The organism is Couchioplanes caeruleus, assembly GCF_003751945.1.
Taxonomy (GTDB): Bacteria; Actinomycetota; Actinomycetes; order Mycobacteriales; family Micromonosporaceae; genus Actinoplanes; species Actinoplanes caeruleus.
The window spans coordinates 3,939,708-3,997,378 of the sequence record NZ_RJKL01000001.1 but is presented as its reverse complement, the minus strand read 5'-3'; the positions used below and the strand labels follow the sequence as shown (position 1 = coordinate 3,997,378).

The following is a 57,671-nucleotide window of genomic DNA, read 5'->3' as shown; positions in this document are numbered from 1 at the left end:
GGGACGAGGGCGAACGGCGGGCCCTGGAGCTGGCGAACCGCATCCGCGCGGTGGCCGCCCACGATCCCGGTCAGGCGCAGCGGCTGGTGGATGAGCTGATCGTGCAACTGGACCGGGTCCTGGGCGGTACGTTTCGGGAATACCTGGACGGAGTTACGCGAGAGGTCGCGGATCGGGCGCTCCGCGAGGCGGGCAGCGAAAGTTCGGCGGATCTTCCCTCGCCGGCAAATAGTTAGGGTTCCCTAACCCTAATCCGCTTCAATGCCGGTCTTAGACTCCGGACTGGGCTGGCTTGTGAACTGTTTCACGAGCCCGCGCGAGACGGAGGTGAGCCGTGAACGGGATCGTCGCCGACGAGGCGGACGTGATCGTGGTCGGAGCCGGGCCGGGTGGATCCGCCGCGGCCTACCACATGGCCAGGCACGGGTTGAGGGTACTGCTGCTCGAGAAGACCCAGTTCCCGCGGGAGAAGGTTTGTGGCGACGGCCTCACTCCGAGGGCGGTGCGGCAGCTCGTGCGCATGGGCGTCGACACGTCCGAGAAGGCCGGCTGGTTGCAGAACCGCGGCCTGCGGGTGATCGGCGGCGGCGTGCGCCTCGAGCTTGACTGGCCCGACCTCGCCAGCTTCCCCAACTACGGGCTCGTGCGCACCCGCCTCGACTTCGACGACATGCTCGCCCAGCGGGCCGTCGAAGCCGGCGCGCTGCTGCGCACCGGCGTCACGGTCACCGGTCCGGTGCTGGACGCCAACGGCCACGCCATCGGCGTGGAAGCCAAGGCGGGCCCCGGAAAGGAACCCGTCCAGTATCGAGCCCCGCTGGTCATCGCGGCGGACGGCGTGTCCGGCAAGCTGCCGCTCGCCATGGGACTCGCCAAGCGCGACGACCGGCCGATCGGCGTGGCCGTCCGGCGCTACTTCCACTCGCCGGCCCGAGCCGAGGACGACTACCTCGAGTCGTGGTTGGAGCTGCGCAGCGCGCAGGACCGCGATCGGCTGCTGCCCGGCTACGGCTGGATCTTCGGCCTCGGCGACGGCCGGGTCAATGTGGGCCTCGGCATCCTCAACTCGTCCAGCGCCTTCGGCAAGACGAACTACCGGGCGATGCTCACCGACTGGCTCGGCACGACGCCGGAGGACTGGGGGATGCGCGGCGAGGAGAACGCCGACGGGCCGATCCTGGGCGCCGCCCTGCCCATGGGCTTCAACCGGGTGCCGCACTACACGCGCGGCATGATGCTGGTCGGCGACTCGGGCGGCATGGTCAACCCCATGAACGGCGAGGGCATCGCGTACGCGATGGAGTCCGGCGAACTGGCCGCGGAGGTCGCCGTCCAGGCGCTCGCCCGGGCCGCCGGCCCCGACCGCGAGCGGGCCCTGCGCGCGTATCCGGCCGAGTTGAAGGTCCGCTTCGGCGGGTACTACCGGCTCGGCGGGGTGTTCGTGAAGCTCATCGGCAATCCGCAGATCATGCGGATCGCCACCAAGCACGGCATGCCGCATCCGACCCTGATGCGCTTCGTGCTCAAGCTGCTCGCCAATCTGACGGATCCGCGGGACGGAGACGCGATGGACCGCATCATCAACGGCCTGACAAAGGTTGCACCTGCGGTATGAGTATTCGCCGACCCCCGGTCGAAGCCCGGCGAATGCGCATTAATAGTGTGAAGCGGCTAACAGTCGAGCAGGAGAAGGCATGACGCTCAATCCTTACGTACCGATCATCGGGCTACTGATTCTCGGTGCGCTCTTCGCCCTGTTCTCGGTGTCGATCGCCCCGATCGTGGGCCCGAAGCGCTACAACCGCGCCAAGCTGGACGCGTACGAGTGCGGCATCGAACCGGCGCCCCAGCCCATCGGCGGTGGTCGCTTCCCGGTCAAGTTCTACCTGACCGCGATGCTCTTCATCATCTTCGACATCGAGACCATCTTCCTGTACCCGTGGGCCGTGTCCTTCGAGGCGCTCGGCCTGTTCGGCTTCATCGAGATGGTTCTCTTCATCGTCACCGTCTTCATCGCCTACACGTATGTATGGCGGCGTGGCGGCCTCAACTGGGACTGAGTGCTATGGGAATCGAAGAGAAACTCCCCAGCGGCATCCTGCTGACCTCGGTCGAGAAGCTTTCGAACTGGGCCCGCAAGTCGTCCTTCTGGGGCGCCACGTTCGGCCTCGCCTGCTGCGCCATCGAGATGATGGCCGCCGGTGGCCCGCATTACGACCTGGGCCGCTGGGGCATGGAGGTCTTCCGGGCCTCGCCCCGCCAGGCCGACCTGATGATCGTCGCGGGTCGGGTCAGCCAGAAGATGGCCCCCGTCGTCCGGCAGATCTACGACCAGATGCCGGAGCCCCGCTCGGTGATCTCGATGGGCGTGTGCGCCTCGTCCGGCGGCATGTTCAACAACTACGCGATCGTGCAGGGCGTCGACCACATCGTCCCGGTCGACATCTACCTGCCCGGCTGCCCGCCGCGGCCGGAGATGCTGATCGACGCGATCCTCAAGATGCGCGAGAAGGTCATGGCCCAGCCGCTCGGCCCGAACGGCCGCAAGATGCTGGAGGCCCGCAAGGAGCGCGGTGACGTGCCGATCGTGGCCCCCGGCGCGATGCCCTCGTCGTACCGGGTGGACAAGGCCCGGCGTGCCGAGTGGACGCAGGCCGTCAAGGAAGGCCGCGAGGAGCAGCTCCGCATCGAGAACTGGATGAAGCTGCAGCCGCATCTGCGGGAAGGTGGCAAGTGAGCGTGCACCCCGAGTCCGACGGCGGCGTACCGGTGACGCAGCCGACTGGCGCCAACCTCGGCGCTCCGGCGCAGACGCCGCCCAGCCCCGACAAGGGCATGTTCGGCATCATGGGCACCGGCGACGTGTCCGGCTTCGGTGGCCTGGTCCGCCGGCGTCCGACCACCGCGGACAGTCCCCGGCCGTTCGGCGGCTACTTCGACGAGGTGTACGACGCGCTGGAGGAGGCGTACCCAGGATTCTCCGACGCGATCGAGAAGGTCGTCGTCGACCGCGGCGAGCTGACCCTGCACATCGTGCCGGAGAGGATCGCCGAGGTCTGCCAGATCATGCGCGACGACGAGGCGCTGCGCTTCGAGCTCTGCTCCTCGGTCTCCGGGGTGGACTACCTCGGCTCCGACTCCCGCCGGCTGCACGTCGCCTACCACCTGACCTCGATGACCTACCGGCGCCGGGTGCGGCTCGAGGTCGCGGTCGCCGCGGACGGCAGCCTGCCGAGCGTGACCAGCGTCTACCCGACCGCCGACTGGCAGGAGCGGGAGACCTACGACATGTTCGGCGTGGTCTTCACCGGCCACCCCAACCTGACCCGGATCCTCATGCCGGACGACTGGGAGGGCTTCCCGCAGCGCAAGGACTACCCGCTCGGCGGCGTGCCCGTCGAGTACAAGGGCGCCGAAATTCCGCCTCCTGACCAGCGGAGGGTCTACCAATGACACAGTCGGGCTACGCCACCGAGCGCGAGACCACCGAGGGCCGCGTCTTCACGGTCACCGGCGGGGACTGGAACACCGTCACCGACAGCATCGATCCGCTCAGCAACGAGAAGATCGTCGTCAACATGGGTCCGCAGCACCCGTCCACCCACGGCGTGCTGCGGCTGGTGCTCGAGCTCGAGGGCGAGACGGTCACCGAGGCCCGGCCGGTCATCGGCTATCTGCACACCGGCATCGAGAAGAACCTCGAATACCGCAACTGGACCCAGGGCACGACCTTCGTGACCCGCGCCGACTACCTCGCGCCGCTGTTCAACGAGGCCGGGTACTGCCTGGCGGTCGAGAAGCTGCTGGGCATCGAGGACCAGATCACCGAGCGGGCCAACACCATCCGGGTGCTCTTCATGGAGCTCAACCGGATCTCGTCGCATCTCGTCTGGATCGCCACGACCGGCATGGAGCTCGGCGCGATCTCGATGATGCTGTACGGCTTCCGCGAGCGCGAGTACATCCTCGACATCTTCGAGGAGACCTCCGGCCTGCGGATGAACCACGCGTACTTCCGCCCGGGCGGCGTCGCGCAGGACATCCCCGAGTCGGCGGTCAAGAAGATCCGCGACTTCCTGACGTACCTGCCCAAGAAGCTCAAGGAGTACGAGGCCCTGCTCTCCGGCCAGGTGATCTGGCACGAGCGCACCCAGGGCGTCGCGGTCCTGGACGTGACGGGCTGCCTGTCGCTGGGCGTCACCGGCCCGGTGCTGCGCTCCGCCGGCCTGGCCTGGGACCTGCGCAAGACCATGCCGTACTGCGGGTACGAGAACTACGAGTTCGACGTGCCGACCGCGCAGACCGGCGACGTCTGGGGCCGCTACCTGGTCCGGATGGCGGAGATCCGCGAGTCCCTCAAGATCGTCGAGCAGGCGCTGGACCGGCTCAAGCCCGGCCCGATCATGGTCGCCGACAAGAAGATCGCCTGGCCCGCCCAGCTCGCGATCGGCGTCGACGGCATGGGCAACTCGCTCGAGCACGTCGCCAAGATCATGGGTCAGTCGATGGAGTCGCTGATCCACCACTTCAAGCTCGTGACCGAGGGCTTCCGGGTCCCTCCCGGCCAGGTCTACGTCGGCATCGAGCACCCGCGTGGCGAGCTCGGCGTGCACGCGGTGTCGGACGGCGGCACGCATCCTTACCGGGTGCACATGCGCGACCCGAGCTTCGTGAACCTCCAGGCCATCCCCGCGATGGCCGAGGGCGCCCTGCTGGCCGACGTCATCGCCGGCGGCGCCTCCCTGGACCCCGTGATGGGTGGGTGTGACCGCTAAATGTCCGATACCACGGTGGACTTCTCCCCGGCAGCCGCACCGCTCGCGGAGAAGCTCCTCGAGCAGGCGCGCGAGATCATCGCCCGCTACCCGGCGGGCCGCGAGCGCTCGGCGCTGCTGCCGCTGCTGCATCTCGTGCAGACCGTCGAGGGCCACGTCAGCCCCGACGGCGTCGCCTTCTGCGCCGAGGTCCTGGGCATCAACAAGGCCCAGGTCGGCGCGGTCGCCACCTTCTACACCATGTACAAGCGCCGCCCGACCGGTGAGTACCTGGTCAGCGTCTGCACCAACACGCTGTGCAACATGCTGGGCGGCCAGGAGATCTACGACGGCCTGACCGAGCATCTCGGTGTCGGGCACGACGAGACCACGGCCGATGGCAAGATCACGCTCGAGCACGCCGAGTGCCTCGCGGCGTGCGACTACGCGCCGGTCGTGACGGTCAACTACGACTTCACGATCGACCAGGCCACCCCGGAGGCGGCGGTCGGCATGGTCGAGAAGCTCCGCAGCGGCGAGCGGCCCGTCCCGAACCGCGGCGCGCGGGTGTGCTCGCTCAAGGAGATGCAGCTCCAGCTCGCCGGATTCGCCGACGAGCGCGACGGTGCGGTCGCCGACGGTCCCGCGGGCGCGCCGACGTTGCGCGGCGTGACGCTGGCCCAGCAACACGGAGTGGCGGTGCCGAACTTCAACATCGACACTCCGATCACGACCACCAGGCCGGCCCGCGACGAGTCCGCCAAGGCCGTCAAGGACCCGGCGCCGGCGGGCGCGCCCGCGGCCAAGTCCGAGGGAAAGATCGCCAGCGTGGCCAAGAAGGCGGCGGAGGCGGTCAAGACCGCGGCGGCCGCCGTCGTCGACAAGGCCGAGCACGTGGTCGAGCACCGCAAGGCCGGCGCGCCGGTCCAGGCCGGTGACGTCAAGGACCCCGAGGTACGCACCGCGGAGGTGCGCAACCCGGATGCGTCCACGCCCACTCCGAACCCGGCGAAGATCGACGCGGCGCAGGCGGGTCCGGCGGGCAACGCCCCGGCCGGCGACGGCAAGCCCGCCGGTGACGGCAAGCGCGGCACCAAGGAGAAGAAGTGACCCAGCCACGGCCTGAGGTGCTCCAGAAGCTCACCCCCGTCCTGACCAAGCGCTGGCTCTCGCCGGACGCCTGGAAGATCGAGACGTACGAGCGGCTCGACGGGTACGCCGCGGTCCGCAAAGCGCTCGACGTGCACCCGGACGACCTGATCCAGCTCGTCAAGGACTCCGGTCTGCGCGGCCGTGGCGGCGCGGGCTTCCCGACCGGTCTCAAGTGGGGCTTCATCCCGCAGGGCGACGGCAAGCCGCACTACCTCGTCATCAACGCCGACGAGGGTGAGCCCGGCACCTGCAAGGACCTGCCGCTGATGACGTACGACCCGCACTCGCTGATCGAGGGCGCGATCATCGCCTCCTACGCGATCCGCGCCAGCCGGGCGTACATCTACATCCGCGGCGAGGCAGTGCACGCCGCTCGCCGGCTGCGGCACGCGGTCAAGGAGGCCTACGCCAAGGGCTACCTCGGCGAGAACATCCTCGGCTCCGGGTTCGACCTGGATCTTGTGGTGCACAGCGGCGCGGGCGCGTACATCTGCGGCGAGGAGACGGCGCTGCTCGACTCGCTCGAGGGCTTCCGCGGCCAGCCCCGGCTGCGCCCGCCGTTCCCCGCGGTCGCCGGCCTCTACGCCAGCCCGACCGTCGTCAACAATGTGGGAACCATCGCCAGCGTGCCGTACATCGTGCTGGGCGGGGCCGACTGGTGGAAGAGCATGGGCACGGAGAAGTCGTCCGGCCCGATGATCTACTCGCTCTCCGGCAGGATCGCCAACCCGGGACAGTACGAGTGCGGCCTCGGCATCACGCTGCGCGAGCTGATCGAACTGGCGGGCGGCATGAAGCCCGGCCACAACCTGAAGTTCTGGACACCGGGCGGCTCCTCCACCCCGCTGCTGACGGCCGAGCACATCGACACCGCGATGGACTTCGAGGGAGTGGCGGCCGCGGGCTCGATCCTGGGCACCACGGCGATGCAGATCTTCTCCGACCAGGACTGCCCGGTGTACGCGACCTGGCGCTGGCTGGAGTTCTACCACCACGAGTCCTGTGGCAAGTGCACCCCGTGCCGCGAGGGCAACTACTGGATGGTGCGCACGTACCGCCGGATCCTCTCCGGCGAAGGCACCTACAAGGACCTGGACACCCTGCAGGACACCGCGGACAACATCTTCGGCCGCTCGTTCTGCGGCCTGGGCGACGGCGCGGCCACCCCGGTCATGTCCACGCTGAAGTTCTTCCGCCAGGACTACCTGGACTACATCGAGGGCCGGACCGCCCCGCGGCTGTCCGCCAAGGCCCTGGTAGGAGCGCACTGATGACCGACGTAGCCAAGAAAGCGGACGAGGTCACGCTCACCATCGACGGCGTCGAGGTCACCGCCGCCAAGGGTGAGCTGGTCATCCGGGTCGCCGAGCGGATGGGCACGGCGATCCCGCGGTTCTGCGACCACCCGCTGCTCGCCCCGGCGGGTGCCTGCCGGCAGTGCCTGGTCGAGGTGGAGGGCCAGCGCAAGCCGGTCGCCTCCTGCACCCAGACGGTCGCCGAGGGCATGGTCGTCAAGACCCAGCTCACCTCGGAGGTCGCTGCGAAGGCGCAGGGCGGCGTGATGGAGCTGCTGCTCGCCAATCACCCGCTCGACTGCCCGACCTGCGACAAGGGTGGCGAGTGCCCGCTGCAGAACCAGGCGATGACCAACGGCCGGTCGGACTCGCGGTTCCACGAGCACAAGCGCGAGTACGAGAAGCCGATCCACATCTCCAGCCAGGTGCTGCTGGACCGTGAGCGGTGCATCCTCTGCCAGCGCTGCACGCGGTTCTCCGAGGAGATCGCCGGCGACAAGTTCATCGACCTGATGGACCGCTCCTCCGGCGAGCAGATCAACGTCTACCGCGACGACTTCTTCGGCGGCCGGGGCACCGGCGACGGGCAGGTCGGCGAGGGCGAGGGCGACGTCGCCTTCAACTCGTACTTCTCCGGCAACACCATCCAGATCTGCCCGGTCGGCGCCCTCACCGGCGAGCAGTACAGGTTCCGCGCCCGCCCGTTCGACCTGGTCTCCACGCCGTCGACGTGCGAGCACTGCGCGGCGGGCTGCGCCATGCGGTCCGACCACCGCCGCGGCAAGGTGCTGCGCCGCCTGGCCGGCGACGACCCCGCGGTCAACGAGGAGTGGAACTGCGACAAGGGCCGGTGGGGCTTCCGCTACACCACCGCCTACGACCGCATCACGACTCCGATGGTGCGCGACGCCGGCACCGGCGAGCTCCGCGAGGCCTCCTGGTCCGAGGCGCTGCTGGCCGCGGCCGAGGGCCTGACGGCCGGCAGGGGCCGGGGCGTCGGCGTGCTCACCGGCGGCCGCCTGACGGTCGAGGATGCGTACGCGTACGCGAAGTTCGCCCGGGTGGCGCTCGGCACCAACGACATCGACTTCCGGGCGCGACCGCTGTCCGCTGAGGAGGCCGACTTCCTGGCCGCCTCGGTCGCGGGTGTCACCGACGTCACCTACTCCGACGTCGAGGACGCGCCGTCGGTGGTCATCGTCGGGCTGGAGCCCGAGGAGGAGTGCCCGATCCTCTTCCTCCGCCTGCGCAAGGGCCACGGGAAGAAGAAGCTGCGGGTCACGGCGGTCGCGCCGTTCCTGAGCCGGGGCTTCCAGAAGCTCGGCGCGACGCTGGTCAGCGCCGTGCCCGGCGACGAGGCACGGCTGCTCGACAGCGACGCCACGGTGGCCGCCGCTCTGGCGTCGCCCGGCTCCCTGCTGATCGTGGGGGAGCGGCTGGCGAGCGTGCCCGGCGGCTTCTCCGCCGCGGTGGCGCTGGCCGCGCGCACCGGTGCCCGGCTGGCCTGGGTGCCGCGGCGGGCGGGCGACCGCGGCGCCGTCGACGCGGGCTGCCTGCCCAACCTGCTGCCCGGGGGCCGCCCGGTCACCGACGCGGGAGCCCGGGCCGAGCTCGCCACCGCCTGGGACGTCGAGGCCGGCGCCCTGCCCGCCGCTGTCGGCCGCGACACGGACGCGATCGTCGCGGCCGCCGCGGACGGCACGCTCGGCGCCCTGCTGGTCGCCGGCGTCGACCCGGCCGACCTCGCCGACCCGCGCCTGGCCGAGCAGGCCCTGGACGCGGTGCCGTTCCTGGTCAGCGTCGAGCTGCGGCACAGCGCCGTCACCCGCCGCGCGGACGTTGTCCTGCCGGTCGCGCCGGCCGCCGAGAAGTCCGGCACCTTCATGGACTGGGAGGGCCGGCTCCGCACGTTCGGGACGGTCCTGCCGACCGGCGCGATGACCGACGGCCGGGTGCTGGAGGCCATCGCCGCGCTGATGGAAGTCCCGTCCAACCACCCCGCCACCGCCCAAAGAACGACTGAAGGCATCGCATTGGGTACGGGCGACGTCGCCGCGATCCGGCGCGAGCTCGGTTCCATGCCGGCCAGCCGCTCTGAGCGCCCGGCGCTGCCCGCGGTCACCGCGGGTGAGCCGTCGCGGCCCGGCGACGGCGAGGCGGTGCTGGCCACCTGGCACCACCTGATCGACCTCGGCACGCTGCTCGACGGCGACGATGTGCTGGCCGGCACCGCCCGGACCCCGCTGGTGCGCCTCGGCAAGGACCTCGCAGGGTCGCTCGGCGTGGCCGACGGCGACGCCGTCACGGTCGCTACCGACCGGGGCGCCATCACGCTGCCGGCCGAGATCACGGACCTGCCCCCGCAGGTGGTCTGGCTGCCCACGAACTCGCCGGGCTCGACGCTGCGCCGCAGCCTCGGCGTCACCTCGGGAGCGGTGGTCCGGCTCAGCGCCGGCAAGCCGGGCCCGGTCATCGCTGGGCTTTCTGAAGGCGGCTCCGCCGCACGGCAAAGCCAAACCCGGCTGAACGGGGTGAACTAATGAACTCGCTGATTCTCGGGGCCGCCCAGGATCCGACGCTCCAGACGTTCGAAGACGACGTCTGGTGGATCACGCTCATCAAGCTGCTGGGCGTCTTCGTCATCCTGCTGCTGCTGACGCTCTTCACGATCAACTATGAGCGCAAGGTCGTGGCCCGGATGGCGGTCCGGCCCGGACCCAACCAGGTCGGGCCCAAGGGCTGGCTGCAGAGCCTCACGGACGGCATCAAGCTGCCGTTCAAGGAGGAGATCATCCCGAAGACCGCCGACAAGGTGGTCTATTTCATCGCGCCGGTGATCTCGGCGACCTGCGCCTTCACCGCCTTCGCGGTGATCCCGTTCGGGCCGGTCGTATCGATCTTCGGGCACAAGACCGCGCTGCAGCTCACCGACGTGCCGGTCTCGGTGCTGGTGCTGCTCGCCTGCTCCTCGATGAGCGTCTACGGCGTGGTGCTCGCCGGGTGGGCGTCGGGTTCGACCTATCCGCTGCTCGGCGGCCTGCGGTCCAGCGCCCAGATGATCTCGTACGAGGTCGCCATGGGCCTGTCCATCGTGGCCGTCTTCATGACCGCCGGCACGATGTCCACCTCGCAGATCGTCAAGGCGCAGGCGGGCAACAGCGAGTCGGCCGTCGACATCCTCGGCTGGAACCCGACCGCGCCGAGCTGGTACGCGGTCCTGCTGCTCCCCAGCTTCATCATCTACTGCATCGCCGCGGTGGGTGAGACCAACCGGGCGCCCTTCGACCTGCCCGAGGCGGAGTCCGAGCTGGTCGGCGGCTTCCACACCGAGTACTCGTCGTTCAAGTTCGCGCTCTTCTTCCTGGCCGAGTACATCAACATGATCACCGTCTCGGCGTTCGCCACCACGCTGTTCCTCGGCGGCTGGCGGGCCCCGGCGCCGATCACCAGCTTCTGGGAGGGCGCCAACTCCGGCTGGTGGCCGTTGGTGTGGTGGCTCGGCAAGGTGCTGATCCTGCTCTTCGGCTTCATCTGGCTGCGGGCCACGCTGCCCCGGATGCGCTACGACCAGTTCATGCGCTTCGGCTGGAAGGTGCTGATCCCGGTCAACCTGGTCTGGATCCTCTTCCTCGCCGGCGTCCGGGTCACCAACGACCGGGTCGACGGCGGCGCGCGGTGGCTGGTCTACCTCGTCGCGGCGGTCGTGGTGCTCGGCATCGCGATGCTCTGGCCGGCCAGCAAGAAGCCACGGGAGTACTCGATCGAGGAACAGCTCGCGGCGCGGCCGCCGGGCAGCTTCCCGGTCCCGCCGATGGACCTGCAGGTCCCGCCCAGCCCGCGCGCCCGGCGCGCGGTCGCCGAACGCCAGCCCGCCACGGTCGGCGGCACGAACCCCGCCCCGGACGACACGTCAGACAAGGAGGTGTGACGTGGGAACGTTCACGGGCTCGTTCAAGGGCTTCGGGGTGACCTTCGCGCACATGTTCCGCAAGGTCATCACGACCGACTATCCGTTCTCGCCGCCGAAGCCGGCGCCGCGCTACCACGGCCGGCACATCCTCAACCGGCACCCGGACGGCCTGGAGAAGTGCATCGGCTGCGAGCTGTGCGCCTGGGCCTGCCCGGCGGACGCGATCTACGTCGAGGGTGGCGACAACACCGACGAACTGCGCTTCTCGCCGGGTGAGCGGTACGCCAGCATCTACCAGATCAACTACGCCCGCTGCATCTTCTGCGGGCTCTGCATCGAGGCCTGCCCGACCCGCTCGCTGACCATGAGCAACGAGTACGAGCTGGCCCGCGACAACCGCCAGGACCTCATCTTCACCAAGAAGGAGCTGTTGGCGCCGCTGCTGCCCGGCATGGAGCAGCCGCCGCACCCGATGCGCCTCGGCGACACCGACAAGGACTACTACGTGGGCGCGCTCACCAACCCGGGCACGTCGGCCGGCGCCGAACGGGCACCCTGGTCCGAGACCGGCACGCAGGACGCCGCCACGGGCGCCGACGCGGAGGTGGCCCGATGATGGCGTACGCGGCCGACGCCGCGGCGCAGGTCTCCACCGCCGAGGCCTGGGGCTTCTGGATCCTGGGCTCGCTCGCCGTCATCGGCGGGCTCGGCATGGTGCTCGCGCGCAACGCGGTGCACTCCGCGCTGTGGCTCGTCCTGACGATGCTCTGCCTGGGCTTCCTCTACGTGGTCAACGACGCGCCGTTCCTCGGCGCGGTGCAGATCATCGTCTACACCGGCGCGATCATGATGCTGTTCCTCTTCGTGCTCATGCTCGTCGGCCGGGACGCCTCCGACTCGCTCATCGAGACGCTGCGCGGGCAACGGATCGCGGCGATCCTGCTCGGCGTCGGCTTCGGCGTGCTGGTCGCCACCGGCCTCGCCCGCTCGCTCGGCGACACCGCGGTGGTGGGGCTGGCCGACGCGAACGCCCCCGGCAACGTGCAGGGCATCGCCCGGCTGTTGTTCACCAAGTACGTCTTCGCCTTCGAGGTCACCTCCGCGCTGCTGATCACGGCGGCGGTGGGCGCGATGATCCTCGCCCACGTGGAGCAGGCCTCTCTGGAGAAGGTCGACCAGGTGACGCGGATGAAGGAGCGCTTCCGGCCGGGCAACTACCCCGGTCCGAAGGCGGGCCCGGGCGTCTACGCCAACACCATGTCGGTCGCCGTCGCGGGCAAGCTGCCCGACGGTAACGACTCGGAGCGCACCCTTTCGCCGATCCTGCCCGTGCGCGAGCTGACCGAGCGTGAGGCCGCACCCAAGGGGACTGAGAAGTGACTCCTGACTACTACCTCGTACTCGCGGCGATCCTGTTCACCATCGGTGCCGCCGGAGTGCTGGTACGCCGCAACGCGATCGTGCTGTTCATGTGCATCGAGCTGATGCTGAACGCGGCGAACCTCGCGCTGGTGACCTTCAGCCGGATCAACGGCAGCCTCGACGGCCAGATCATCTCGTTCTTCGTGATGGTGGTCGCGGCGGCCGAGGTCGTGGTGGGGCTCGCCATCATCATGTCGATCTTCCGGACCCGGCGCTCGGCGAGCGTCGACGACGCCAACCTCCTCAAGTACTAAAGGGGCCTTCACGTGGGACATTCAGTGGAGTACGCCCCCGCCACGGGGCTTCTGAGCGGAATCTGGCTGCTTGTCGCCATTCCGCTCGCCAGCGCGGCCGTCCTCCTGCTGCTGGGCAGGAAGGCGGACAAGTGGGGCCACTGGCTCGGTGTGCTGGCGGTCGCGTCGACCTTCGTCCTCGGCCTGTCGATGTTCTTCCAACTGCGCGGGCTGAACCCGGACAAGCGCTCGGCCGAGCTGAGCCTCTGGGACTTCATCGCTGTCGGCAAGCTGGAAGTCGACTTCGGGCTGCTGTTCGACCCGCTGGCCGGCGTCTTCGTGCTGCTGATCACCGGCGTCGGATCGCTCATCCACGTGTACGCCGTCGGCTACATGGAGCACGACCCCGGGCGGCGGAGGTTCTTCGCGTACTTCAACCTCTTCGTCGCGGCCATGCTGCTGCTGGTCCTCGGCAACAACTACGTGATGCTCTACTTCGGCTGGGAGGGCGTGGGTCTCGCGTCATACCTGCTGATCTCGTTCTGGTACAACCGGCCCTCGGCGGCCACCGCCGGCAAGAAGGCGTTCCTGATGAACCGGGTCGGCGACGCCGGCCTGGCCATCGGCATCTTCATGATGTTCGCGACGCTGGGCACCACCCAGTACGACAAGGTCTTCAACGGGGTCTCCGCGCTGTCCGGCGGCACTGTGCTGCTGATGGGCATCCTGCTGCTGCTCGGCGCCGCCGGTAAGTCCGGCCAGTTCCCACTGCAGGCCTGGCTCCCCGACGCGATGGAGGGCCCGACCCCCGTCTCCGCCCTGATCCACGCGGCGACCATGGTCACCGCCGGCGTCTACCTGATCGCCCGCTCCAACGCGATCTTCTCGGCCAACGCCACGCTCCAGACGATCGTGGTCAGCGTCGGCGCGCTCACGCTGCTGATGGGCTGCATCATCGGCGCCGCGAAGGACGACATCAAGCGGGTTCTGGCCTGGTCGACGGTCAGCCAGATCGGCTACATGTTCCTCGGCGTCGGGCTCGGCGGCGGGGCGTACGCGCTGGCGATCATCCACCTGCTGGCGCACGGCTTCTTCAAGGCGAACATGTTCCTCGGCGCCGGCTCGGTCATGCACGGCATGCACGACCAGGTCGACATCCGGCGCTTCGGCGGGCTCAGCAAGTACATGAAGTACACCTGGCTGACCTTCATGATGGGCTGGCTGGCGATCATCGGCATCCCGCCGCTCTCCGGCTACTTCTCGAAGGAACCGATCATCGCGGCCGCCTTCGAACGCGAGGGCTGGACGGCGTGGCTGTTCGGCATGGCCGCGCTGCTCGGCGCCGGGCTCACCGCCTTCTACATGACCCGGCTGTTCGTGCTGACCTTCCACGGGCCGGAGCGGTACACCGCGGACAACAAGCACCCGCACGAGTCGCCGTTCATCATGACCGTGCCGCTGATCCTGCTGGCGGTCGGCTCGATCGCGGCCGGTTGGCTGATGTCGACCTCGGTGAAGGACTGGCTGCTGCCGGTCTTCGGCGAGCACCAGGAGCACCACGCGGTGCTCCCGCACGCGGCGATCAACATCCTGGGCATCGTGGTCACGCTGCTCGGCGCGGGCCTGGCCTGGATGCTTTTCCGCAACGGTACGGCCGAGCAGGAGCAGCCCGCGGGCGCGCTGGTCCGGGCCGCGCGCCGCAACCTCTACACCGACGCGTTCAACGAGGCGGTGTTCGAGCGGCCCGGCATCTACCTCACCCGCGCCCTGGTCTACCTGGACAACAAGGGCATCGACGGCGCGGTGAACGGCCTGGCGGCGGCCGTCGGCGGCAGTTCGGGGCGCCTGCGCCGACTGCAGACCGGTTTCGTCCGCTCGTACGCGTTGTCCATGCTCACCGGCGCCGTGCTGGTCGTCGGCGCGTTCCTCGCGATCCAGCTGGGGTGGTTGGCGTAATGAAGGACTTCCCGTTCCTGTCCATCCTGACGTTGCTCCCCCTGGTGGGCGCGGCAGTGGTGGCCTTCCTCCCGCGAAGCAACGGCGGCCTCGCCAAGATCGTCGCCCTGGTGTGGTCGCTGGCGGTGCTCGCGCTGAGCATCGGCATGTGGGTGGCGTTCCAGGTCGACGGCGACCGCTTCCAGTTCCGCGAGTCCTACCAGTGGATCCCCACCTGGGACGCGCGGTTCACGTTCGCCGCCGACGGCATCGCGCTGGTGATGCTGGTGCTCATCGCGGTCCTCGTGCCGCTGGTCATCCTGGCCTCGTGGCACGATGTGGACGAGAGCCAGCGGTCGGTGCCGACGTACTTCGCCCTGCTGCTCGCCCTCGAGTGCACGATGATCGGCGTCTTCGCGGCCGCCGACGTGTTCCTCTTCTACGTGTTCTTCGAGGTCATGCTGGTGCCGATGTACTTCATCATCGGCTCGTACGGCGGCCAGCGCCGCCAGTACGCCGCGGTGAAGTTCTTCCTCTACTCGCTGGTCGGCGGCCTCTTCATGCTGGCCGCGGTGGTCGGCCTCTGGGTGGTCGGCGGGCACACCTTCGACTGGGGGAACCTCAAGGAGGCCTCCGCGGCGTTCGAGACGAACACCGCCCGGTGGCTGTTCCTCGGCTTCTTCATCGCGTTCGCGGTCAAGGCGCCGTTCTTCCCGTTCCACACCTGGCTGCCGGACGCCGGTGGTGCCGCCCCGGCGCCCGCCGCCGCGCTGCTCGTCGGCGTGCTCGACAAGGTCGGCACCTTCGGCATCCTGCGCTACTGCCTGCCACTCTTCCCGGAGGCGGCGCGCTGGTTCGCGCCGGCGGCGCTGGTGCTGGGCCTCATCGGCATCATCTACGCGGCGCTGCTGGCGGTCGGGCAGAACGATCTCAAGCGGCTGGTGTCGTACACGTCGATCGCCCACTTCGGGTTCATCGGCATCGGCATCTTCGCCTTCACCACCCAGGCCGGCACCGGCTCGGTGCTCTACATGGTCAACCACGGCCTCGCGACCGGACTGCTCTTCCTGGTCGTCGGCATGTTCGTGGCGCGCCGCGGCTCCGCCCTGGTCAGCGACTTCGGCGGCGCCGGCAAGCTGGTCCCGGTGCTCGCCGGCGTGCTGTTCTTCGCCGGTCTCGCCTCGCTGGCCCTGCCCGGCACCGCGCCGTTCATCAGCGAGTTCCTGGTGCTGATCGGCACCTTCACCACCCACAAGGTCTACGCGGTCATCGCCACGGCGGGCATCATCCTGGCCGCCGCGTACGTGCTCTGGATGGTGCAGCGCACGACCCAGGGCACGCTGAACCCGGCGCTGGAGGAGGTCCCCGAGATGCGGCGGGACATGAGCTGGCGCGAGAAAGCGGTCGTCGCGCCCCTGGTGCTCCTGCTGTTGCTGCTCGGCTTCTACCCGAAGCCGGTCACCGATGTGATCAACCCGGCGGTCGAGGCGACCATGCTGGACGTGGGCTCGACCGATCCGGCGCCGACGGCGGTCGCGAACGGAAAGGTGGCGCCGTAGCCATGGGAGAGCTCAAACTTCCCGACATCGACTACGCGGCCCTCGCGCCGATGTTGATCCTCTTCGGGGCGGCCTGCGTGGGCGTGCTGTTCGAGGCCATGGTGCCCAAGAACCGGCGCCACGGCGTCCAGCTCGGTCTCGCGCTGGTGTCCCTGGTCGCCGCGCTGGCCGTGGTGATCTGGGTCCGCGACAAGCGGCTCGTCACCATCGGCGGCGCGATCGCGGTCGACGGGCCCACGCTGTTCCTCCAGGGCTCGATCCTGCTGCTCGGCATCGTCTCGCTGCTGCTGATCGGCGAACGCTCGATCGAGGCCGGCGGCGCGTTCGTCTCCCAGGCGGCGATCACGGTCGGCTCCCAGAAGGACCTCAGGCAGGCCGGCGGCCAGCCGGGCGCCACCGAGGTCTACCCGCTGACGGTCTTCGCCCTCGGCGGCATGCTGCTCTTCGTCGCGGCGAACGACCTGCTGACCATGTTCGTCGCGCTCGAGGTCTTCTCGCTGCCGCTCTACCTGCTCTGCGCCCTGGCGCGCCGGCGGCGGCTGCTGAGCCAGGAAGCGGCGCTGAAGTACTTCCTGCTGGGTTCGTACGCCTCGGCCTTCTTCCTGTTCGGGGTGGCGCTCATCTACGGCTTCAGCGGGGCCGTGGACCTGGCGTCCATCCATGCCGCGGCGGCCGACCCCACCCGCAGCGAGATCCTGCTCTTCGGCGGGCTCGCGCTGGTCGCCATCGGGCTGCTGTTCAAGAGCGCGGCGGCGCCGTTCCACGTCTGGACGCCGGACGTCTACCAGGGCGCCCCGACGCCGATCACGGCGCTGATGGCGGCCTGCACCAAGGTCGCGGCGTTCGGCGCGCTGCTGCGCGTGCTCTACGTGGCGTTCGACGGCGTCCGCTGGGACTTCCAGCCGGTGCTCGGCGTGATCGCCATCCTGACCATGCTGATCGGCGCCGTCCTCGCGGTCACCCAGACCGACATGAAGCGGCTGCTGGCGTACTCGTCGATCGCCAACGCGGGCTACCTGCTGGTGGGCGTCCTGGCGCTCAACAAGGACGGCCTGTCGAGCACGATGTTCTACCTGGTCGCGTACGGCTTCTCCGTGCTGGCCGCGTTCGGGATCGTCTCGCTGGTGCGTGACGCCGAGGGTGAGGCGACCCATCTCTCGCGCTGGGCCGGGCTGGGCCGCAAGAGCCCGGTGTTCGCCGGTGTCTTCTCGTTCATCCTGCTGGCCTTCGCGGGCATCCCGCTCACCAGCGGCTTCACGAGCAAGTTCGCGGTCTTCGGCGCGGCCATCGAGGGCGGGCAGACCTGGCTGGTCATCGTCGGCGTCATCACCAGCATGCTGTTGGCGTTCCCCTACCTGCGGGTCATCGTGATGATGTGGCTGTCGGAGCCGGGCGAGACCACCCCGGCGGTCTCCATCCCGGGCTTCCTGACCGCGGCGGCCCTGGCCATCGGCGTGATCGCGACGTTCGCGCTCGGTGTGGTCCCGGCCCCGCTGCTGGACCTGACCAACGATGCCGCTCAATTCGTGAGATAAGCAGCGGTGTCACGACAGCCCCGGCCGGAAAGGCCGGGGCTGTTCGCTTTCCGGCAGCTCCGGCCGGAGGCTTCGCCGGGCAGCTCCCTTCCCGGGAGCTTCGCCGGGCAGTTCCTCCCCACGAGCTTTGCCGGGCAGCTCCTCCCCCGGGAGCTTTGCCGGGGGTTTCGCCGGGCAGCTCCGCCCGGCGGCTGAGTGAGGGCGTGACCAGGCAGATCCCGCGCCCGTGTGCCACTCGAGCCGACTGTGCCCGTACCCAAGCATGATCTTGATCTCGAAGCCCATGATTTTGATCTCGAACCCCCTGGAGCAGCCGCGCAGGAGCCGTATGGCATCGTGAATGCGTGACTGCTGACAGCGCGCTGACGTCGCTCGGCATCGACATCGACCCCGCGGTCGACGCGTCGGTTTCGGCGACGCTCGCCGTGGTCGAGGATCGGCTGCGGCACAACGTCGCCAGCGCCGATCCCCTGGTGGCCGAGGCGGCCCGGCACCTGATGGACGCCGGCGGCAAGCGGTTCCGGCCGCTGATCGTGGCGCTGGGTGCGCAGTTCGGTGACCCGTCGCGGGCCGAGATCGTGCCGGCGGCCCTGGTCGTCGAGCTCACCCACCTGGCCACGCTCTACCACGACGACGTCATGGACGAGGCGGCCGTGCGGCGCGGGGCGCCGAGCGCCAACGCCCGCTGGGGCAACTCCGTGGCGATCCTGGTCGGTGACTATCTCTTCGCCCGGGCCGCGGACATCGCGGCCACGCTGGGCACCGAGGCTGTCCGCCTGCAGGCGCAGACCTTCTCCCGGCTCGTGCACGGCCAGATCGCCGAGACGGTCGGGCCGCGCGGCAGCGACGCGATCGAGCACTACCTGCACGTCATCGCCGAGAAGACCGCGTCGCTCATCGCGACGTCGGCCCGCTTCGGCGGGCTCTTCTCCGGCGCGACGCCGGAGCACGTCGAGGCCCTCGCCGGGTACGGCGAGACGATCGGCATCGCGTTCCAGCTCTCCGACGACCTGCTCGACATCGCGTCGGAGTCGGTGCAGTCGGGCAAGACGCCCGGCACCGACCTGCGCGAGGGCGTGCCCACCCTGCCGGTGCTCTACGCGCTCGCCGACGACGATGCCGACGCGTCCGCCGTGCGTCTGCGGGAGTTGCTCGCTTCCGGGCCGCTCGTGGACGACGCGCTGCATGCTGAGGCGCTGGGGCTGCTGCGCGAGTCGCGCGCGATGAAGCGGGCGCGCGAGACCGTCCGCACCTATGCGGAGGATGCCCGCGCGCGGCTCGTGCCGCTGCCGGACGGGTCGCCGCGGCGCGCGATGGAGTCGCTGTGTGACTTCATCGCCGATCGCACAAGCTGACCGTCCACATCGTGGAGTTGTTGTCTGGGTCGTGGGAAACCTCGTTGTGCGCCCGGCCTTTCCGGCCGAGCCGCCGGCCATGCGACGGGGCGCCGGGTACGGCTTGATCGTGGTAAGGCGCCTCGCATCGACGCTGGTCGTGGTGCTGTCGGCCGGGCCTTTGAGGGTGTGGACGAGTCCGCCGATCTAGACGGTGAGTATCAAGAAACACACGTGCCGTAGAGATTGGTCATGGTCGACACGCTCAAGGCATTCCGTCGGGGGAAGATTATTCATATGGTGTAAGTCCCCGGCGTCGGAGGTAGCAGTGCGCGACCCCCTGGCGGAGCCGTCAGATCTCATCCGGAGCGTGTCACGCGCCCTGCGTGTGCTCGAGTCGGTAGGTCGGGCCCCGCGCGGACTCACCGTGAAACAGATCGCCCGACGGTGCGAGCTGACCGTTGCGACGACGTACCACCTCGTACGCACCCTGGCGTATGAGGGCTACGTGATCAGGCGTGAGGACGGCACGTACATCGTCGGCCTGGAGATCGCCGACCGGTACCGAGAACTGGTGTCGGCGTTCCGTGGCCCGCCCACGGTCGGCGAGGCGTTGCGCCGCGCGGCGCTCGAGACCGGCTACAGCCACTACCTCGGCAGGTTCGTCGGCGGCCGGATCGCGGTGACCGCCTGCGCCGAAGGCGCCCGCTCGCCGTTCATGGACGACATGGTTCCCGGCTTCGACGAGGGCAGCCACGCCACGGCGCTCGGCAAGGCCCTGCTGGCCACGCTCACCGCCGACCAGCGCGCCCGATATCTGCGCGACTGGGGCATGCGCGCCTTCACCCCGGCCACCCTGACCACCCCCGAGGCGCTCGAGGCCGACCTGGCCGCGGGCGAGCGGCGGGGCATGCAGCTCGAGATGGGCCAGTTCCGTCAGGGGCTCGCCGGCGCCGCGGTCAACGTCATCACCGACCGCGACATGGAACGCCGGCTGGTGCTCGCCTGCGCCTTGCCGGCGGCGGAGATGCTGACCTCCGCCCGCGTGGTCCGGGCCAAGCTGACGGCGGCCGCCCGCAGCGTCGCCGAGGCACTCTCCACCGGAGACGCCGCCACGGCATAGGTTCCGTTGAACCCGCCGGCCTTCCTCGCCCGTAAGACAGGGTGGAACGCGCGAGGGAGGACGGCAGCCGTGGAAAGTCATGACGCCGATCTGCTGCGCGCTCTACAGGACGAGCACGGGGACGCCCTGTTCGCACACGCGGTACGCCTCTCCGGGGGCGACCGCCAGCGGGCCGAGGACCTCGTGCAGGAAACCCTGCTGCGAGCCTGGCGACACCCCGAGGCGCTGGACCCGGAGCGGGGCACGGTGCGGTCATGGCTTTTCACCACCGCGCGCAACCTGGCCATCGATGCCTGGCGGCGGCGGTCGGTACGGGTCGGCGAGGTGGTCACGGACATGATTCCCGAGCCTCCGCCCAGTGCGGACGAGGCGGACCGGGCCGTGGAGGCCTGGACGGTCGCCGAGGCGCTGGGGCGGCTCTCCACCAGCCATCGCGAGGTCCTGGTCGAATGCTTCTACCGGGGTCGTTCGGTCGCCGAGGCGGCGGCCCGGCTGGGCGTACCGCCGGGCACGGTGAAGTCGCGCACGCATTACGCCCTGCGCTCGCTGCGCGTGGTGCTGGACGAGATGGGGGTGACGGGATGAGATGCGACCATGAGCATGACGACGGTGCGTACGTCCTGGGCGCCCTGTCGCCGTCCGAGCGCACCGCGTACGAACGGCACCTCGCCACGTGCTCGTTCTGCCGGGAGGCGGTGGCCGACATCGCGGTCCTGCCGGGGCTGCTCGGCCGCCTCGACTCGTCCGACTTCGAGCGCCTCCTGGAACCGGACTTTCCGCCGCCCGCGCGCCGCCGGGTGAGCATGCCGGACCTGGTCCCGGTCGCGCAGACGACGCGGCGCCAGGAACGCAAGCGCGTCCGGTGGCGAGTGCTGGGCACGGCCCTCGCGGCCGCCTGCCTCGCCCTCGTCGTGGGCATCGGCGCGGTCTTCTGGATGGACGACCGGGGCGGCGGCGACACCGACGCCTGGGGTCCGACGGTGGCGATGACGCCGGCCACCGACCAGGTGCCGGTCAGCGCCCAGCTCAACCTCGCCGGCGCGGCGGGCGGCACGAAGATCAAGCTCTTGTGTGCATACAACCGGGTGAATGCCGATTCGGAGCCGTACACGGTCCGCTTGATGGCGTACGGGCCGGACAAGGAGAGCGAGCAGCTCGGCTCCTGGACCGCCTCGCCCGGCAAGGAGTTCCACATGTCCGGCGTCACGCACTTCGCCGGCGGCACGCTCGCCCGGCTGGCGCTGGTCCGTAACGACGGACGGACGCTGCTGGCCTACGACGTCCCCTGACGGCCTGACCGTCAGCGAGGCGGCAGGGCGGTGGCCGGCTCCGCGGTGGCGGCCGCGGAGCCGGCCACCGTTCTGACGCCCCTGATGCCGTCCACGGTGAAGATCACCAGAGCGATCCAGACCAGCGCGAACCCGGCGAGGCGTGCGGTCGGCATCGGCTCGTGGAAGAGCAGGACCCCGCAGGCGAGCTGCAGGATCGGGGCGACGTACTGAAGGATGCCGAGACCGACCAACGGCACCCGGTTGGCGGCCCCGGCGAAGAGCAGCAACGGTACGGCGGTGGCGACGCCCGACAGCACCATGAGCGTGGTGTGCCAGGCCGAGACGTGCCCGAACTGGGCGTCCCCGTTGAGCCACCACAGGTAGGCCAGGGCGGGAAGCGCCAGCACGGCCGACTCCACGAACAAACCCTCGGCGGGCGGCAGCGACAGCCGCTTCTTCACCAGACTGTACGACCCGAAGGTCGCCGCCAGCAGCAACGCAATGTACGGCAGGCGCCCGTAGTCGACGGTCAGCACACCCACGGCGACCCCACCGATCCCGACGGCCACCCATTGCCACACCCGCAGGCGTTCGCGTTGCACGGTGACACCGAGCAGCACGACGACCAAGGGAGTGATGAAGTAGCCGAGCGCCGTCTCGACAACCCGCGAGGAATTGACGCCGTAGATGTAGGTCGCCCAGTTCACGCCGATGAGTACGGCGGCAAGCACGACGCCGCCGAGCAGCCGCCGGTCCCGGCCGAGCCGGGCGGCGAACCGCCAGTTCCGGGCGGCGGCGAGCAACAGGCTGATGAAGACGACGGACCAGATGACGCGGTGGGCGAGGATCTCGAGGGGTGGGGAGGGTTTGAGCAGCTTGAAATAGATGGGGAAGAAGCCCCAGAGGATGTACGCGGTGAGGCCGTACAGGTATCCGCGCCGCTCGTCGCCCATGCTTCCACCGTAAGGTGCGGGGTGCGGTTCGCTCCTTGCATATGTTGAAGCTCACCGGGGTGGGTGGGGTGGGGGATTGGCGGGCGGCGCGGTGGCGCTACCGGCTTGATTGTGTTTGGTGGTTTCGCGTTCTTGGGTTCGGCTATACCGCCGTGTTCCGTCGGGTCGCCACCCGCCGCCGGCCGCACTGGGCTCGCTGAGCGGCGCTTTTGGGGCAGGGGTCGCTGAGCGGCGCTTTTCGGCTGGGGTCGCTGAGCGGCGCTTTGGAGGCTGGGTTCGCTGCCCGGCGTCCGTCGCGCTCCGAGGCAATGCTCGCGGTCCGTCTACCGCGGGAGCACACCCTGTGGCCGGTCCCGCTCCGTGCGGGACCGGTCGCTACGGCGTCTTGGCCGCCCGGGGTTCATCCAGGGCCGGGAACCCGCTTGGGGTCAGTCGTCGCCGTCGGGGACGAGCATGTTGAGGACCCAGCTCACGATGCCGACGAGGAGAGCGCCGAGAACCGCGCTGGGCCAGAAGTCGTCCACGTGGAACGGCAGATCGAACCGGCCTGCGATCCAGCTAGTGAGCAGGAAGAGGAGGCCGTTCACCACCACGGAGATCAGGCCGAGGGTGAGAACGTACAGCCCGCACCCGATCATCTTGATGATCGGCCGCAGCACGGCATTCACGATGCCGAAGATGACGGCGACGGCGAGGAGCGCCCCGACCTTCCCAGGTACTGAGTCGGTCGTGAGCCGGATGCCGTCGATGACCAGAGTGGCGATCCACAGCGAGACGGCCGTGATGACCAGCCGGATGATGATGCCCATGGCTCGCGATGGTGCCACGCCCGGGCCACCAAGAGCAGCAACACTCCACGATCTTGTCAGCGCACGTCGAGAAACCGGCCGTACAGACAGACCCGATACCGCCCTCGAATCCGATTGGCGCGCTTTGCGAGCCAGTCCAGGCCCGAATGCAAACCGCAGTAGTGCGCAACGGGGGCTGCGGTGTCGCGGTGCACGCGGTGGGCGGAGCGGGCGCTTGCAGAATGCGACGCCGCGCGGATGGCGTGTGGAGCGGTGCGGTCGGCGTGTGGACCAGAGGCGCCGACGGTCCCACCCGGCCTCGGTGGCCGCGGCTCAACCTCGGGGCCATGGGGTGGCGGCTCCGCAACTCCAGGGCTTGCGCCGCGTCGCCGTCGTCGCCGGGCGGTGAAGCCGCGGGTTGTCGCGTCAGCGGGTTGGGAGGCCGATCAACTGGGCTTCGATGGGGGTCTGGGACAGCGCCGCCCAGCGGACCGCGCGCCGGTTGATCACTCCCACCATGTCCGTGCGGATCTGGGTCAGCCAGGTCGCCGTCTCGCCCAGGCCGAGGGTGGCGCCGACGAGTTCGGCCTCGTCTGCTCGGAGCGGCTGCACGAGGAGGAGGTCGGCGCGGGAGGCGACGTCCGCGTCCGCCGAGGTGAAGCCGTCGCGGACCACCAGGGTGGTCTGCCAGCCGGGTCCAGGTCGGCTGTCCGCGCCGACCGGGCCGATGTCCATCACCACCAGGAGCGGTTGCAGTGCCGAGCCCTGGGGCATGTCCACCGCTCGGCCCGGCGGGATGACCGCGATCGACTCACCGGGAACCGCGGCCCCGCGTACGAAGGGTTCCCAGGCCTGCGGGCGTGCCGTCTGGACCACCACCCGCGCGCCCAGCGCCATCGCCCGTAGCGACACCAGTTGCGCGCAGCGCACGCCGCCGATGAGGAGGGCGCGGGTCTGCTCCGGCCGGAAAAGGCGCGCGATGACCGGTTCGCCGCGGCGGTTGGTGCCGATCATCAGGCCCGCGTTGCTGATCGGCAGTTCGAGGTCTTCCACCAGGCCGGTGGGGTGGCTTCCGAGGCCGTTCAGGTCGGGGCGGCCGGGGATCGCCGGTGACGTCGGAATGCCCAGTGGCAGGGTCGCGGTCAGGCCGCCGAGGTGCTCGCCGTCGAGACGCTGCACGGTAGCTCGCTCGGCGGCGAGGAGTTTGCGCAGAGTCTGGGCAGCGAGCGACAACGTTGCGGCATCCGGCGCGGCGAGACGGACGGTGAGGTCGATGGCTGTGTCCGTACCCGAGGGTGAGTGTGGTCCGGCACCCAGCGCAACCGTGGTCGCTGCCGCAGGCAGGGCAAGCATGCGGGCGATGATGCGCCGGGAGGTCTCGATCCGTAGGTCGGGCCAGCGGCGGAGCCGGAACGTGACCTGGGCCAGGCCCCCGACCCGCAGGCCCGCCCAACTCTCCTGGGCCACGCCGCCGCCCTCATCGTGGGCGAGGTCGGCGATGACACCCAGGGCGGCCGCCTCGCCCAGAGGGCGCACCGGGCTCGGCGCGAGTCGGCGGACCAGCCTGCGGACCAGCCCGGACAACGCCCGTCGGAGATCGTCGTCGGACCAGCCCTCGGCGCGCAGCACCCGGACCGCGAGGAGCGCTCGGCTGTGGCCGAGCAGGCGTCCATCGGTCAGTTGACGGTACGAGTTGGCGGGCGTGCCGCCTCCCGCCCGCAAGGAAGGAGCAGGGGCTCCGGCGAGCACTAGCTGGATGCGGCATGGCGGATGCTCGGCATCCGCGGACGGCAGCAATCCCGCCGGGGACGGCGCCGCACCGGCCAGCTCGGCGAGGAGGCCGGCCGTCTCGCCGAGCTCGAGAACGGCGGTGAGACCCTGCCCGTCGACGATGACCGCGGCCGGATCGCCGGCCAACCCCGTCTGCTCGACGGTGGCGCCAGGCGCGACGAACTCGAGCAGTGCGGTCGGCGCGCTGCCGACGGACACTGCGTGGCGCCGGCCCGCGTATCTGGTCGCTGTGCCGAGCCACTCGAACGCCCAGCGGCCACGCAGGCGGAGCCAGGTGAGGGCGAGCAGGACAATTGCCGCAAATGCCGCGGCGCCGAGGGCGATAGGGCCGTTGGCGGCGCCGATCAGTAAGGCCACGACGGCCACTTGGGTACTGACAAGCTGACTGGTGCGAATACCGAATAATCGTCCATAACGGACATGGGGCGTGCGCACCTTGGGCAGGCGCTGACCGCCGCCGTTCAGCTCCGGGAAGCTGCGGCCGTCCGCCACCTCTGCCGTCACCCCGCGCCGCCCTTCGATCGTGGTTGTGTTCGCGAGGAGCCATCGTATGGCTCGGCGTTCCGTGATGGGGAAGGGTTGTGGATAACTGCGGCGGCGATATCCACAGGCCGGCACTCCGAGTTACCGTTGCCGCGTTTTTCGAGCTACGGTCACTGACCGGAACGGAAAACGGCTGCTCAGGGGAGCCCCCCGCCACCTCGTGGGACGGGCTAACCTGGTGGCCACGTCAGTGCTCCGGCGGGTCGTTCGCCAGTTCGGCCGTCCATTGAGGACCCGGTGCAACGCAGACGAAAGAGGAAGCGGGGTGACGTCCGGGGTGGCCCAGACGCAGGCAGAATCCGCGGTGATGGCGCAGACCGCCGCGAAGTTTGACCAGGTCAACAGCTCGTTGACTTCCATGCTGAACAAGCTCATGTCGGAGCTTTCGGTGCTTCAGACCGCGTGGGTGGGTGCTGGCGGCCGGGCGTTCGAGACGGTCAAGAATCAGTACCAGCGTGATCTCGCCGACCTGAACAAGGCCCTGGCCGACACCTCCGAGGCGATCCGCACGTCCGGTGTCAGCTACGAGAGCACGGACAGCACGGCCGCGAGCACGGTGACCAAGTCCGGTGGCGGCGGCTACAGCCTGCCGCTCGAGAACTGACAGTGGGAAGGGTCACTCGATGAACGACGGTTTGCTTCGCGTGAACTTCGGCGCCCTGGGCCAGGCCGGTGCCGACATCCAGAAGGCAGTGAACGAGCTCGAGTCGCAGCTCGGTCAGCTCGAGGCCGACGCACGTCCCTTGGTCGCGACCTGGGAAGGCAAGGCGCAGGAGGCATACGCCCAGCGCCAGCAGAAGTGGACCACCGCGTCCACGGACCTCAAGAACATCCTCCGCGACATCAAGATCGCGGTGGACCAGGCGGCTCAGGACTACGCCACCACCGAGGGCAACGCGGAGAAGCGCTTCGCGGGCTGATTCGTGGGAAGGCCGGGGCCGCTCCAAGCGGTCGGTCCCGGCCTTTTCCGTTTGCGGTGCGCGGCCCTTCGAAGGCGGATGGTGGTTTTGTCATCGTTCGTCCCCGCTGCCAGCGGCGGTTTGGCCGTCGGTGGCGCCGGCCGGTCGGCGTCCGGCCACGGCCCAGCAACCCGCGCCGTGCAGTTCCCGGTGTGGCGGCGGGTCGCGCTTGGCCATGCGGGTCGCGCTTGGCGGTGTCGGCGGCGCTTGGCGGTGCCGCCCATGGCCGGCGGCTCGGGTCGCGCTTGTCAGTGCTGGTCGCGCTTAGCGGGTGTCGGTCATGCTCGGCGGCACGAGTCGTGATCGGCGGTCCGGGTTGGTGTCCTGGTTGGCAGCGCGGCTCGCGTTCGGCGGTTCCGGTCGCGCGCTCGGCGGGTGCCGGGCGGGGGTTGGCGGTGCAGGTCACGCCCGGCGGTTCCGGGGCGGTTCCGGTCGCGCCTCGGCGGGTGGCGGGCATGTCCCGCGGTCACGCTCGTGCGGGCGTCCTCAACCCGGCGGTCATTGGCTCAGTTACCCAGGGTTTGGCGTCGTGGCCGCCGTCCTCCCGCTGCTGTTCCTGGTTGTGGAGGCGGGTTCGCGTTCTTGAGGCGGGGTTGCAAGCGTGGCCCCGAGCTTCCCGGGGCGGTCGTAGCCTCGTCCCGGCTGCGCGCGCGGGTGGCGGCGGCGGGGGTCCTAGGGGCGCTGGTGGTGGCGCTAGTTGGTGACATTGTGGCGATGATGCGGATGAGGTGGTGCCGGGATCGTTACTGTTGAGTCGCGTCTTCCCTAATTGTGGCTACTTGTGGTCATGGGGAAGTGTCGCTGCGCGACTATTGCGGCGGTGGGGAGGTTGGTTTGCTGTATGCGAGCAGCCGCCCATTGTGATCGGGGCCTGACCTTGTAGGTTGTACGCGTTGAGGTGGCCCGTTCGCCGCGAAGGGAGAGGTGGACGTGACCGAGTGGGAGCCGGCTACGGACGCCGAAGTCGCGATGCGCAACGCCCTGCGCACCGACGACCAGGAGTCCTACTTCCGCATTCTCGCCGGCGTCGACCTGCTTCTGCCCGTGTCGGCGGACGCCCTCGCCGGCCGCGCGCCGATGGGGTGGGGCACGTGGAGCACCGGCGGTCGGACACATGTTCTCGCCTTCACGTCGTCGGAGGCCCTTCAGGCGTGCCTGTCCGACTACACCGGCTCCGCTCGGCGGGTCGCGTACGCGGAGCTTGCCGAGACCTGGCCCAATCTGGAGTGGTGGCTGGCGGTCAATCCCGGCCTGCCGATCGAGGGATACCTGCCGGCCTGGTTCGTTGCCCAGCTCAGCCGCGGTGACCTGCGGTTACCTACCCGAGGCCCGGCTCGTGAGGGCGGCGACGCCACCAGCCGGATCAAGAACATCCAGACGGCCACGCAGGCGGCCAGTGCCGGCCAAGGCTTTGCATCTCCGGCTTCCGGCGGTCCGGTAACCGCCGGTCACGGCGCCAGTGAAGGAATGATCAGCGGCGGGGCGGCAGATCCTTACCACCGCGTCGGCGCGACAGATCAGGGCTCTGGCACGCCGGGCAGCGTCTACAGCGCTGCGGCTGGCCAGGGCGGCCAGGCCTGGGGTGCGGCCGGCGAGGGCGGCCGGGCCGGGGGTACGGCTTCCGGCTACGGCGACAGCGGTATGCCCGGAAACTCGCCTTCTGGGACCCCTTCCACGCCTTCCGGCCCCGGACAGAGTTCGGAGGAACAGCCACCGGTGGGTCCGGGTGGGCTTCCCGTTCGCACTCCGGGGTCCGTTCTTCCCAGCGGGCTGCCCTCGCGAGTGCCGACGACGCCTCCGGGATTGAGCGGGCCTGGTGGTTCCTCGACCTTCAGCGGATTTACGCCGCCGGCTGGAGGCGGGCAGGACCGGACGCGACGTCCGGAGGCGGATGTTCCTACTTCCTCGCCGACCGAGACTTCCGCGCCGGGAAGTTCCGCTGCACCCGGGGGTCTTGCCGCGCCAGGGGGCTCTGCCGCGCCCGACGGCTCAGCCGCGCCCGGGGGTACCGGCGGTTCGACGGTGACTCGAGGTAGCGCCTTGGATGCGCTTGCGAGCAGGTCTGGCACCACGGTTCCGTCGGGCAGCCCGAGCGCGCTGGATTCGCTGGGACACCGCTCCGGTGGACAGGGTGCCGTCCTTCCATCGAGCGGCGTCGGTGACAAGGCGGAGGCTCCGGGTCTTCCTCAGTTGCAGCGACCGGACGGGCCTCTGCCTACGCGTACGCCGATGGCGCAGACCCCGCCGCTGCCGGGTCACATCGAGCCCTCGGGCGGGGCGGGTGTCGGCACCCCGAGCTCGGGTGGCGGAGCAGGCGACGCGAGCGCTACCGCGGCTGAGACTGAGCAGGCCGGACCTGGCGGGCTTCCGCGCCGGCAGGTCACCTCGCCGTCCGAGCGTCCCTCCTCGATGGCGGCGGCCGCGCAGGCCCTGGCCGCCCGGGGTGAAGCCGGCGCTTCCGCGACCAAGCCGCAGGAGACGGCGGAGATTCCGAGTCGGACACCGCAAAGGACGTCGGAGGCCCACGGCCAGGCGAAGGAGATGCCGGCCAGGACGCAGGAGGGTTCGGGTCAGCGGAGCACCGCCGAACCGGCTGCGGACAAGGCCGGCGGCGTGCCGCGGTCCACCATCGCTCCACCTGTCATTCCGGGTGCCGGTGGCGCCAACCGGTCGGGCAGTTCGCAGGCTTCGGATTTGCCGCCGCGGTCGACGACGGGGGAGACCTCGGGGGAGATGGCGAGGGCGACGCTGGGGGAGATGGCGAGGGCGACGTCGGGCGAGATGGCGAGGGCGACCTCGGGAAGCGGCCTGCCGACCCGCCCGGTTCCCGCGTCGACTCCCGGCGGACCGGCGCAGCCCACGTCCGCTGGAGCCCCGGCTGCATCGCCGGAGCCCGTGGCGGCCCCGATCGAGTCCGCGCAACAGGGAATGGGCTACCCGCAGGCCGGGCGGCCGGAAGATACCGGCAGGTCAGAAGACGACTCAGGAGTTCCCGAGAGCCAGGCTCAGGGGCAGCCTCCTGCGGGAAGCCAGACGGAGGGCCAGCGTCCCGAGGAGGGATTGTCGCAGAGCTCGCGCTTCGACGTGAATGCGGCGGCAGACGAGGACGACTTCGTCCCGGCCAATGAGGTCGAGCGCGATCTCTATCACGCCACCCTCGACCACAGCACCGACGCCTTCCTCTCCACGCTGCTGCTGGCCACCGTTCTCGTGCCTGTCGCTCACAATTCGCGGCCGGGGAGTGCTCCTGGAGAGTCCGGGTTCGTGTTCCGGACCGAGGATGTGGGTGGCAGCCGGTTCCTTGTCGTGTTCACCAGCCGTGATCGGTTGGGTGAGCACTACGCCGAGCCGGTCCGTACGGTCCCGGTCCGGTTTGTGGAGCTCATCCGGAACTGGCCCGATGCGGCCTGGTCCTTTGCGGTCAACCCGGGGTCCGCGGTCGGGGCGAGGTATCCCGGCCCGCAGGTCATCGCCCTCGCGAACTGGGCCCTAGAGGCCGGGCTCGGCGAAGAGTCGGCCGAGGACGGTGCCGCCGGGCTGGGCGATGATGCGCTGGAGGAGGGTCGCGGTGCCGCGCAGGGGCGGTCCGAGGATCAGCCGGCCGCGATACCGACGACCATGCAGAAGATGGTTCCCGCCGAGCAGGTCGACTACTACCTCGAGCGGGGATATGACCGGGTTGCCGGTTTCGTTCACCGGGCCGCCGAGGTCGAGCATCTGCGGACGCCGGGAGAGATCTTCGCCGCGTTGGGCCTGCTCCACGACGGGTCGCCCTATCAGGCCGACGCCAAGGAGGCGTTCGTGCTCCGCTGGCCGGCTTACCGGCCCAGCCTCTACCGCATCCCGTACGGCGGGCAGAGCGAGCAGGCGTTGCGGGCCATGGACGGCTGGGTGATCGAGCGCGCGCCCTTCCGGGGCAACGGTTTCGCCCCGGGCGAGGGAAGCGATGTCATCGCCGAGTTCAAGGTGGACAGTGTCCGGCTGCCGCACGGCGCGCAGTTGTGGCGCGTCGACGCCGACGGCGGCGAGCGGGTCATCGCGATCTTTGACTGTGACGCTCCGATCTGGCGCAAGGTGGGCGAGGACGATGCGTGACGGGTACGTCGTGACATGGCAGGGACGCGAGTACGACGCCGCGCCGGACGGCCTGAACGTCCGGATCTACGCCCCGGAGCCGGGTGACGGCTTCGAGGAGGTGCGGCCGGGACGCTACGTCCGGGTGCTGCGGCCCGACGAGTTCAGCGATCTCGTGTACGTCCGCACGACCTGCTCGTGGCGCGGCCAGCCGTTCATCGTGCTGGCCGAGGCCGACAGCTGGCTCCGCGTGGAGTACACGGGCGGCCGGGCACCGGTCGCCCGCGAGCTGGGGCTGGAGGAGTTCGACTTCGGCGTCTACCAGGGCTGGGCCCCGGCCCACGAGGTCTCCGAACTCTACGAACACCGCGTCTGACGGCGTCGACGAAGGAACGACCGTCGCCGAAAGCGGTCAGCAAGAGTCAGGCCGAGGTGGGCGAGCAGGACGGCACGTGGGGAGCGCCGGGCCCAAGGTGGGCCCGCGACGGGCAATCCGACAGGGTCAGGACCACCTCAGCCCAGCGCAGGGTCAGGACGACTTCAGCCAGCGCAGGACTTCGCCGGTCACGACGTCCGGTTGCTCCAGGTGCAGGAAGTGTCCCGCGTCCTCGATGAGTCGCCATTCGTACGGTGCGATCACGTAGCGGCCCGAGCCCTGGGCCGTCCGGGGCAGGACCGCGGTATCCAGCTCGCCGTGCATCTGGAGGGTCGGGGTGATCAGCGGGCGTTGCATCAGCTTCACGAAGCGGTAGCCCTGGAGGCGCAGCGCCGAGCGGAACACCCACCTGTACGCCTCCAGCGCGCAGAATGACGCCTGCGGGATCTGCATCGCTTCCCGGCACCGGGCGGCGTATTCCGTGTATTCCGGTGTACGCGTCCAGGTCGGACCGCTCCACCGTTCGATCAGTTCGCCGATCACCGCCGCGTCGTCCTTGGTCAGGACGTGTTCGTAGCGGGGGACCTGGAACTTGAGGGTCGGCGCCGTCGCCGCGATCTGGCCTCGCGGGTCGTTGAAGAGGGCCGCCCGCAGCCGCAGGGGGTGGGCCGCGCCGAGGACGACGAGGCGGCTCACCATCTTGGGGTGGAAGGCGGCCGCCGTCCAGCCGATCATGCCGCCCGCGCCCGTGCCGACGATCATCGCCGAGCGTTCGCCGAGTGCCCGGATCAGCCCGGTGACGTCGGCGGCCATGGTGTATCCGTCGTAGCCGCGCGGCGGTTTGTCGCTGGCTCCGTAGCCACGCAGGTCGATGGCGACGGCCCGGAATCCGGCGTCGGCGATCCGGGGCAGCATGTCGTGCCAGGCCCACCAGAACTCCGGGAAACCGTGCAGCAGCAGCACGAGCGGTCCGGTTCCGGCCTCGACGACGTGGAACCGGCTGCCGTTGGCGCCGACGAAACGGTGGGTCCAGGGACCCTCCGTCAGGACGCACGCCTCGTCCACCTGCGAACTCATGCGCTCCAGCGTACGGGTCCCCGGCTACGGGACCTGTTCCACGGCCTCCATCTGCATCTGGGTGCCCTCGCCGCAATTGATGCGGAGCTCGGAGGGGACGAGCCGGACGCGGACGTAGGCGCCCTTCATCAGCGGGGTGCCGGCGTCGGAGTAGACGGCGTACGGCTTGCCGTCGACGTCGGCGAAGCCGTAGCAGGGCCCGGTGCCGCCGCGGGTGATCCAGCCCTCGGTCCAGCCGGGGCTCTTGACGATGTCCGTGGGGGTCTTCGGGATGCCGGGGGGCTTGCGCACGCCGGGCGGCGGGCCGGTGGCAACCGAGTTGTGGGGTGTGGCCTGCGTCGACCTCGGAGACGACGGGTCCGCCGGCGGGGCGGACGGGGCGGGCTGGGACGCGGCGAGCGCCGAGGGCGCCGCGCTCTGCGTGACGGGCACGGAGTTGCCGGGAGCGGCGGTGTCCGTGGCGGAGCAGGCGGTCAGGAAGACGACGACCAGGGACGTTGCGGTGGCCGTACGGAAAAGGGACATGGTGTGGCACCTCCGTGAGTGAGACCCGATTGCGGCGCGCGGGGTTCCCTGATCAGGCGGGAAAAGGGTGACGCCCGGGGGCCGAGGCCCCCGGGCGTCTGGTGGTGCGGTGGGTCAGGAAACGCGGATCTTGATCGAGGTGCCCTTCTGCTCCAAGACCTTGATCTTGACGCCGACACGGGGCAGCTTGACGCCGTGCCACGGTGCGTCCGCGAACCAGTGCTGCTTCTTGTCGTCGAACACGGACTCCGCCTCGGGGCCCCGGATGTAGCTGGGCTTACCGTCGACGTGCAGCGTGAACGAGTCGGCCTTCTTGAGGCCGAACGGCGCGTCGTAGAGCTGGATGCGCGCCCGCCACGGCTGCCCGTCCATGTTGTACATCGGCTCCGGGCGGCTGTCGATGATCATGTTGCGACCTTCGCCCGGGTGCTGGTTGACGTTGTTGTCCTCCTGCGACGTGTCGCTGTAGGAGATCAGCAGACCCTGCTGGTACGAGAAGTGCTCGGCCCAGTCCGGCTTGGTGCTCGCCCAGCCGATGTTGTAGGGGCCCGTCTTCAGGTACTTGTCGTACGACACATAGGTGCGGTTGCCCGCGATGTAGTAGTGGTCGTGCATCCCCGTGATGGAGGCACCGACAGCGCTGAAGCCGGCGGGCTTCCACTGCAGGTCGCCCTCGGCGCCGTCGGTGGAGAGGGCGGCGCCGTCCGCCGTGATGGTCAGGTCGTCACCGAAGAAGCCGCCGTCGTTCTTACCACCGTCGGTGAGGTAGTGCAGCCGTACCTGGATCTTCTTGCCGGCGTAGGCGTCGAGCGGAACGTGGATGGACTTCCACGCGCCACCGCTGGTGCCGGAGATGGTCGGGCGGCCCGGCTCGGCGCCGTCCTTGCCGAAGGGGGTGCCGTCGATGGTGCCGTCGACCGGCGTCCACGTGGTGCCGTTCTCCGAGACTTCGACGTAGAGGTAGTCGTAGCCCGCCTCGATGGCGTAGCGGCCCTTGAGGTCGAACGACGCGCTGGTCTTGCCGGTCAGGTCGACCGCCTGGGTCAGCGTGGTGTTGAGGGAGTTGGCGTTGCCGGAGAAGAACTGCTTGGTGCCGGCGAACGGGGCGCCGAGCTTCTTCTCGACCGCCTTCTTCGGCAGGACGATGACCGCGGCCTGCGGCTTCTTCGAGTGGTACTCCTGCGGGCCGAGCTCGAGGGTCTTCTTCTTACCCGCCTTCAGGGTCACGTGGTCGAGCCAGCCGAGGCGCAGCTTCTGCCAGGCGCCGAGGTCGCCGGGGCGCGTGCCGAGGGGCTCGCCCTCGCCGGAGAGACGGCTCTGGGCCATCAGCGTCCAGTACTCGCTGTTGTTGTTCGAGCCGCCGCTGGTGTCGTAGTCGTCCGGCAGGCCCAGGTCGTGGCCGTACTCGTGCGCGAAGACGCTCAGGCCGCCGTTCTCGGGCTGGACGGTGTAGTCACCGATCCACACGCCGGTGTTGCCGATCTGCGTGCCGCCGGCCTTGTTCTGTGCCGGGCCGGTCACGCCCGCGGAGGTGTTGTACGCGTACCAGCGGTGCGCCCAGATGGCGTCCTCACCCTGCTGCGGGTCGCCGTCGGCCTGGTCGCCGCCGGCGTGGACGATCTGGAAGTGGTCGATGTAGCCGTCCGACTCGTTGAAGTTGGAGTCGTTGTCGAAGTCGTAGCGATCCCACTTGTCGAACGACTTCATGTCGGCCTTGATCTGGGCGTCGGTGCGCCCCGCGGCCTTCTGGTCAGCGACCCACTGGTTGGCGGCGTCGGTGACGAGCGCCCACATGTTGGTGTCGGTGCAGACCTTGTCGATGTCGCAGTCGCGGCCGTAGCGGGCCTCGTTGTACTTGACCTTGACCCACTCGGTGACCTTGCCCTCGACGCTGTAGACGTTGGAGGACTGCATCTCGTAGTAGGTCTTCAGCGACTCGACGTTCTTGCCCTCGCCGAAGTACAGCTTCTCGAAGTGGGCCCGGTTGTAGTCGGGTTGCCACACCGTGGTGTTGTCCTTGGTGCGGTCCGGTGCCGGGATCTTGTTGTGCAGCGGGCCCTCGAACGTCGTCGGGCCCGGGGTCTCCGGGTCGCTGTCGACGTCCGGATACTTGGGATGCCGCTCGTTGCCGAACTCGGCGAGAATCACGAAGATCTTGTCGGTCGTCTTACGGGCGAGCTCGACGTACTGGTCCACGCCGGACCCGCTGACGGTGCGGTCGGTCTCGCCGCCGCCGCGGGTCTTGCCGACCTTCACCACGGTGCTCGCGCCGCGAGTCACCGGCTTGGCCTCGCCCTTGAGGACGGCAGCGAGCGCCTCCTCGCGCAGTTCGCGGCGCTTGTCCTCGAGCGGGTTGGGGAGCTCGTCGGCCGGGTCCGCCTTGCTGGCCTTCGACGTTGTCGGCTCCACCGGGGGCGCCGCCTGTGCCACGGCCGGGAGCAGAGCCCCGAAGCTCGTGACCATCGCGGCGCCGAGTAGTCCAACGACTACCTTGCGCACTACGTACCTCCGTTGAACAAACCGCACGCCCCACGCAGCGAGCGGTGGCACAGGCCCTTGATCGGGGCTTGGGTGAACGTATGCAAAAAAATGGATGTGTGGAAGACCTCAGAAAAAAGTTTTTGGTAAACGGCGCGGCGCCCGGGGAAATTTCCCCGGGCGCCGTTCCTTATATCCCTAGATCACCCGATTTTGATCTTCATAGAAGTGTTATTGACATTGAGGACCTTGATCTTGACGCCGACCGCCGGGAGCTTCACGCCGTGGTTGGGAAGCTCGTCGTAGAAGTACTTCTTGGTGTCGTCGAACAGCGGCTGCGCGGCCTGGCCCCGGATGTAGCTGGGCTTGCCATTGATGTGCAACGTGAACGAATCCGCCTTCTTCAGGCTGAACGGGGCGTCGTACACCTGGATGCGGGCCCGCCACGGCAGCCCTTCCAGGTTGTAGAACGGCGCCGGGCGCGAGTCGATGATCAGGTTGCGGCCCGATCCCGGGTGCACATTCGTGTTGTTGTCCACCTGCGAGGTGTCCCAGTACGAAATGAGCAGGCCCTCCTGGTAGGAATAGTGGTCCACCTTGTCCGGCAATGTCGGCTGGTAACCGAAGAAGTACGGGCCGGTCTTGAGGTACTTGTCGTACGAGACGTAGCTGCGGTGCCCGGCGATGTAGAAGTTGTCGAACATCTCGGTCGAGGAGGCCCCGACGATCGTGAAGCCGTCGAGCTCCCAGGTGGTGTCGCCCTCGGCGCCGTCGACCAGCACGGTCGCGCCGTCCGCGGTGATCGTGATGTCGTCACCGAAGAAGCCGCCCTCGGCGACGCCACCGTCCGTCAGGTAGTGCAGACGGAAGGCGATCTTCTGGCCGGCGTACGCGTTCAGCGGCACCGCGATGTCCGCCCACGCGCCGCCCGTGCTGCCGGTCAGGGCCGGCGTGCCGCTGGCGTCCCGCGGGAACGCCGCGCCGTTCAGCGTGCCGTCGAGGCGCGTCCACGTGCTGCCGTTGTCCGTCGACGCCTCGAAGTACAGGTAGTCGTAGTCGGCCTCGATGTCGTACCGGCCCTTGAGCGTGACGCCCGCGGTGGTCTTGCCGGTCAGGTCGATCTCCTGCGACATCGAGTTGTTCAGGTCGTCGGCGTTGCCGGAGAAGAACTGACCCTCACCGGCGAAGGGTGCGCCGAGCTCGGTCGTGACCTCCTTGTCGGGCAGCACCACGACGACGCCTTGCGCCTTGGCCGTGTTGTACTCCTGCGGCCCGAGCTCGAGGGTCTTCTGCTGGCCGGCGACCACCGTCTCGTAGTCGAACCAGCCGAGCTGCAGCTTGTTCCAGGCGCCGAGGTCACCCGGGCGGGTGCCGATGGCCTGGTCGCCCGCGGCGCTGAGCCGGCTCTGGGCCATCAGGGTCCAGTGCTCGTTGTTGTTGTCGCCGCCGCCGGAGGTGTCGTAGTCGTCCGGCAGGCCCAGGTCGTGGCCGTACTCGTGGACGAAGACGCTCAGGCCGCCGTTCTCCGGCTGGATGGTGTAGTCGCCGATCCAGATGCCGGTGCTGCCGATCTGCGTGCCGCCGAGCAGGTTGCCCGCCGGGCCGGTGCGGCCCTGGTCGGTGCCGAACGCGTACCAGCGGTGGCTCCAGATCGCGTCCTCGCCCTGCTGCGGGTCGCCGTCGGCGGCATCGCCACCGGCGTGGACGATCTGGAAGTGGTCGATGTAACCGTCGGACTCGTTGAAGTCGCCGTCGTTGTCGAAGTCGTAGCGGTCGTACTGGTCGAACGCCTTCATGTCCGCGGCGATCTCGGCGTCGGTACGGCCGGCCGCCTGCTGGTCCGCGACCCACTTGTTCGCCGCGTCACGCACGAGCGCCCAGGTGTTGTTGCAGACGTTGCTGCCACAGAGGTCGCGGCCGTACCGCGCCTCGTTGTAGTTGACCTTGACCCAGTCGGTGACCTTGCCCTCGACGCTGTAGCGCCCGGACGACTGGGTCTCGAAGTAGGTCTTGACCGACTCCTTGCCCGCGCCCTCGCCGAAGTACAGGTCCCGGTAGTGCTCGGGGTTGTAGTCGGGTTGCCACACCGTCGAGTTGTCGACCGCACGGTTCGGCGCGGGGATCTTGTTGTGCAGCGGGCCCTCGAACGTGGTCGGGCCGGGCACGTTCGGGTTGGAGTCGACGTCCGGGTAGTTCGGGTGCCGGTCGTTGCCGAACTCGGCCAGGATCACGAAGATCCGGTCGGTCCGCTCGCGGCCCAGTTCCACGTACTGGTCCGTGCCGGACTTGGCGATCTTGCGATTCGTGACACCCGACCCCTGGGTCCGGCCGACCTTGACGACCGTGCTGCCGTTCCGCTTTATCGCTTTCGCCTCGCCGCTGACGACGTCGGCGATCGCCTGCTCCCGCAGTGCCCGGCGCTTGTCCTCGAGCGGGTTGGGGAGATCATCCACATGTGTCGCGTCGGCCTTGACCGCCGGTCCGGGATCGACCGGCGGTGCAGCGGTGGCGCCGGCCGGAATGAGAATTCCGACGCTGGTCACCATCGCGGCGCCGAGCAGTCCAACGACCACCTTGCGCACTACGTATACCTCCGTTGGCATGACCGCGCGCTGTTGTGCAGCGACGGCGGTGGACCGCCTCGGGTTCGAGGCTCAGGTGAACGTATGCAAATGGAGCGATGCACCGGAAGGGCTCTAACGTATTGATCATGATTGATTGCTGTCCGTGGATGGGGCATCGCGCGCATTCCGGCAAATGGCCGAAAATGCACCGTCCACATGAAACAGCGGCAGATCCGTCGCCGGATCCACCGCTGTTAATGGATGGCTGCCTATATCAATCCTCGGACTTGGAGCTCCGCATTCCCGCCGAGATCAGGTCCATGACCGTGGAGTCCTGGAGGGTCGTGACGTCGCCCAGGGAGCGGCGCTCGGCGACGTCCTTCAGCAAGCGGCGCATGATCTTGCCGGACCGGGTCTTGGGCAGCTCGGCCACGAGCATGATCTGCCGCGGCTTGGCGATCGGCCCGAGCGTCTTCGCCACGTGGTTGCGCAGGTCCTGGATCAGCTTCTCGCCCGCGTCGCCGGTGGTGTCCACGTTGCCCCGCGGGATCGCGAAGGCGACGATGGCCTGCCCGGTCGTCGGGTCGGTCGCGCCCACCACGGCGGCCTCGGCCACCGCCGGGTGCGAGACCAGCGCCGACTCGACCTCGGTCGTCGAGATGTTGTGACCCGAGATCAGCATGACGTCGTCGACGCGGCCGAGCAGCCAGAGCGCGCCGTCCTCGTCCTTCTTCGCGCCGTCGCCGGCGAAGTAGATCCACTCGTCGCCCGTGCCGGCGCCCTTGCCGAAGCGCGACCAGTACGTGTCGATGAAGCGCTGGTCGTCGCCCCAGATCGTCCGCAGCATCGAGGGCCACGGCTCGCGCAGCACCAGGAATCCGCCGCCGCCGTTCGGCACCGACTGCGCCTGGTCGTCGACCACGTCCGCGGAGATGCCCGGCAGCGGGGTCATCGCCGAACCGGGCTTGGTGCTGGTCACGCCGGGCAGCGGCGAGATCATCCCGGCGCCGGTCTCGGTCTGCCACCAGGTGTCCACGATCGGGCAGTTGTCGTGCCCGATGTTCGCCCGGTACCACATCCAGGCCTCGGGGTTGATCGGCTCGCCGACGCTGCCGAGGATGCGCAGCGAGGACAGGTCGTACTTGGCCGGAATGTCCTCGCCCCACTTCATCATCGTGCGGATGAGCGTGGGCGCGGTGTAGAGGATGGTGACCCGGTACTTGTCGATGATCTCCCAGAAGCGTCCCTTGTGCGGCGTGTCCGGGGTGCCCTCGTACATGACCTGCGTGGCGCCGTTGGAGAGCGGCCCGTAGACGATGTACGAGTGCCCGGTGACCCAGCCGACGTCGGCGCTGCACCAGAAGACGTCGGTCGCAGGCTTCAGGTCGAACATCGCGTGATGCGTGTACGACGCCTGGGTGAGGTAGCCGCCGGTCGTGTGCAGGATGCCCTTGGGCTTGCCCGTCGTGCCGGAGGTGTAAAGGATGAACAGCGGGTGCTCGGAGTCGAACGACTGCGGCCGGTGCTCGGCGCTCGCCCGCTCGACCGTCTCGTGCCACCACAGGTCCTTCTCGCCCCAGGCGATGTCCTCGCCCGTCCGCCGCACGACCAGCACGTGCTCGATGCTCGGGCACTGCGCGACCGCCTCGTCGACGGTCGGCTTGAGGGCGGACGGCTTGCCCCGGCGGTAACCGCCGTCGGCCGTGATCACCACCTTGGCGTCGGCGTCCTGGATGCGGGTGGACAGCGCGTCGACCGAGAAGCCGCCGAAGACCACGCTGTGCATCGCGCCGATTCGCGCGCAGGCCAGCATCGCGACCGCCGCCTCCGGGATCATCGGCAGGTAGATCGCCACCCGGTCGCCGGCCGTGACGCCGAGCTCGGTCAGGGTGTTGGCCGCCTGGCTGACGCTGCGCAGCAGGTCCGCGTACGTGATCGTGCGGGTGTCGCCCGGCTCGCCCTCCCAGTGGATGGCGACCTTGTCACCGTGGCCGGCTTCGACGTGCCGGTCGACGCAGTTGTACGCGATGTTGAGCTCGCCGCCGACGAACCACTTGGCGAACGGCGGGTTCGACCAGTCCAGCACCTGGTCCCAGGGCTTGGTCCAGGTGAGCCGCTTGGCCTGTTCCTCCCAGAATCCCAGCCGGTCCGCACCGGCCCGTTCGTAGGCGTCGGCCTTGACGTTCGCCGCGGCGGCGAGCTCGGCCGGCGGCGGGAACTGCCGCGTCTCCGAATACAGATTCTCCAGGGTTTCACTCATGAGGGCGGCTCCTCTGCCGTGACCGATCTGCTTGGGTGGAACACTAGTTCTGCCCGCTTTTCCGGGCGAGCCTTGTGCTCGGTACTGCGCGAATTCTGCCACTTCCGCGCCCGTACGTGCAGTGCCGCGTTCCCGCTACGGTTAGGCACGTGACGAACGATCCCCTGGCCCCGCTGCTCGCGCTCGCCGACGTCGAGCCCGCCTTCGCCGAGGCCCGCGCCAAGGTCGACGGCGCCCTGCGCCACCGCGCGCTGCGCCGCCAGGGCGGCCAGGTGGCGGCCGAGGTCGGCCTGCGCGCCGCGGTGGCGAGCGCCGCCCTCGAGGACCACCGCCACGACCTCGCCGCGGTCCGCGCCGGCACGGTCACCGACCCGGTGGTACAGGGCGCGCTGCGGGTGTCGGAGGGGCTCGACGGGCTCGCCGACCTCTGGCCCCGCGCCCCCCGGCAGGTGCTGGCCCGCCTGCACATGCTGGCCGCGCGCGGCGCGGTGGCCGACGGTGACCTCGGCCGGCTCCTGTCCGGGGCCGAGCGGATCGACGCGTTGGCCGGGCTGGTCGCCGGCAACGAGCGGACGCCGCCGCTGCTGCTGGCCGCCGTCGTGCACGCCGAGTTGCTGACCCTGCGGCCGTTCGCGGGTCCGGCCGGCGTCGTCGCGCGGGCCGCGGCTCGGCTGACCCTCGTCTCCCGCGGCTTCGACATCCGTGGTCTCGTCGGCGTCGAGCGGGGGCATCTCGCGCGCGAGCCGGAGTACGTCGGCTCGGCGGGCGCGTACGCGACCGGCACTCCCGACGGCGTCCGCTCGTGGCTGCGGCACTACGCGGCGGCCGTGTCGGCGGGCGCGGACGAACTACAGGAGATCGGGAACGAGGTCCTGTCGCCTTCGGGCAATTGACAGCCGCACCTGGCGGAACGCCCTTTTTGTCCTCGGGCGGGTTGGCATACTCGGCTAGTGGGAAACGAGTGGATTCGCCCCTACTCGGTCGGGACCGGTCGCTGGCTGGTCATCGGCTGGGAGGCGGTGGCATTCGGGCTGCTCGGCTGGGCGAGCATCGGGCTCTTCGAGCTGACCGGCGTCGGCGTACGCATCCTCGCCATGCTGATGGCGGCGGCCTGGGTGATCGGCGGCTGGCGGATCATCGAGATGGGCGTCTACGTCAGCCCTCATGCCCTGCGCATCCGCGGGCTCCTGCGGACACGGACACTGCGCTGGGAGGACATCGCCCACGTCCGCCTGCACCGGCACGCCAACAAGATCGGTCGGTGGGAGATCGAGGGCGGCATGACCGTGCTCATCGAGGGCCGCGACGGATCCACTGTGAACACCGAGCTGTGGGCCCAGGGCGTCGACTTCCACCGCCGGCCTCAGGCGTTCCGCGAGGTCTACCACGAGCTGCGCAACCGGCACCTCGCGTTTCCCCGGCGGGCGGAAATGTAAGGACGGCGCCTCACGGGTGAGACGCCGCCACTTGCGCGTCCTGCCGGGTTATCAAGCGTGCACCTGGGTCGTTGTCGACAGTCCCGCCGGAATCCGGTGGGTCCCGCCGCAACGTGCCTGCCGTGGCTGATCGCGCGTGGGTTCCCGGTGGCCGTGCACGGGATCCGCTGGTGGTTCTTCGGGATCCCGCCAGTCCTTTCTACGCCGCCGGGCCCTTGATCACCAGGGCAAAAGCTACTAACCGTAATTAGTCAGACGCTTGGCGGTGACGCCCCTCAATGGGCTTACGCAGGCATGGCCCGCATTCGCCGGTGCCGGCCATAGATCGCGATGCCGATCGCCACGCCCACGCCCACGCTGAGAGCCGCGGCGGTGAGCGGCACCGCCGGCCGTTCGCGCAGCCGCCGCCCCAGCGGAATCGGATGCCGGAACTCCAGCACCGGCCAGGCGCGCTCCAGGGCCACCCGGCGCAGCGCCCGATCCGGGTTCACCACACTGGGGTGCCCCACCGCCTGCAGCAGCGGCAGATCACTGTTCGAATCCGAATAGGCGTAACACTGCGCAAGGTCGTACCCCCGCGCCTGCGCCAACTGCCGCACCTCGGAGACCTTGCTGGAGCCGGCCGCGTAGAACTCGACCTCGCCGCTGTACCGCCCGTCGACGATGCCCATCCGGGTCGCGATCACGTCGGTGACGCCGAGCAGTTCGCCGATCGGGCGGACCATCTCGTCCCCGGAGGCCGAGACCAGGACGACGTCACGCCCGGCCGTCTGGTGCTCGCCGATGAGGACGGCCGCCTCGGCGTACACGTACGGGTTGATCAGTTCTTCCAGGGTCTCGGCGACGATCTGCCGCACCTGCTCGACCTTCCAACCCTTGCAGAGTGCGGCGAGGTAGTCGCGGGTGCGGGCCATGGTCTGCTCGTCGGCGCCGCCGAGCCGGAACATCAACTGCGCGTAGGCCGACTTCACGACGTCGCGCCGGCTGATGAGGCCATCGCGATAGAACGGCCGTCCGAAGGCCAGTGCACTGGACTTGGCGATGACGGTCTTGTCGAGGTCGAAAAATGCGGCGCTCTGGCCCACGGGCCGAAAGTGTAGCCGCAAGAAGCAGCGAGTCACGCTTGCGACGTGACGTGTGGGCTTTCTGGTGACACTGGGTACTCGACGGTGAGGCGCTACTGAGGCATGCTTGTGGGGCGACAGGGATTCATGTTGTCTGCATGTGGGCGATATCGGTGGCGTTCGGGGAGGCGCCGCCGAGGCGGTCGCTTTCCCGCGAAGGTTTCTCGGTGGTTGCGCCCCCCGCGATCACCGGGGCCGATTCGGCTCGACCCCCCCGGAGCCGAATCTTCGGACGGCCCCCGTCGCCCCCGACGGGGGTCGTTCTTATTTGTCTGTACGGGGCAAGTGCGGCTGGACCAGCACACACGCGCAAGCGACCATCCGGGCTTGCGCGGTGGTCCGGCCAGGGGTCCTCGGTTTCGTCCGGCTCGCCGCCGAGCGGTCGGCGCCGGTGGCCTGGCGTAGGTGGGCTCTTGTCAGGCGCCGGTGGGCTCTTGTCAGGCGCCGGTGGCCTGGCTCAGGTCGGCTGACTCCTCGTGCTCGGGCATGCCGAACAGCTCGCTGAGCCCGGTCACCGACAGCACCCTGCGGAGGTTCGCGCTCGGATTCGTCACGATGAAACGGCTCGCGGCCTCGTTCGCCGCCCGGTAGCCCTCGATCAGCGCGCCCAGCCCGGTCGAATCGATGAACGTGGCGTCGGACAAATCGACCCGGACCTCCTCGGGCGACCACTCGGTGACCGCGTCCCGGATCGTCCGGGCGACCTCGTCGGCGTTGGAGAAGTCGATCTCACCCAGCACGGTCACGTGGGCGGTGCCATCCGCGCCAAGCGCGCTGTGGATCGGGTTCTCCATGCCAACTCCATCGTCCGTGTCGGCAACAACATACCCAACGGCAGGCTCGTCCACTCTCCTCTGTCTGTCGTGGGCCCGACGATGGTACGTCGCTGCCCCGCGGTTCCGGCCGCCTTGTCGTAGCAGATCAGCCTGAGGAGGAACAGCCTGTCCACAGCCCCGGCGGTTGTCCACAGGCCGGCGATCTCCGGTTGAGCAGCGGTCCGCCCGCCCGCCACGGTGAGTCCCGAACCGCCCGCCGTGGTGCCTGAACGCCGCCGCGGGCCGGTGTCTCACCGCCCGCCGCGTCCGCTGGAGTTTGCGATGTCCGTTCGTAGCGCTTCGCCGTCCGCTCTGCCGCTGCTGGTGACCGGCGATCCGGATCTGCTCGACGACCTCCTCCGGCTCGCCGCCGCGGGCGGCACCGAGGTGGACGTCGCCGCCGACCCGGTCGCGGCCCGTCCCCGCTTCACCCACGCGCCCCTGGTCCTGGTCGGCGTCGACCAGGCCGCCGCGTGCCTGCACGCCCGGCTACCGAGACGCCCACGGATGATCATCGTCGGCCACGAGCCGATCGTGCCCACCGCCTGGGACCTGGCGGAGCCACTCGGCGCCGAGCACGTGGCGCTGCTGCCCGCGGCCGAGCCCTGGCTGGTCGACCGCTTCGCCTCGTCGCTCCGCCTCGAACCGCCACCCGACGGCCGGGTGCTCGCCGTGCTGGGCGGCCGCGGCGGCGCGGGAGCGAGCACCTTGGCGGGCGGTCTGGCCGTCACCGCCGTCCGCACGGGACTGCGGACCCTGCTGCTCGATGCGGACCCGCTGGGCGGCGGCCTCGACCTGGTGCTCGGCTGGGAGCAGGTCGACGGACTGCGCTGGCCGGCCCTGACCGAGGCGGGCGGACCGGTCGACCCGCCGGCGCTGCTCAGGGCGCTGCCCCACCGAGGCCACCTGGTCCTGCTGTGCTTCGCCCGCGACGGCCTGCCCGCCTCGCCGGGCATGGTCACCTCGTGGTCCTCGTCGGCCGGGCCCGGCTCGTCGGCCGGAGCCGCTTCGCCGGTCTGCCCTGTCGCAGCGCCCGTCCCGCTCTCGTCGTCCGGGCCGGTCTCGTGGTCGGTGCCCGCTGACGTCATGGCGGTGACGATGGAAGCCGCCCGGGCGACCCGGGATCTGACCGTGGTGGACCTGCCGCGCCATCTGGACGACGCGGCGACGGTAGCCCTCGCAGCGGCCGACCGGGCGATTCTGGTCGTCCCTGCCGAGCTGCGTGCGACCGCTGCGGCGGCCCGCGTTGCGGCGACGGCAGGACTGCACTGCCCGCACCTGTCGGTCGTCGTGCGGGGTCCGGCGCCGGGCCGGCTGAAGGCCCGCGAGATCGCCCGATCGCTCGGACTGCCCCTCGCCGGCTCCCTGCGTCCGGAGCAGGCCGTGTGCGAGGGCCTGGAGCAGGGCGAGCCACCCGCCGTCGACGGCCACGGTCCGCTCGCCGAGCTGTGCCAGCGCATCATCGCCGACCTGACCTCCGCCGGCGCTCGGGAGCAGGCATGACCCGCGCACCGGCCGCCTCGCCCTCGCTGGCCCAGCGCGTGCGGCGGCACATAGCGGAGGAAGGCGTCGACGCCACCCCGGCGGCGGTCATGTCGGCCGTACGCCAGGAAGCCGACGCGGCCGTCCTCGGTGACACCACGGTGCTGCACCTGGCCGGCCGGGTGCGCGACCAGCTCGTCGGCGCCGGGCCGCTCACACCCCTTCTCGCCGATCCGGCGGTCACCGACGTCCTGGTCAACGGCGTGCAGGTCTGGGTCGACCGGGGCGACGGCCTGCACCGTGCGGCGGTCGACGTCGGCAGCCCCGAGGACGTGCGCCGCCTCGCCCAACGTCTCGCGGCCGCCTGTGGGCGCCGGCTCGACGACGGGCAGCCCTATGCCGACGCGCGCCTGCCGGGCGGCACCCGCCTGCACGCCGTGCTGCCACCGGTGGCGACCGACGGGCCGTACCTGTCGCTCCGCACCTTCCGCCAGCGCCCGTTCGGCCTGCGCGATCTCGTCGAGCACGGCACCGTCCCCGCGGCATTGGCTCCCGTCCTGGCGGCGGTGGTCGCCGGCCGGCTGGCGTACCTGGTCACCGGCGGAACGGGCTCGGGCAAGACCACACTGCTGGCCACCCTGCTGGGTCTCGTCCCACCGACCGAGCGGATCGTCCTGGTGGAGGACGCGGCCGAACTGCGGCCGGTGCACCCGCACGTCGTCAGCCTTCAGGCCCGCACCGCCAACGTGGAGGGCGCGGGCGCCGTCGGCCTCACCGACCTGGTACGCCAGGCCCTGCGTATGCGCCCCGACCGCCTGGTGGTGGGGGAGTGCCGGGGCGCGGAGATCGCCGACCTGCTGGCCGCCCTGAACACGGGCCACGAGGGGGGAGCCGGCACCCTCCACGCCAACGCGCCCGCCGACGTACCGGCCCGCCTCGAGGCGCTGGGTCTCCTCGGCGGCCTGCCCCGAGCGGCCCTGCACGCCCAGGCCGTCGCGGCCCTTCAAGTCATCATCCAGGTACGCCGCACCGACCGCGGCCGCGTCCTGGATTCGATCGGGGTGCTGCTACCGACGGGGGAGCAGCACCTCGCCACCGTGATCCCGGCCTGGGAAAGAGGACAGGGCACGGGCCCGGGAGCGCCCGCCCTCGCCCGCCTGCTGATCGACCGAGGCGTGACCGTGCCGTCAATCCTGGGCCCGGCCGGCTCCTCGCCCTGGTCCTCGTCCGCGCGCCCGCTCCCCAGCCCGGCCGGCTCCTCGCCGCGCTTGTCGACTTCGCCTCCACCGCCTGACCCGGCCGCCTCCTTGCTCCGGTCGTCGACCGCGCCTCCGAGCGTTGCCGGGGTCGGGCGATGACGAACAGGTCGTGGTTCGCGACGGCCTGGCCGTGGCTGTCGGCGGCGGTCTTGCTGGCCACCGCCGCGATCGTCGCCGTCTGGCCGGTCAGGCGTGGCCTGGCCAGGCTGTCCACCCCGAGCCGGCGCGCGACGGCCGTCGCGCGCGTCACCTCCATCGGGTCTTACGCGACCCGCGCTCCCCGACGATTCCTCACCGCGTCAGCCGCGGTCGCGGCACTGCTGGGCACGCTCGCCGCCGGACCGACAGCCGCGTTCATCGCGGGCGCCTACGCAGCCCTGACGGCACGCGCCCTCATCCGCCGGGCCGCACGGAGACACGTCGCCGAGGTCCACGAACGGACCCTCGACGCACTCAGCGCCCTGGCGGCCGACCTGCGCGTCGGCCTGTCCCGGCCGTCGGCTCGGATCGAAGGTCGCCCGGCCCAACTCGCGGCGGCGGCCGAGCGCCTCGCCGAACGCACCGGCGCCCCCACGGCGGACCTGATCGAGCGCATCGAAGCCGACGCCCGCGCCGCCGGTCGAGCCCGTGCCGGCGCCGCCGCACAGGCGGCGGGTGCCCAGGCGACGGCGATCCTGCTGGCCGCACTGCCGCTCGGCGGCATCGCGCTCGGCTATGGCATCGGCGTCGACCCTCTGCACATCCTTCTCCACACCCCTACCGGCGCAGCCTGCGCGGCGGGCGCCGCACTGCTGCAAACCGCGGGTCTGCTGTGGGCGGACCGCCTCACCGACGGTCCGCCCGACCCGACCATCCGCGAGCCCTCGTCGCGCCGAGGCGAGGGGCAGCAGCGCCACAGGCCCCGATCGCCCTCGTTCCCGCGGCCGGGCCGTGCCATCGGCCTGCCGCGTGGTGACGGGAGGCCGCGATGACCGCCTCGACGTGCGGCGCCGAGTCGATCGTCCAGCCCGGCGGTCCGGTGCAGGTGCCCCTTCAACCCTGCTGTGTGGTTGCTCTGCTCCGAGCCGCCCGTGCGCCGGAGCCACCCACTGCCATGCCCTGCCCGTTGCGTGCCGACCTGCGTGCCCTCACCGCCGCCGTCGCCGGTGCGCGAGAGGAGGTCGGATGATCAAGCGCATCGTGGTCGCCCTCGCCTGCGTGGTCGCGGTCGCCTGGTATGCCGGGCACTGGTGGGCGGTGCCGCCGGCGTTGGCACTCGCCTACGTCCTCGACCGCTGGCTTGGGAAACAGGAACCGGCCGCCGTCCGCGCCCTGCGGACCCGAGCGCAGGCGGACCTGCCGCTCGCCGCGGACCTCCTGGCCGCGGCGCTGCGCGCGGGCGCACCGGTCGACCACGCGGTCTCCGCCGTCGCCGAAGCACTCGGCGGCCCGCTGGGCGACCGCCTCGACCGTGTCGGCCGTTCCCTGCGCCTCGGCGCCGACCCGCCGGAAGCCTGGGCCCACCTCGCCGACATACCCGGAGCCCCACGCCTGATCGCGGCCGCGGTCCGGTCGAGCACCAGCGGCGGTGCGCTGGCGGGAGCATTCACCCGACTGGCCGACGACTTGCGCGCGGACCGCGTGATCGCCGCGGAGGCGGCCGCCCGCCGAGCCGGAACTCTCATCGTCCTGCCTCTCGGCCTGTGCTTCCTCCCGGCCTTCCTGCTGGCGGGCCTGGTCCCAGTCGTCATCGCGGTCCTCGGAGACATCCTGTGAACCCCGCCGCCATGCCCTCGTCGTCGCGGGCACCGTCACCGCCGTCACTGTCGCCGTCGTCACCGTCACCGCTGTCGCTGTTCGCGGTGTCCCTCTCTCATGCTCGCCGGTCTCGGGACCGGTGCCGGTCGCCAACCTCGGCGGCATCTCTCGACAATCCACGCACAAGGAGTTCCAATGCATCGATTGCTTGCCCGTCTCACCGGCCCTCGCGCCGATGAGGGAATGAACACGGCCGAGTACGCCGTGGGCACCCTCGCCGCCGTGGCCTTCGCGGGCATCCTCCTGAAGGTCCTGACGAGCCCCAGCGTCCAGCAGGCCCTCACCGGTGTGATCAATGGGGCACTGAAGTGAGTCCGCGCCGGCAGCCCGGCTCCGCGCGTGGTGCCGTGCTTCGTTGGGATGTCCTCGAGCTGCCTGATGTCGGTCCTGGCGTTTCCAGGCCGGCTGGTGTCGGGCAGGGACTTCTTCGTTCGCTCGGGCGCAGGTTGTCCCGGGCCGGTGATCGGGGTTCCTTCACCGCCGAACTCGCGGCCGGGCTGCCGGCGCTCATGCTTCTGCTCTTCACCGGGCTCACCGCGGTCGGGGCGATGACCGCTCAGGGCCGGTGCGTCGACGCTGCCCGCGAGGGCGCCCTCGCTGCCGCCCGTGGCGCTCCGGGCGTCGCCGAAGCGGCCCGTATCGCGTCACCGGACGCGCAGATCGACCTCGCGGAGGGCGCAGACACGGTGACGGTCACGGTCCGCGCTCCGGTAGAGGTGCTCGGCGGCCGTCTACCGGTGATCACCGTCGGCGCGACCGCCGTCGCCGCCAGGGAACCGGCGGCGGTCCGGTGACGGGGCGGATGGACGAGGCCGGGTTCGCTTCGCAGCGGGCGGACCGCGGAGCCGCGTCGATCTTCGTGCTTGCGGTCGGGCTGGTCCTGGTTGCCGGCGGGGTGGCGGGCGCGGCGGTGGGTGCGGCCCGGGTCGGGCGTCATGAGGCACGGACCGCCGCCGACCTCGGTGCCCTCGCCGGAGCCATGCGCGCGATCGAGGGCCGGCAGGCGGCCTGTGCGCGAGCCGCCGAGCTTGCCGCGGCCAATGGCGGTCATCTGACGTCGTGCCGTCTGGAGGGGTTCGACGTCGTCATAGAGGTGGAAACGGTCGTCACGCCGTTGCCCGGCCTGACCACTCACGCCTCGGCCGCGGCCAGGGCAGGCCCGATCAGAGGATGAGGCAGCAGGACCGATCAGAGGATGAGGCAGCTTACGGTTGGTCGGGAAGGGCGGCCAGCACGGCGTCGAGGACCGCGATCGCCTTCTTCTTGTCCAGTGGGTTGTTGCCGTTTCCGCATTTCGGGGACTGGACGCACGACGGGCATCCCGTTTCGCACGCGCAGGATGCGATCGCCTCCCGGGTGGCTCGGAGCCATGCCTTCGCCGTTGCGTAGGCGCGTTCGGCGAAGCCTGCCCCGCCCGGGTGACCGTCGTAGACGAACACCGTCGGGCACTCGGTGTCCGCGTGGTTCGCCGTCGACAGGCCGCCGATGTCCCACCGGTCGCAGGTCGCCATCAGCGGGAGGAGGCCGATCGCCGCGTGTTCCGCGGCATGCAGGGCGCCCGGGATGTCGCCCGGTTCCACTCCGGCGGTCAGCAGCGCATTCGGGGAGATCGTGAACCAGACGGCCACCGTACGCAGCTCGCGCGCCGGCAGGTCCAGGGGGCGGGTGTCGATCACCTCTCCCGTGCCGATGCGGCGGCGCTGGTACGAGACCACCTGGCTGGTCACGTCCACCTCGCCGAGGAACAGGCCGACCGGGCCTGCGTCGACGTACTCGCGTACCGAGAGCACCGAGAGGTCCGTGACGTCGCGGGCGTGGGTGGACCAGTCCGGTTCCTCGGCGTGGACCAGCGCGACCGCCTCGTCCAGGTCGAGGCCGTCGACCACATAGGAGGTCCCCTGATGGAGGTACACCGCACCGGGATGGAGCATGACGTGGGAGGAACCCTGGTCCACCGTGCCGAGCAGGCGTCCGGTCGCCGACTCGACCACGGCGACCGGGGCGCCGCCCGTGCCTCGCAGGTCGACGTCCGGCCGGCCTTGATGGGTCCAGTACCAGCCGGTGGGGCGTTTGCGCAGGGCGCCCGATCGGGTCAGCGCGTCGACCGCCTCCTGCGCGACGGCGCCGCCGAACAGTGCGAGGTCCGCGGGGCGCAGGGCGGACTCCGCCGCTGCGCAGCAGAGCTGCGGTCCGAGGACGTACGGGTTGGCAGGGTCCAGCACCGTCGCCTCGACGGGCCGGCCGAACAGCGCCTCCGGGTGGTGCACCAGGTAGGTGTCGAGCGGGTCGTCGCGGGCCACGAGTACCGCAAGGGCCTCGCCGCCGGCGCGGCCCGCCCGGCCCGCCTGCTGCCACAGCGACGCCCGGGTGCCGGGGTAGCCGCAGATCAGCACCGCGTCCAGGCCGACCAGATCCACGCCGAGCTCGAGCGCGTTGGTCGACGCCAGCGCCAGCAGGTCGCCCGACATGAGGGCCTGTTCGATCGCGCGGCGGTCCTCCTTCAGATAGCCCGCCCGGTACGCCGCCACCCGGTCGCCCAGGCCCGGCACCGCCTCGTCCAGCGAGCGGCGGGTCATCGCCGCGACGACCTCCGCGGCCCGCCGCGACCGGACGAACGCCAGGGTCCGTGTGCCCGCCACGACCGCGTCGGTGAGCAGGTCTGCCGTCTCACTCAACGCGGACCGCCGGGTGCGTCCGTCAGCCGTCATGGTTGCGTCGGTGGGAGGGGCCGTCGCGGTTGTGCCGATGAGTGGAGCCGTCATGGTTGCGTCGGTGAGTGCGGCCGCCATGGTTGCGTCGGTGAGTGCGGCCGTCATGGTTGCGTCGTTGAGTGGAGTCGTCGCGGTTGTGTCGGTGAGTGGGACCGTGTCGTAGCGATCAGCCGGGTCCGTTCCGGCGGGTGCGGGCGGGACGGCCTGTCGGGGTGCGGGGGCCGGGGGCGGTTCGTCGCTGGGCAGGAGCGGCGGTTCCCACAGCGCGAACGTCACCGCTCCGCGGGGCGAGGCGTCGTCGGTCACCGCCGTCACCGGCAGTCCGGTCAGCCGTGACGCCGCGTCGGCCGGGTCGCCCGAGGTGGCCGACGCGAGGATGAACGTCGGGGAACTGCCGTACTGCGCCGACAGACGGCGGAGGCGGCGCAGGACGTGTGCCACGTGGGAGCCGAACACCCCTCGGTAGCTGTGGCACTCGTCGATCACCACGTACGCGAGGCGGCGCAGGAAGGGTGCCCACTTGGCGTGACCAGGCAGCAACGCGTGGTGGAGCATGTCCGGGTTGGTGAGGACGAAGCGGGAGTGCCGACGGACCCACTCGCGCTCCTCGCGGGGAGTGTCTCCGTCGTATGTGGCCGGCCGCACCCCGTCGATGCCGAGCCGAATGAGGGCCCGCAACTGGTCGGCGGCGAGGGCCTTGGTCGGCGACAGATACAACACCGTCGCGCGCGGATCGTCGAGCAGACGGCTCAATGCGGGCATCTGGTACGCAAGCGACTTGCCGGACGCCGTACCTGTGGCAAGGACGACGTGCTGCCCGGCCTGGGCGAGTGATGCTGCGGTGGCCTGGTGTTCCCATGGCGGGAAGCCGTACGCGTCGCGGAGCGTCCGTGGCACCCAGGCCGGCCACGGCACCGTCCGTCCGGCGCGTGCCGCGACGCGCTCGACGTGGGTGATCGGCGAGTCCTCGGCGGACGTGCGTCGCGCCCGCATCCGGTCCAGCAACTCCGCAGGCCCGAGTGCGTCGAGTGCGCCGCGCGAGGCCGGAATGCCCGGGACTGTCGTGGTCACGTCCTGCACTGTGACATCGGTATGCCCCGAACCTCAAACGGGTACGACGGTGGGTGCCCACGCGTCGGGGGATGACAGTCGGTGGTTAGATTCGCTGGGGAGATCGGCTGCCTGAGGGTCTGCCCCGGAGGGAGGAGGACCGATGGAGCTTTCGCTGACGACCCGGACCGTCGGCGAGCACACGGTGCTCGACGTCGGCGGTGAGGTCGACGTGTACACCGCCCCGCGGCTGCGGGAACGCCTGGTCGAACTGGTCGACGGCGGCTCCCGGCACGTGGTCGTGGATCTGGGCCGCGTCGACTTCCTGGATTCCACCGGCCTCGGTGTGCTGGTCGGCGCCCTGAAGCGGTTGCGGGCCGCGCACGGCACCTTCGGCCTGGTCTGTGCCAAGGAGCCGCTGCTCAAGATCTTCCGGATCACCGCGCTCGACCAAGTGTTCCCGATCCATCCCTCGGTCGAGGCGGCGACCTCGACGTCGTCGGGCGATCGCGACGACAACCCCCCGGCAGCGTGATGGCGACGGTACGGCTGTCGTTCTCCCCGGCGCCGGTGCACGTGCGCACGGCGCGGCTGGTCGGCGTGGCGGTGGCTCGGCGCGCGGGGGTCGCCGAGGATCTGCTCGACGAGGTGCGCCTGGCCATCGGCGAGGCGTGCACCAGGGCGGTGGCCCTGCACAACCAGTACGACCTGCCCGACCTCGTCATGGTGGAAATGTCCGACTCGGACTCCTACACGGTACGGGTGATCGACCGCGCGCCGATCGAGGCGAGCGTCGGCCTGGCCAAGTTGCCGCCGGACGAGCTTGCCGACGAGTCGCTGACCGACGAGGCGCTGACGACCGGCGTGGGCTTCGCCCTGCTGGCCGGCTTCGTCGACGATCTCCAGGTCCGCCCGGTCGACGACGGCGCGGGCACCGAGGTCCGCATGGTCTGGCCCGTTTCCCGCCGCTGACAAGCTGTCCCGGCGACTCACCCGCATAGGCGATCAAGCGGGACGTCGACGCGGCGGTCGGTGGCGACCGGGAGCCGCAACCCGGCGCACCACGCCAGAGCCGGCACGGCCACATCCCGCTCCGGCCACTACCGCTAGCGCCCCGAAGATCTCACGCGACGCTGTAGCCCGACATCATCGCGATGCCGGAGACGGCGCAGGTGGCGCTGCGCGAACGTCAACGCCGACGGTGGTGTCGGCGCACGCGACCGAGGGCCAAACCCGAAAAGTTCCGGCCATCTCGGGCAAACTTCGGCCTGTCGCGCGCACCGTCGTCCCGCGACAGCACAAAATGGACATGACGGACGAGGGCGGCCGGAAACCGCAAATCTGTCGCGGCGAGCCTAGAGGTTCGTCAGCGTCGATGCCAACCGCTAACACAGCGGTAAACATCACCGCGACACGGCCGCATGCAGGTGTGACCATTGCCACGTCTGGCCGCTACAGTACGCCGGTAATCAGCTACTGCTCCCCGGTTCCGCGTCCCGCGGGACCGGCTCTGTCGTCTCCCCGTTGCGGGGATGCGCCCGGCAGTCTCGTCCGCTACCGGGTGCGGTCGGTCGTACAGGAGGACATTGATGTCCGGGACCTCTATGAGCCTCGCCGCAGAAAGCGGCGGGGTATCCCTCAGCGGTGACAATGTCACGTTCGTTATCGTCGCAGTGGTCTTCGCGCTGGTCGCGCTGGCGTTCGCCGCCATGTTCGTGCAGTCGGTGCTCAAAGCCGGGCGCGGCACCACCAACATGCAGGAGATCGCCGGCGCCGTGCAGGAAGGCGCGTCGGCCTATCTCTTCCGGCAGTTCAAGACACTGGCGATCTTCGTCGTCATCGCCGTCGTGCTGCTGTTCCTTCTTCCCGTGCACGGCTCCGGTGACAACGAGACCACTGTGAAGATCGGCCGGTCGCTGTTCTTCATCGTGGGCGCCGTCTTCAGCTCGTTCATCGGTGGCGCCGGCATGGCGCTGGCGACCCGGGCGAACCTGCGGGTCGCCGCGGCGGCGGGCGAGTCCGGCGGCCGGGAGAAGGCGATGGGCATCGCCTTCCGCACCGGCGGCGTGGTCGGCTTCCTCACCGTGGGCCTGGGCCTGTTCGGCGCCGCGCTGGTCGTGTGGATCTACCGCGGCGACGCCCCGACCGTCCTCGAGGGCTTCGGCTTCGGTGCCGCGCTGCTCGCCATGTTCATGCGGGTCGGCGGCGGCATCTTCACCAAGGCCGCCGACGTCGGCGCCGACCTGGTCGGCAAGGTCGAGCAGGGCATCCCCGAGGACGACCCGCGCAACGCCGCGACGATCGCGGACAACGTGGGCGACAACGTCGGCGACTGCGCCGGCATGGCCGCGGACCTCTTCGAGTCGTACGCGGTCACCCTGGTCGCGGCCCTGATCCTGGGCTCGGCGGCGTTCGGCCAGGACGGCCTGATCTTCCCGTTGATCGTCTCCACGATCGGTGTCGTCATCGCCGTCGTCGGCGTCTTCATCACCCGGCTGCGCGCCTCGGACCGCAACGGCCTGACCGCCATCAACCGGGCGTTCTACATCTCCGCCGTGCTGTCGGCGATCATCGTGGCGATCGTCAGCTTCATGTACCTGCCGAACACCTTCGCCGGGTTCCAGGACGCGTCGCTGGACGCCGGGGTTCTCGCCAGCGGTCGCAACCCGCAGTGGGTGGCGATCGGCGCGGTCGTGATCGGCATCGTGCTGGCCGCCGCCATTCAGGCGCTGACGGGCTACTTCACCGAGGTCCAGCGGCGCCCGGTGCAGGACATCGGCAAGTCCTCGCAGACGGGTGCGGCCACGGTCGTGCTGGCCGGCATCAGCGTCGGCCTCGAGTCGGCCGTCTACTCGGCGCTGCTCATCGGCGCCGGTGTGTTCGGGGCGTTCCTGCTCGGCGGCTCGTCCATCACCCTGTCGCTCTTCGCGGTCGCGCTCGCCGGCACCGGCCTGCTCACCACGGTGGGTGTCATCGTCGCGATGGACACCTTCGGGCCGATCTCGGACAACGCGCAGGGCATCGCCGAGATGTCCGGTGACGTCGACGAGCGGGGCGCGCAGATCCTGACCGAGCTGGACGCGGTCGGCAACACCACGAAGGCGATCACCAAGGGCATCGCGATCGCGACCGCCGTCCTCGCCGCCACGGCCCTGTTCGGGTCGTACACGAACACGCTGTCGACGTCGCTGGCCGACGCCGGGGTGTCCGCCGACCGGATCGGCTCGGAGATCCTCGGCCTGCTGAACATCTCCAACCCGCGCAACCTGGTCGGCCTGCTGATCGGCGCCGCGGTGGTGTTCCTCTTCTCCGGCCTCGCCATCAACGCGGTGTCCCGCTCGGCGGGCGCGGTCGTGATGGAGGTACGCCGCCAGTTCCGCGACTTCCCCGGCATCATGGACCGCACCCAGCGGCCCGAGTACGGCCGAGTGGTCGACATCTGCACCCGGGACGCCCAGCGTGAGCTGCTCACCCCGGGCCTGCTGGCGATCATGGCGCCGATCGCGGTCGGATTCGGCCTGGGCGCGGGTGCGCTGGCCGCGTACCTCGCCGGTGCGATCGGCGCGGGCACGCTCATGGCGGTCTTCCTGGCCAACTCCGGTGGTGCCTGGGACAACGCCAAGAAGCTGGTCGAGGACGGCGCGTACGGCGGCAAGGGCTCCGACGCCCACGCCGCGACGGTCATCGGCGACACCGTCGGCGACCCGTTCAAGGACACCGCCGGCCCGGCCATCAACCCGCTGCTCAAGGTCATGAACCTGGTGTCGCTGCTGATCGCCCCGGCGGTCGTGGCCTGGAGCGTCGGCACCGAGGAGAACACCCCGCTGCGGGTCACCATCGCGGTCGTCGCGGCACTGATGATCGTCGCCGCGGTGATCTGGAGCAAGCGCAAGCCGATCTCCATGGGCGAGGAGGCCCCGACTCCCGAGTCCACCCCCACGCGCGTCAGCGCCTGATCCGAAGTGGTCATGAGGGCACCCGGCACTCGCCGGGTGCCCTCCGCCGTGCCTTGGCCGTACGCTGCAATCCATGCGCACGGCCCGCACCATCCCCTTACTCATCGTCTGTTCGCTCATGGTGACGCTGGGTGCTTGTTCGAGCGGCCCGGCCCCCCGCGCCTGGGCCGCATCCGTCTGCAAGGTGCTGGCCCCGTGGCGGACGGAGATAGGCACTCTCGCCACCCGTACCCAGCAGCAGATGACCGCCGCGACCACGCCCGCGCAGGCCAAGGAGAATCTCATGCGGCTCTTCGGCGGCGCCGAGTCGGCGAGCGAGAGGGCCCGGGCGGGGGTGAAGGAGGCCGGCGTGCCGGACGTCGACGAGGGCAAGCGGGTCGCGGAGAGCTTCACGGCCTCCCTGAGCGCGATGCGCGACGCGTACGGCCGGGCCAAGACCGGCATCGAGGCGCTCGCGACCAGCCCGTCGAAGGATTTCTACGATCGGGTCGGCACGGTCGTGGAGGCGCTCAACACCGAGTACAAGGCGAGCGAGCTGGACACCAGCAAGCTGTCGTCGATCGAGCTGCAGAAGGCGTTCGACGCCGTTCCGGAATGCCGCTGACCATGGCGGAGCCCGGGTGGCCGCTGATTCCGCGCGAGGTGCTGCCCGCGCCGGTCCAGCCCGCCCGCCCGCGGCCGCGTCGCGCGGCCGCGGCCACGCCCGCGGGGCGGCAGCTCTCGGTCTTCGGGGTCGAGGCCGTCGACCCGTCGCTCGCCGACCTGGCGGGCCTGCTGGCGGGTCCGGGCCGGCTGGGCCGCATGGGAGGTACGGCGCGCGTGTCGGTCCGGGTCGACGCCGCCTGGCGGGTGCACGTCCTGGTGGGGGAGCTGGTCAGCCGCGGTTTGGTGGTCAACTGGCACCCGGTGCCGGAGCGGCTTCCGGAGGAGCCGGTGGTCGAGGAGGCCGACGCGAGCGCCGAGTGGCACCCGGTGCCTGAGCGGCCCTCGGAGGAGCCGGTGGCAGAGGAGGCCGACGGGAGCGCCGAGGAGATGGCCGGGGAGGAGAAGGCCCGGACGGTCGCCTTCGACGTGGCGACCGCGTACAGCAGCCGCTTGAACGGTCTGGCGCGGAGCTGGCCGCCGCCGACCACGAGAATCTTCCTCAACGGGCCGAGGCTGCGGCTGTGGGTGGCCGCCGCCGGGGCGCCGCGTCCGCAGGGTTACGCCCTCGGTCTGGATCCGGACGGGTCTCTTGACACTGCGGTGCACGATGCATTGACGCGGATCGGTCTCGGCGGCACGATCCAGGCCGGTCCGGCGTACGTGATCGCAGGTCGCAGGCGTCTTGCCCGGCTCGCGGAGCTGATCGGCGAACGGCCCGCCGCGGCACCCGAACGGCTGTGGCCGGGCGGCGCCGCTGCATGATCTTCCCCGATTGTGTGCGACATGACGGCATGTTCCCGGTGTACGGTGTCGCCGTCGGACGCGTGCGGTGGCCGGACCGTTACCATCCGACTTCTGTGTGCCCGGGGAATGCGAGCTGGTCCGGCGCGTTACGTTGAACGTCCGCGTGTCCGCCGTCCGCGACGGGCCGCGCCGAGTGAGTCCGAAGTTTGGGAGTGCCGTGCCGAGCAACGCCAGGACGACCCGTCTGGTCATCGTCGAGTCCCCGTCGAAGGCCAAGACGATCGCCGGCTACCTGGGGCCCGACTATTTCGTCGAGGCCTCCTTCGGTCATGTCCGCGACCTGCCGAAGAACGCCGACGAGGTCCCCGAGAAGTACAAGGGTGAGCCCTGGGCGCGGCTCGGCGTCGACGTGGACAACGGCTTCAGCCCGCTCTACGTGGTCTCCTCCGACCGCAAGCAGCAGATCGCCAAGCTGAAGCAGCTCGCCAAAGAGGTCGACGAGATCTTCCTCGCCACCGATGAGGACCGCGAGGGCGAGGCCATCGCCTGGCATCTCGTCGAGACGATCAAGCCCAAGGTCCCGGTCCGCCGGATGGTCTTCCACGAGATCACCCGGCCGGCGATCCAGGCGGCGGTCGCCAACCCCCGCGAGATCGACAAGGACCTGGTCGACGCGCAGGAGGCCCGGCGCATCCTCGACCGTCTGTACGGCTACGAGGTCAGCCCCGTGCTCTGGAAGAA

At 70.1% G+C, this 57,671-nt stretch carries 49 protein-coding genes and 3 pseudogenes (2 of these 52 cut by a window edge); 40 read left to right on the top strand and 12 right to left on the bottom strand.

Annotated features, from left to right (window positions below; genetic code table 11):
- The 20 genes from EDD30_RS17780 to EDD30_RS17685 form a co-directional block, all read left to right on the top strand.
- Positions 1-236: the 3' portion of a hypothetical protein gene (locus EDD30_RS17780; RefSeq protein ID WP_071806977.1), read on the top strand. 58 nt of this gene lie to the left of the window's left edge; the window shows 236 of its 294 coding nt (coding positions 59-294); its start codon lies beyond the left edge, outside the window; it ends in the stop codon at positions 234-236.
- A gap of 98 nt (positions 237-334) precedes the next feature.
- Positions 335-1,615, top strand: coding sequence for a geranylgeranyl reductase family protein (locus tag EDD30_RS17775; protein ID WP_084556607.1), 1,281 nt, complete (start codon positions 335-337; stop codon positions 1,613-1,615).
- 79 nt (positions 1,616-1,694) lie between these two features.
- Positions 1,695-2,060 (top strand): NADH-quinone oxidoreductase subunit A, encoded by a 366-nt coding sequence (locus EDD30_RS17770; RefSeq protein WP_071806978.1) that lies wholly within the window; start codon positions 1,695-1,697, stop codon positions 2,058-2,060.
- 5 nt (positions 2,061-2,065) lie between these two features.
- Positions 2,066-2,737 (top strand): NuoB/complex I 20 kDa subunit family protein, encoded by a 672-nt coding sequence (locus EDD30_RS17765; RefSeq protein WP_071806979.1) that lies wholly within the window; start codon positions 2,066-2,068, stop codon positions 2,735-2,737.
- Positions 2,734-3,453, top strand: a complete 720-nt coding sequence (locus tag EDD30_RS17760; RefSeq protein WP_071806980.1) for an NADH-quinone oxidoreductase subunit C — start codon at positions 2,734-2,736, stop codon at positions 3,451-3,453. Before EDD30_RS17765 ends, EDD30_RS17760 begins: the two co-directional genes overlap by 4 nt.
- Positions 3,450-4,775, top strand: a complete 1,326-nt coding sequence (locus tag EDD30_RS17755) for an NADH-quinone oxidoreductase subunit D (RefSeq protein WP_071806981.1) — start codon at positions 3,450-3,452, stop codon at positions 4,773-4,775. The genes EDD30_RS17760 and EDD30_RS17755 overlap by 4 nt, the downstream gene beginning before the upstream one ends.
- Positions 4,776-5,864, top strand: coding sequence for an NADH-quinone oxidoreductase subunit NuoE (gene nuoE, locus EDD30_RS17750; RefSeq protein WP_071806982.1), 1,089 nt, complete (start codon positions 4,776-4,778; stop codon positions 5,862-5,864). It abuts the gene before it with no gap.
- On the top strand, positions 5,861-7,177 hold the full coding sequence (gene nuoF / locus EDD30_RS17745; RefSeq protein WP_071806983.1) for an NADH-quinone oxidoreductase subunit NuoF: 1,317 nt from the start codon (positions 5,861-5,863) through the stop codon (positions 7,175-7,177). The genes nuoE and nuoF overlap by 4 nt, the downstream gene beginning before the upstream one ends.
- Positions 7,177-9,741 (top strand): NADH-quinone oxidoreductase subunit G, encoded by a 2,565-nt coding sequence (locus EDD30_RS17740; RefSeq protein WP_071806984.1) that lies wholly within the window; start codon positions 7,177-7,179, stop codon positions 9,739-9,741. Before nuoF ends, EDD30_RS17740 begins: the two co-directional genes overlap by 1 nt.
- Positions 9,741-11,129: an NADH-quinone oxidoreductase subunit NuoH gene (gene nuoH, locus EDD30_RS17735; protein ID WP_071806985.1), complete on the top strand. Its 1,389-nt coding sequence runs from the start codon at positions 9,741-9,743 to the stop codon at positions 11,127-11,129. Before EDD30_RS17740 ends, nuoH begins: the two co-directional genes overlap by 1 nt.
- 1 nt (position 11,130) lies before the next feature.
- The gene (gene nuoI, locus EDD30_RS17730; protein ID WP_071806986.1) at positions 11,131-11,727 is read left to right on the top strand and encodes an NADH-quinone oxidoreductase subunit NuoI; all 597 of its coding nucleotides are present in this window, start codon (positions 11,131-11,133) and stop codon (positions 11,725-11,727) included.
- The gene (locus tag EDD30_RS17725; protein ID WP_071806987.1) at positions 11,724-12,491 is read left to right on the top strand and encodes an NADH-quinone oxidoreductase subunit J; all 768 of its coding nucleotides are present in this window, start codon (positions 11,724-11,726) and stop codon (positions 12,489-12,491) included. Before nuoI ends, EDD30_RS17725 begins: the two co-directional genes overlap by 4 nt.
- On the top strand, positions 12,488-12,787 hold the full coding sequence (nuoK, locus tag EDD30_RS17720) for an NADH-quinone oxidoreductase subunit NuoK (protein ID WP_015618499.1): 300 nt from the start codon (positions 12,488-12,490) through the stop codon (positions 12,785-12,787). The genes EDD30_RS17725 and nuoK overlap by 4 nt, the downstream gene beginning before the upstream one ends.
- 12 nt (positions 12,788-12,799) lie before the next feature.
- A complete protein-coding gene (gene nuoL / locus EDD30_RS17715; protein ID WP_071806988.1) occupies positions 12,800-14,722 on the top strand; it encodes an NADH-quinone oxidoreductase subunit L in 1,923 nt (640 codons plus the stop codon).
- A complete protein-coding gene (locus EDD30_RS17710) occupies positions 14,722-16,260 on the top strand; it encodes an NADH-quinone oxidoreductase subunit M (protein WP_071806989.1) in 1,539 nt (512 codons plus the stop codon). The genes nuoL and EDD30_RS17710 overlap by 1 nt, the downstream gene beginning before the upstream one ends.
- Before the next feature lie 2 nt (positions 16,261-16,262).
- Positions 16,263-17,795, top strand: a complete 1,533-nt coding sequence (nuoN, locus tag EDD30_RS17705; protein WP_071806990.1) for an NADH-quinone oxidoreductase subunit NuoN — start codon at positions 16,263-16,265, stop codon at positions 17,793-17,795.
- 362 nt (positions 17,796-18,157) lie between these two features.
- A complete protein-coding gene (locus EDD30_RS17700; protein WP_394328280.1) occupies positions 18,158-19,150 on the top strand; it encodes a polyprenyl synthetase family protein in 993 nt (330 codons plus the stop codon).
- A gap of 307 nt (positions 19,151-19,457) precedes the next feature.
- Positions 19,458-20,252 carry an IclR family transcriptional regulator gene (locus EDD30_RS17695; RefSeq protein WP_071806992.1) on the top strand — a complete coding sequence of 265 codons (795 nt, stop codon included), beginning with the start codon at positions 19,458-19,460 and terminating at the stop codon, positions 20,250-20,252.
- A gap of 90 nt (positions 20,253-20,342) precedes the next feature.
- Complete coding sequence (locus EDD30_RS17690) at positions 20,343-20,837, top strand: sigma-70 family RNA polymerase sigma factor (RefSeq protein WP_244945613.1); 495 nt, start codon at positions 20,343-20,345, stop codon at positions 20,835-20,837.
- A complete protein-coding gene (locus EDD30_RS17685; RefSeq protein ID WP_071806994.1) occupies positions 20,834-21,541 on the top strand; it encodes an anti-sigma factor family protein in 708 nt (235 codons plus the stop codon). The genes EDD30_RS17690 and EDD30_RS17685 overlap by 4 nt, the downstream gene beginning before the upstream one ends.
- Before the next feature lie 11 nt (positions 21,542-21,552).
- Here the strand turns inward: EDD30_RS17685 and rarD are convergent, their stop codons facing one another.
- The 3 genes from rarD to EDD30_RS17670 form a co-directional block, all read right to left on the bottom strand.
- Entirely contained in the window at positions 21,553-22,476 is a 924-nt protein-coding gene (rarD, locus tag EDD30_RS17680) for an EamA family transporter RarD (RefSeq protein WP_071806995.1), read from the bottom strand.
- A 428-nt stretch (positions 22,477-22,904) separates the two neighbouring features.
- Positions 22,905-23,285 (bottom strand): phage holin family protein, encoded by a 381-nt coding sequence (locus tag EDD30_RS17675; RefSeq protein WP_071808848.1) that lies wholly within the window; start codon positions 23,283-23,285, stop codon positions 22,905-22,907.
- A gap of 405 nt (positions 23,286-23,690) precedes the next feature.
- Complete coding sequence (locus EDD30_RS17670; protein WP_244945294.1) at positions 23,691-25,412, bottom strand: type VII secretion protein EccE; 1,722 nt, start codon at positions 25,410-25,412, stop codon at positions 23,691-23,693.
- Between the two features lie 451 nt (positions 25,413-25,863).
- Here EDD30_RS17670 and EDD30_RS17665 point away from each other — a divergent pair, with 451 nt between their 5' ends.
- The 3 genes and pseudogenes from EDD30_RS17665 to EDD30_RS17650 all read left to right on the top strand — a co-directional run.
- The gene (locus EDD30_RS17665) at positions 25,864-26,202 is read left to right on the top strand and encodes a WXG100 family type VII secretion target (protein ID WP_394328313.1); all 339 of its coding nucleotides are present in this window, start codon (positions 25,864-25,866) and stop codon (positions 26,200-26,202) included.
- Between the two features lie 19 nt (positions 26,203-26,221).
- Positions 26,222-26,518, top strand: coding sequence for a WXG100 family type VII secretion target (locus EDD30_RS17660; protein WP_071808846.1), 297 nt, complete (start codon positions 26,222-26,224; stop codon positions 26,516-26,518).
- 969 nt (positions 26,519-27,487) lie between these two features.
- Positions 27,488-27,994 (top strand): annotated as a pseudogene (locus EDD30_RS17650) (SseB family protein); the annotation flags it as partial.
- Positions 27,995-29,127: 1,133 nt separating this feature from the next.
- On the opposite strand, the gene EDD30_RS40665 reads toward EDD30_RS17650, so the two are convergent.
- The gene (locus tag EDD30_RS40665) at positions 29,128-29,418 is read right to left on the bottom strand and encodes a hypothetical protein (RefSeq protein WP_244945693.1); all 291 of its coding nucleotides are present in this window, start codon (positions 29,416-29,418) and stop codon (positions 29,128-29,130) included.
- A 199-nt stretch (positions 29,419-29,617) separates the two neighbouring features.
- Between EDD30_RS40665 and EDD30_RS40660 the strand changes: the two genes are divergently transcribed.
- Together EDD30_RS40660 and EDD30_RS17640 are read left to right on the top strand one after the other, a co-directional pair.
- Positions 29,618-30,652, top strand: coding sequence for an SseB family protein (locus EDD30_RS40660; RefSeq protein ID WP_244945612.1), 1,035 nt, complete (start codon positions 29,618-29,620; stop codon positions 30,650-30,652).
- Positions 30,645-31,007: a hypothetical protein gene (locus EDD30_RS17640; protein ID WP_071808844.1), complete on the top strand. Its 363-nt coding sequence runs from the start codon at positions 30,645-30,647 to the stop codon at positions 31,005-31,007. Before EDD30_RS40660 ends, EDD30_RS17640 begins: the two co-directional genes overlap by 8 nt.
- Before the next feature lie 153 nt (positions 31,008-31,160).
- Here the strand turns inward: EDD30_RS17640 and EDD30_RS17635 are convergent, their stop codons facing one another.
- The 5 genes from EDD30_RS17635 to acs form a co-directional block, all read right to left on the bottom strand.
- The gene (locus EDD30_RS17635; protein ID WP_071808843.1) at positions 31,161-32,084 is read right to left on the bottom strand and encodes an alpha/beta fold hydrolase; all 924 of its coding nucleotides are present in this window, start codon (positions 32,082-32,084) and stop codon (positions 31,161-31,163) included.
- A gap of 24 nt (positions 32,085-32,108) precedes the next feature.
- Positions 32,109-32,609 (bottom strand): hypothetical protein, encoded by a 501-nt coding sequence (locus EDD30_RS38315; protein WP_143162989.1) that lies wholly within the window; start codon positions 32,607-32,609, stop codon positions 32,109-32,111.
- A gap of 114 nt (positions 32,610-32,723) precedes the next feature.
- Positions 32,724-35,072, bottom strand: a complete 2,349-nt coding sequence (locus EDD30_RS17620) for an immune inhibitor A domain-containing protein (RefSeq protein ID WP_084557405.1) — start codon at positions 35,070-35,072, stop codon at positions 32,724-32,726.
- Between the two features lie 218 nt (positions 35,073-35,290).
- Positions 35,291-37,690 carry an immune inhibitor A domain-containing protein gene (locus tag EDD30_RS17615; RefSeq protein ID WP_071808839.1) on the bottom strand — a complete coding sequence of 800 codons (2,400 nt, stop codon included), beginning with the start codon at positions 37,688-37,690 and terminating at the stop codon, positions 35,291-35,293.
- Positions 37,691-37,925: 235 nt separating this feature from the next.
- Positions 37,926-39,911, bottom strand: coding sequence for an acetate--CoA ligase (acs, locus tag EDD30_RS17610; protein WP_071808838.1), 1,986 nt, complete (start codon positions 39,909-39,911; stop codon positions 37,926-37,928).
- 149 nt (positions 39,912-40,060) lie between these two features.
- On the opposite strand from acs, the gene EDD30_RS17605 reads away from it, so the two are divergent.
- A complete protein-coding gene (locus EDD30_RS17605) occupies positions 40,061-40,804 on the top strand; it encodes a Fic family protein (RefSeq protein WP_071808837.1) in 744 nt (247 codons plus the stop codon).
- Positions 40,805-40,861: 57 nt separating this feature from the next.
- Positions 40,862-41,347 carry a PH domain-containing protein gene (locus EDD30_RS17600; RefSeq protein ID WP_071808836.1) on the top strand — a complete coding sequence of 162 codons (486 nt, stop codon included), beginning with the start codon at positions 40,862-40,864 and terminating at the stop codon, positions 41,345-41,347.
- Positions 41,348-41,631: 284 nt separating this feature from the next.
- On the opposite strand, the gene EDD30_RS17595 is transcribed toward EDD30_RS17600, so the two are convergent.
- Together EDD30_RS17595 and EDD30_RS17590 are read right to left on the bottom strand one after the other, a co-directional pair.
- Positions 41,632-42,432 (bottom strand): HAD family hydrolase, encoded by an 801-nt coding sequence (locus EDD30_RS17595; RefSeq protein WP_071808835.1) that lies wholly within the window; start codon positions 42,430-42,432, stop codon positions 41,632-41,634.
- A gap of 476 nt (positions 42,433-42,908) precedes the next feature.
- Positions 42,909-43,265, bottom strand: coding sequence for an STAS domain-containing protein (locus EDD30_RS17590; protein ID WP_071808834.1), 357 nt, complete (start codon positions 43,263-43,265; stop codon positions 42,909-42,911).
- Between the two features lie 345 nt (positions 43,266-43,610).
- On the opposite strand from EDD30_RS17590, the gene ssd reads away from it, so the two are divergent.
- From ssd to EDD30_RS17555, 7 genes and pseudogenes are all read left to right on the top strand, one after another.
- Positions 43,611-44,789, top strand: coding sequence for a septum site-determining protein Ssd (gene ssd, locus EDD30_RS17585; protein ID WP_244945611.1), 1,179 nt, complete (start codon positions 43,611-43,613; stop codon positions 44,787-44,789).
- Positions 44,786-45,982 (top strand): annotated as a pseudogene (locus tag EDD30_RS17580) (TadA family conjugal transfer-associated ATPase); the annotation flags it as partial. The gene ssd and the pseudogene EDD30_RS17580, both read left to right, overlap by 4 nt.
- Positions 45,983-46,122: 140 nt before the next feature.
- Positions 46,123-46,998: a hypothetical protein gene (locus tag EDD30_RS17575; protein ID WP_071807055.1), complete on the top strand. Its 876-nt coding sequence runs from the start codon at positions 46,123-46,125 to the stop codon at positions 46,996-46,998.
- Between the two features lie 193 nt (positions 46,999-47,191).
- Positions 47,192-47,782, top strand: coding sequence for a type II secretion system F family protein (locus tag EDD30_RS17570; protein WP_071807056.1), 591 nt, complete (start codon positions 47,192-47,194; stop codon positions 47,780-47,782).
- A 177-nt stretch (positions 47,783-47,959) separates the two neighbouring features.
- On the top strand, positions 47,960-48,136 hold the full coding sequence (locus EDD30_RS17565) for a DUF4244 domain-containing protein (protein WP_071807057.1): 177 nt from the start codon (positions 47,960-47,962) through the stop codon (positions 48,134-48,136).
- Between the two features lie 134 nt (positions 48,137-48,270).
- A complete protein-coding gene (locus tag EDD30_RS17560; protein WP_123678339.1) occupies positions 48,271-48,618 on the top strand; it encodes a TadE family type IV pilus minor pilin in 348 nt (115 codons plus the stop codon).
- Positions 48,593-48,998, top strand: a pseudogene (locus EDD30_RS17555) (Rv3654c family TadE-like protein); the annotation flags it as partial. The gene EDD30_RS17560 and the pseudogene EDD30_RS17555, both read left to right, overlap by 26 nt.
- A 31-nt stretch (positions 48,999-49,029) precedes the next feature.
- Here the strand turns inward: EDD30_RS17555 and EDD30_RS17550 are convergent.
- Complete coding sequence (locus EDD30_RS17550) at positions 49,030-51,528, bottom strand: DEAD/DEAH box helicase (protein ID WP_123678812.1); 2,499 nt, start codon at positions 51,526-51,528, stop codon at positions 49,030-49,032.
- Between the two features lie 220 nt (positions 51,529-51,748).
- On the opposite strand from EDD30_RS17550, the gene EDD30_RS17545 reads away from it, so the two are divergent.
- The 6 genes from EDD30_RS17545 to topA form a co-directional block, all read left to right on the top strand.
- Positions 51,749-52,120 (top strand): STAS domain-containing protein, encoded by a 372-nt coding sequence (locus EDD30_RS17545; protein WP_071809387.1) that lies wholly within the window; start codon positions 51,749-51,751, stop codon positions 52,118-52,120.
- Complete coding sequence (locus tag EDD30_RS17540; RefSeq protein WP_071809386.1) at positions 52,117-52,557, top strand: ATP-binding protein; 441 nt, start codon at positions 52,117-52,119, stop codon at positions 52,555-52,557. Before EDD30_RS17545 ends, EDD30_RS17540 begins: the two co-directional genes overlap by 4 nt.
- Before the next feature lie 617 nt (positions 52,558-53,174).
- Positions 53,175-55,541, top strand: coding sequence for a sodium-translocating pyrophosphatase (locus EDD30_RS17535; RefSeq protein WP_071809385.1), 2,367 nt, complete (start codon positions 53,175-53,177; stop codon positions 55,539-55,541).
- 73 nt (positions 55,542-55,614) lie between these two features.
- Positions 55,615-56,145, top strand: coding sequence for a hypothetical protein (locus EDD30_RS17530; RefSeq protein WP_071809384.1), 531 nt, complete (start codon positions 55,615-55,617; stop codon positions 56,143-56,145).
- Entirely contained in the window at positions 56,136-56,948 is an 813-nt protein-coding gene (locus EDD30_RS17525) for a hypothetical protein (protein WP_244945293.1), read from the top strand. The genes EDD30_RS17530 and EDD30_RS17525 overlap by 10 nt, the downstream gene beginning before the upstream one ends.
- A 199-nt stretch (positions 56,949-57,147) precedes the next feature.
- Positions 57,148-57,671 carry the 5' end (the start) of a type I DNA topoisomerase gene (gene topA, locus EDD30_RS17520; RefSeq protein WP_071805486.1) on the top strand. 2,305 nt of this gene lie beyond the right edge of the window, so 524 of the gene's 2,829 nt are visible here — the first part of the coding sequence; the start codon lies at positions 57,148-57,150; its stop codon lies beyond the right edge, outside the window.

Bases quoted from the DNA above. Each gene is read 5' to 3' on its own strand.
- EDD30_RS17770 (WP_071806978.1), top strand. From the start codon at position 1,695: ATGACGCTCAATCCTTACGTACCGATCATCGGGCTACTGATTCTCGGT.
- EDD30_RS17765 (WP_071806979.1), top strand. From the start codon at position 2,066: ATGGGAATCGAAGAGAAACTCCCCAGCGGCATCCTGCTGACCTCGGTC.
- EDD30_RS17755 (WP_071806981.1), top strand. From the start codon at position 3,450: ATGACACAGTCGGGCTACGCCACCGAGCGCGAGACCACCGAGGGCCGC.
- nuoE (WP_071806982.1), top strand. From the start codon at position 4,776: ATGTCCGATACCACGGTGGACTTCTCCCCGGCAGCCGCACCGCTCGCG.
- EDD30_RS17740 (WP_071806984.1), top strand. From the start codon at position 7,177: ATGACCGACGTAGCCAAGAAAGCGGACGAGGTCACGCTCACCATCGAC.
- nuoH (WP_071806985.1), top strand. From the start codon at position 9,741: ATGAACTCGCTGATTCTCGGGGCCGCCCAGGATCCGACGCTCCAGACG.
- EDD30_RS17725 (WP_071806987.1), top strand. From the start codon at position 11,724: ATGATGGCGTACGCGGCCGACGCCGCGGCGCAGGTCTCCACCGCCGAG.
- EDD30_RS17710 (WP_071806989.1), top strand. From the start codon at position 14,722: ATGAAGGACTTCCCGTTCCTGTCCATCCTGACGTTGCTCCCCCTGGTG.
- nuoN (WP_071806990.1), top strand. From the start codon at position 16,263: ATGGGAGAGCTCAAACTTCCCGACATCGACTACGCGGCCCTCGCGCCG.
- EDD30_RS17685 (WP_071806994.1), top strand. From the start codon at position 20,834: ATGAGATGCGACCATGAGCATGACGACGGTGCGTACGTCCTGGGCGCC.
- rarD (WP_071806995.1), bottom strand. From the start codon at position 22,476: ATGGGCGACGAGCGGCGCGGATACCTGTACGGCCTCACCGCGTACATC.
- EDD30_RS17675 (WP_071808848.1), bottom strand. From the start codon at position 23,285: ATGGGCATCATCATCCGGCTGGTCATCACGGCCGTCTCGCTGTGGATC.
- EDD30_RS17660 (WP_071808846.1), top strand. From the start codon at position 26,222: ATGAACGACGGTTTGCTTCGCGTGAACTTCGGCGCCCTGGGCCAGGCC.
- EDD30_RS17640 (WP_071808844.1), top strand. From the start codon at position 30,645: ATGCGTGACGGGTACGTCGTGACATGGCAGGGACGCGAGTACGACGCC.
- EDD30_RS17635 (WP_071808843.1), bottom strand. From the start codon at position 32,084: ATGAGTTCGCAGGTGGACGAGGCGTGCGTCCTGACGGAGGGTCCCTGG.
- EDD30_RS38315 (WP_143162989.1), bottom strand. From the start codon at position 32,609: ATGTCCCTTTTCCGTACGGCCACCGCAACGTCCCTGGTCGTCGTCTTC.
- EDD30_RS17620 (WP_084557405.1), bottom strand. From the start codon at position 35,072: ATGGTCACGAGCTTCGGGGCTCTGCTCCCGGCCGTGGCACAGGCGGCG.
- EDD30_RS17615 (WP_071808839.1), bottom strand. From the start codon at position 37,690: ATGCCAACGGAGGTATACGTAGTGCGCAAGGTGGTCGTTGGACTGCTC.
- acs (WP_071808838.1), bottom strand. From the start codon at position 39,911: ATGAGTGAAACCCTGGAGAATCTGTATTCGGAGACGCGGCAGTTCCCG.
- EDD30_RS17590 (WP_071808834.1), bottom strand. From the start codon at position 43,265: ATGGAGAACCCGATCCACAGCGCGCTTGGCGCGGATGGCACCGCCCAC.
- EDD30_RS17575 (WP_071807055.1), top strand. From the start codon at position 46,123: ATGACGAACAGGTCGTGGTTCGCGACGGCCTGGCCGTGGCTGTCGGCG.
- EDD30_RS17570 (WP_071807056.1), top strand. From the start codon at position 47,192: ATGATCAAGCGCATCGTGGTCGCCCTCGCCTGCGTGGTCGCGGTCGCC.
- EDD30_RS17565 (WP_071807057.1), top strand. From the start codon at position 47,960: ATGCATCGATTGCTTGCCCGTCTCACCGGCCCTCGCGCCGATGAGGGA.
- EDD30_RS17550 (WP_123678812.1), bottom strand. From the start codon at position 51,528: ATGCGGGCGCGACGCACGTCCGCCGAGGACTCGCCGATCACCCACGTC.
- EDD30_RS17545 (WP_071809387.1), top strand. From the start codon at position 51,749: ATGGAGCTTTCGCTGACGACCCGGACCGTCGGCGAGCACACGGTGCTC.
- EDD30_RS17535 (WP_071809385.1), top strand. From the start codon at position 53,175: ATGTCCGGGACCTCTATGAGCCTCGCCGCAGAAAGCGGCGGGGTATCC.
- EDD30_RS17530 (WP_071809384.1), top strand. From the start codon at position 55,615: ATGCGCACGGCCCGCACCATCCCCTTACTCATCGTCTGTTCGCTCATG.
- EDD30_RS17525 (WP_244945293.1), top strand. From the start codon at position 56,136: ATGCCGCTGACCATGGCGGAGCCCGGGTGGCCGCTGATTCCGCGCGAG.